Below are 44,107 nucleotides of genomic sequence, written 5' to 3'. Positions count from 1 at the left end.
CAGATGCAGACGCAGATGCAGACTCAGATGCTGATTCAGATGCAGACGCAGATGCAGATGCTGACTCAGATGCAGACTCAGACTCAGACGCAGATGCAGACTCAGATGCTGATTCAGATGCAGACTCAGATGCAGATGCTGACTCAGATGCAGACTCAGACGCAGATGCTGATTCAGATTCAGACGCAGACAGTGATTCAGACGCAGACAGTGATTCAGATGCAGATGCAGACTCTGACTCAGATGCAGACTCAGATGCAGATGCGGATTCTGACTCAGATGCAGACTCTGATTCAGACGCAGACTCAGATTCAGATGTAGACTCTGATTCAGATGCGGATTCTGACTCAGATGCAGACTCTGATTCAGACGCAGACAGTGATTCAGACGCAGACAGTGATTCAGATGCAGACTCAGATTCAGATGCAGACTCTGACTCAGATGCAGACTCAGATTCAGATGCGGACGCAGACTCAGATGCAGATTCTGACTCAGATGCAGACTCTGATTCAGATGCAGACTCTGATTCAGACGCAGACAGTGATTCAGATGCAGACTCTGACTCAGATGCAGACTCAGATTCAGATGCAGACTCAGATTCAGATGCAGATTCTGACTCAGATGCAGATTCTGACTCAGATGCAGACTCAGATTCAGATGCAGACTCAGATTCAGATGCAGATTCTGACTCAGATGCAGACAGTGATTCAGACGCAGACTCTGATTCAGATGCAGACTCTGATTCAGATATGGGAATGGGTTCAACTGATTCAAACAACAATGGTGGAAACGGCATTGCAAAAGCTGCAACTACAGATGATCATGATAAATCAAATAATGATAAGAAATTACCAGACACTGGTGAACAACCAATAAATAACGGTGCTTTATTCGGCGGTTTATTTGCTGGAATTGGATCATTATTCTTACTTGGTCGTCGCAAAAAAGACAACAAAGAAAATAACTAGAATTATATAAATGAAATTTTATGGCTGGGGCAAATTTTTTGTCCCAGCCTCTATGATTTTTAGGGTAGTTTCATAATTTTCATTAATAAAACAGATTTAGGCTTATTTTTATAAAAGTTAATACAGAAAGGTATGTAATGTATGGAGATATCTAATCAACTAAAGAATTTATTCAATAGTAATTCTGATGTAGAAAAAATATTTGTTAGTGTTGGTCATCCTTCCCAAAAGGCTATAGTAAAAATGTTTAAAGCTAATAATGCTGAACGAAATATTAAAAAATATATCGAATCATTTCGAAAAAATACTGGTAAAAATGCTGAATGGATCAAAATAGATTTCGTTACATCAATTGAAAAAATTAAATATGAACAATTAAAGCATGATTTAACTCATACTCGTAGAAATTATGTAGAATATGGCTTTTCATTAGATAATAATTGGGAGTTAGCATTCTTACCTGAAGAAATTAATACCAATGCGTTTATAAGACCAGAACCTAATAGTAAAGAGCTTTTCATGTCTGAGAAGAACATTAACAACTATATTAAAAAATACAAAAGAATAAGAAAATATTTCACACATCGTAATTATGAAAATGAAGATGTTTATAAGTTCTACACGAAAAGCTATTTTATTGAAAAAGATCAACTTATTGAATTAGAAGAAAAGGGATATCGTAAAGGTCTAAGAAAAATTGATAATATTAATGAAGAAATCGATCGACTAATTGAGACAAGTACTCACTTTTTGAAAAATCAAATTCAAGATAACGGAAAGTATATTTATGGTTATTTTCCACATTTCGATAAAGAAATAGGATTTTATAATAATTTACGTCATTCATCTTCAACATATGCATTAATAGAAGGTCTGAGTTATTTAAATGAAGATGTCACAATTGTAGAAAAGGCGATTGATTATTTAATCAAGCATTATTTATATGAAGTTGATGGCGCAGGATATATATTTGATGATACAGAAGGTATGAATGAAATAAAATTAGGTCAAAATGCTGCATTTATCTTCGCGATTTGTGAATATTTAAAGCATGTACCTGAGAAAAATCAATATTTAGAAGCTGCACAGAAAGTTGCAAAAGGGATATTGACGATGATTGATGATCAACAACAAACGATTCACGTATTAAATTATCCTGATTTAACGATAAAAGAACAATTCAGAATTGTATATTATGATGGTGAAGCTGCTTTAGCATTATTAAGACTTTATCAAATTGATCATAATGAAGAATGGTTGAATACAATCAAAATGTTATTTGAAATGTTTATAGAGAAAAAATATTGGAAGTATCATGATCACTGGTTAGGATATTGTACAAATGAATTAGTACAAATTGATCCACAAGAGAAATATTATAAATTTGGCATTCAGAACGTATCGAGTTATTTAGATTATATGCAACAAAGGGAAACGACATTCCCAACATTTTTAGAAATGTTAATGGCGACGTATCACTTAGTAGAAAAAGCTAAAAAGACAGGCTATGTTGAACTTGTTGAAACTTATTTAGATGAAGAAAAATTCATTAATACTATACATTTAAGAGCTGATTATGAAAGAACAGGCTACTTTTATCCTGAAATTGCTATGTATTTCAAAAATCCAGCACGCATTGTGAATTCATTCTTCATTAAACATCATGGCTATAGAGTAAGAATTGATGATATTGAACACTATTTATCAGGGTATGTTCAATATCAAGAAGTGTTTAGAAAAAATGTTTATAAAGTATAAAAAAAGAGACATATGCCTCATTTCAGACTATGGACAAACTGAACTTAAATTTATAAGTTCAGTTTGTTTTTAGTATAAACTAATAATTTTCACTAAAATCATGATTAAATTACGTTTTATCATAGCTATTTGTGGCTCTTTAACGAGATACATTGCCAACTTTTTATGATTTATGGCAGCGCAAATAAGCGGTGGTGTCTATGGAACTTTTTTACTACCTTTATATCTTGCCCATCTCTTACTATGCTGTTCTTTTGCATCACCAAATCGTGTTTTTACTGTTTGGCCCCTTAGTTTATATGTTTTTTAATTGAATCTATAAGCCTTAAATCTTCTATTATATCAAAATCATCTTGCCAAACATATCTTCGAATTTCTCTGATATAATTTCTATTTTCTGTACATTCACTTAATAGTGGAGCATGATTTACATATAATAGGATTAGATTTGTGTATAGTCTATGACTTGTTAGCATCGTTATTTTAATTCACATATACCTTTCCCTCGTCACTCGGTCATGGCAGTTTGTAATTTTTGTTCAATTAAGTCGATATGTTTACTGACCAAATTCCGTTGTTCATTCAAGAATTCTAGGTGTGCGCGTAAAACGCTTGGGACATCTATTTTGTTTTGATAAAGCATGTCTGTGTTTTTTCGTATTTCTTTTAATGGCATATTCAAATTGCTTAGGCACTGGATAAATTTAATCATTTCGATATCGTCGTCTGTGTATAAACGCTTGTTATTGCTATCTCTGTCGATGTGTTTCAAGATATTCTTTTTCTCGTAATAACGCAGTTTGCTTTTAGGTATATTGCAATAATCTGAGACATATTCAATGTAATATTGTTTCATATAAGCATATCCTTTCTCTTAAACCAAGGTTTAACTGATATTGTAATCTATACAAACATGAATGAGGAGGAAAGACAATGAAAAAGGCTTTAATTGTTGTAACAAACATTGCGAAATACGATAATTTAGACAGACCTACGGGTGCGTGGTTCTCAGAGGTTACACACTTTGCGAAAGATTTCTATGACGCAGGTTATGATGTTGATTTCGTAAGTCCGAACGGTGGATATGTGCCTCTTGATCCTATCAGTCTTAACCCTGAAATGATGGGAGCTGAGGACTGGGAATACTACACGGATCATGATTATATGAATAAATTTGGACAAACATTATCTCCAAAAGAGGTTAATCCTAGCGACTATCAAGCCATTTACTTTGCAGGTGGACATGGTGCGATTTGGGATTTTAGAAATAACAAAGAACTTAACGACATTGCGTTAAGTATTTACAATAACCAAGGCGTTCTCTCTTCTGTATGTCATGGTGCGGCTGGTCTACTCGACATTAAAGAAAATGGCGATTACCTCGTTCGTCATAAAGACGTGACTGGTTTTACAAATAGTGAAGAACAAGCAAATGGTACAACTGAATACATGCCATATTTATTAGAAGACGAATTTATTAGTAACGGTGCACATTTTAAAAAAGAGGATGACTGGAGTAATTTCGCAGTCGTAGATGGTCGCATTGTCACTGGTCAAAATCCTCAATCAGGACATGCAGTTGCTGAACATGCTTTAAAAATCTTAGCTAATCAATAATTTTAAAAAGGAGCGATACACATGAAATCATTAATAATTGGCGCTCATGGTGGCGTTGGTCAACATCTCGTACGCAAACTCAAAGCACGAAACGTTGACTTTACTGCCGGTGTTAGAAAAGAAGAACAAGTTGAAGTTTTAAAAGCAGATGGTATTGATGCAACTTACATTGATGTTGCAAAACAATCTATTGATGAATTAATAGAATTATTTAAACCGTATGATCAAATCCTTTTTTCCGTCGGTTCTGGTGGAAGGACAGGTGACGATCAAACAATCATAGTAGATTTAGACGGTGCAGTGAAAGCAATTAAAGCAAGTGAACACGTCGGTCGTCAACACTTTGTTATGGTATCAACGTACGACTCACGTCGAGAAGCTTTTGATGCGTCAGGCGACTTGAAACCATATACCATTGCAAAACATTATGCGGATGACTACTTAAGACATGCAAATTTAAAATATACCATCGTACATCCAGGCACTTTAACAAACGAACATGAAACGCAACAATTCAATATGAGTGCGCAATTTGAAAATGTACAAAATCCGTCTATTACAAGAGAAGATGTAGCAGAAGTGCTTGTTTCTGTATTAACTGATGAAGCATTACAAGGTCACGAATTTCAAATCATCAATGGTGATTTGTCATTATCAGACGCTACGACTAAATATCTGGAGGAATAATAAATGAATAATCAACAAGTTGTACTTGCAAAACGACCACAAAGTATCCCTCAAGACGATGTATTTAGATTTGAAACAATAGAAACTCGAGAACCACATGCAGGGGAGGTTCAAGTAGAATCCATTTATGTATCTGTAGATCCTTACATGAGAGGCAGAATGAATGATACAAAAAGTTATGTTCAACCTTTCCAAGTGAATGAGCCATTACAATTTGTTATGTTCGCAATCGCGAAACCATTATAAGACTTAACTTAGCAACGCCTGGAACATTACGTTTTGTTCCAGGCGATTTTTTAATATTTATATTTAAAATCGACGTATATCAAATGATTCTCAACATAGGGCATGACAATGCATATGCTCTCTTTGTTTAAATAAGATTATACCAGACATTTACTCTGCAATTTGTCTATAATAATAAGTCTCTAAACTAAGAAAAACATAAGTTAAATTGCATGTATAAATGTAAAAAAAGTATATTTTATATAATTGTTTGTGACATTGTAATATTGATGTAAAATGTGTCCTGTAATACAAATGTGAGGAGGATTTTTATGAAAAAAGTTTCTAAATTTAGTTTAGGGATTTTCCGTAACGCCCGAATTATTTAATGTCACTCAAGCACATGTGCAAGAAAATGTGAAACCTTATTTTAATTATAGTGTTTATATAGCAAATCAAAGTAACTTTATTCTAGATAAGAATTTTAAAACATCTCAAAAAGCTGATAACTTCAAGAAGAATAATTACAAAATTAATAAAAATGCATTAGCTAAAAATAATAAAGATTTATATGATCCAACATATTACGGGGTTTCTAATCATAAAGCGAATGGTGTTTGCTCATTATTTGACGGTAAGTCAGTGAGCAAAAAAGAATTATTGAATCATTACGGTGAACCAAAGTATACATCTACATCAGCCTGAGGCAAAGAATATATTTATAAAGTTGGAAGTAAAGATATGAGATTTTATGTTAACCAAAAAGATTATGTCATCAAAGGACAAATCATTAGTGAATAAAATGGGATACTAAGTATGTATGAGAAGGGGGATGAAATTCATTTTGAATTCGTAGTCTTTCTCCCTAAATTATTTTTACTTTATTTAATTAAAAAGTTAATTTACATGTTTAAGATTGACGATAAAACAATATAAAAAAGAAACCGCATCATTAACCGATACGTAGAAGCGTATCATAAATAAAACTAAAAATTAGGTTGTGTATAATTTAAAAAGTTAATGAGATGTGGAGGAATTACATATATGAAATATTGGATTATACCTTGCAATATCATACGATGTTTATAGAGTGTTTAATAAATCATTTTCAACTATTGATGATCTAGAATATATAATAAACTGTACAAATTATATTGATTATGGAACTACAATTAATTAAAGAAATTGATGATGAAATTTTAAGTTTAAACTAATGGAATCAAGAAAGAATGAAAGGAAATATACAATGCCCACGATTAATAAAAGGAAGTTTATTAGATTTTGTGTTAGAAACAGTGGATGTTTTTGTAAATGGAAGTAAAAATGATTGCGAATTAGTAAATTTTAATTATAAAGAAGGAAAAGTAGTTTCACGTTATAGTACAAAATTTGAAAGAAATTCTAAATTAAGAAAAGAGCAATTGATATCGACGGTAAAAGTTGTAAAGTATGTGGTTTTTGATTTTGAGAGAAATTTTAGGGGGCATAAAGAAAGTTTTATTGAAGTTCATCATATTAAGACAATGTTTACTATAAGAAAGTTGAAATAAACTCAGAAACAGACTTGATTCCCGTTTGTTCAAATTGGCACAAAATGATACATATGCACACCTATATATTGAAGATTTAAGGCAAACGATAAATAATATTTTTCACTTTTAAACAGAATTTTTTTTGGAAATTATATTAATTAGTATAAAAATGAATATGTTCACAAAGAAGGAGAGATTTTATTGGCACACATTAATCAATTTTCTGAATCGACACTAGCACAACTAGAAAAAGATCATCAACACGTATTTTATGTATACTGTTTGATGGACCCAAGAAATGATGAATGCTTTTATGTTGGTAAAGGTAAGGGGAATAGAATATTTAAACATAAACAAGATGCGCAGAAACAATTATTGTACGAAGATATATTTAGAGAAGAAAATAAAGATAACTTGAAATTTAATAGAATTAATGAAATTTGTAGCAATGATTTGAATGTTTTAGGATATATAATCAGTTATGGATTAACCGAATCTGAAGCATTTTCTGCAGAAAATGTTCTTATAAACTTTCTTAACCTAACAAATAAAACTACATTAACAAATATGATTAACGGTCATGGATCTAAGGCATACTTAGTTGAAGATTTAGAAAATGAATTTGGCTATGATTCAATTAATCTTGAAAACATAAATACGAATGAATTAATTTTAGCAGTGAAAATCAGAGATGCATTTAGATTAGATAAAGATGAAAGTAAAGAGTATCCCATTAAAGAAAGTAAACGTGATAGAAGTAACTTGAAATCACGTACATTAGGTAGCTGGATTATAGGAAAAGATAAAATACATAAAATAAAATATATTATTGGTATCAATACAGGTGCTAATAACGCAGTTGTTTCAGCTTACGAAGTGTCATATGAACAAGCAGAAAGTACCGAAACAAATAGTGGTAGAACACGATATGCGTTTATCGCGCTTTCAAAACGTGACACCACATTAAAAAATTTAAATTTATACAAAAAAGCGTTACCAAATTTAAGATTTGGTAGCGGTAGTGCCACAGCATACATAAATAGTTATAATTAAATAAAAATAAGTCAATGAAGGTGGATTAAGTGAATAAAAATATTGAAGGTCTAAAAGCTACTGAAAATACTATATATATGCGTTATACGGTACATATTGATGATCAAATTATAAATAACGTCAAAGAGTGTATTAAAAAATTTGAAGTTTTACCTATGGAAGATAAAATCCCATTATCCCCGCTATTGCAACCAGAATATGCAGGAGAAGTACAAGATATTATAAATACATATGAACAGTTTATGATTAATTTTGGTAAAGTAATGTTGGATAGTCAAGGTGTAAAAGTAAAGATTGAAAGTGAATCATTAATTAGTATTCAACAAGGTATACAAGAACAATGTTACTCAAATAAACGAACAAATGATATTGATGTGACTAAAGAATGGTATTTATGCAAGTTTTTAAATCAAATATCAGAAGAAGATAAAAATCAATTGTATGAGTCTTTAAAGAAACTCATGAATGATTCTAAAAATAAAAAGAAAGCTTTTCAAGAAGTGTTTAAGATTTATAATGATATTTATATCTATAATAAAGAAAAATCTAAATATGATTATCAAGCATCTAGTTATTTCAATCTTGTACGAGAAAATCCTAAACTAACTTACAAAAAAAGACATTTACAAGAGAAGCAAGATATCAAGGGAACAACTTTCACGAACAAATTAAAGTTATTAAAAACAATGTATGGTGTAGAGGTTACAAAATATCAACCTTATTATATTTTGTAACCCCCTAAACGTGGAGGAATTGCATACGGAGAAACATATTTTTTTCAGAAATCTAATTATGAGTTTAACAGGGAGCAATATCAAATTATAAATATCTTATCGAAAATTGTAGGTAAGCACCCATTTCCAAAATCAAGTAATGATTATAATTATATGCCATCTATCGAAAAGACTGTGTTAAATGATGACTCTTGTGTGTATTATGATTACCTTGAAGATATAATAAAAGAAATTATGAATATGGATACTTCCTCTTTAAAGAAAAATTTATTGGCTGATTTTACATACCAATCTCTATGTAGATGGCGTTCTGAAAGTAAAATTTTAGAATTAAAACTTGATAGTTTTATGAATAAAGTTTTAGATAGTAATTATTATGAAGGGAGTAAATTATTTAGAATGTTGTCGCACTCAATTGAAGAGACAATCCATGATTTTGATGAAGATAAAAAGCACTTCAATTATTTTAAAAGTTACATTTTGACAGAAGGTAAAGAGGAAAATTGGGAACAAATTACTGATAATATTACCGCATTCAACAGTAAAGTTTTAAATGATATACAAAACGAATACAATAAAGTTTTAAATGATACAAAAAATGAATGTGATGAAGTGGAATCCAATACTATTAAGAAAAATAAGAAACTAAATTTCAATTATTTATATTATTGCTTTGAGGTTAGTAATAACATAGTAAAAGCAAAGGATAATAAAAGTAAAAAGTATAATTTATTCTTTGTTGATAAATATAAAATAGAAATGCCATTTTTGGATCGGTTATTAATAAAGTATTTGAATCAAGAAATAGGTCAACAAAGTATTGATTATAATATGCAAACAATGTTCGAAAAAGAAAATTATGATAGAAGCAGTACTATTGAAAAGTTAATGGCAGTTAAAAATTTTAAATATGAAAATAAAGATTTAGATTTATTTAAAAAACTATTCAATAATTTGGAAAATTCAATAGACAAATTAGGCGTTTATTTGCTAAATAATGGTATTAATTCAAACGATGAAAACGCACGGTATTATAGATCATTTTTAAAAGAACTAAGTGAAATGAAAAATAAATTAAAACTATTTTCGATTGAAATAGGTAACTCTAGTGGAGGAAAGCAACATTATCCTCATTCTGATAAAAAAGAGAGAAGAAAAAATAAAGAGGAGGCATATCATAATTCTGATAATAAAAAAGATATTGACTCCAAATTAAAAAGCAATATAAATGACTACATCAATAATTTATTGTCGCTTAAGATAAGACGCCAGTTGTATGATAGTAGTCCAAATGTAAAAAAATGATGATTATTATGAGCTAACTCAAAAAATGAGTTAGCTTTTTTGGTGGAATTTTACTCTTCCATTAAGTAATGAATGTTATGGATGCATTATCTAGAAGGTTTGATTCAGTTATATTATTAGATACAACGTTGTGGTATTCACATGATAATCCGCCCGGGAGATTGTTATGTAATAACTTATAAAAGGAGAAAAACAACATGTATCCAATAAATATACGTGACTTAATTGCAAAGTTACCTCAAAGTAGCAAAGCGCAAAAATGGTTAATGGAAAAGCCAACTAACCAAGATGACGTTCAACAATTGTATCAACATGTCAGCCAACAGTTAGACCAACAATATAATGCACTTTTAGCTGATGAACAAGCTAAATTAGATCAATATGTGGAAGTCCATCATGAATTGGAAGCATTAAAGGAAGAAATTGAAACAGAACCTATTACACTTAATATTGATAAATTACCCGATATCAAAGCGACAATGCTTGAAAAGGCTAAGAACAATGAACATTCTGATAAAATCGAACAGTTATTTGATAGATTAGATCAGTCATTAAATGGTACGAATCGATTATATACACAATTATCGTTGATTGGTACACGAACACATCGAATCACAACTAAAAATTTTAATATTCAGGGCTTACCTAAAGCAGTCCAATGCACGATTTTACCTTCAAAATATAAGAAGGTATATACTGTCGATTTTAAATCATTTGAACCATCAGTTGTAGCGTACATGACTCAAGATTCAAAAGTGATTGACTTTTTGAATCAGAAAGACGGACTGTATGACGCATTACTAAGTGAATTAGACTTACCAGATGAGCAACGAATATTTGTTAAACGTGCATTTATTGGTTCATTTCTATTTGGCGGCAACTTCAATAGCCCTAAATTCAAGCTGAATCAATATGTAAATGAAGTGCAATGGTTGGATGTGGTCAGCCAGTTTACAAAAGTCATTGAACTAAAAAAACACGTCGATGAGAATAAATCGATGCCTATGCCTTATGGTATTGAACATGATATGAGCGCATTTCAAGGTAGTAGTATCATGGCATTCTATGTACAAACTGTAGCGAGTTATATTTTCAAGCACATTCTATTGGAAGTGTACAAAGCACAATGCGAACAAAAAACGTTCAAAATTATTGTGCCAATACACGATGCGATTATGATTGAATGTGATGATGAAGTAATTGCACGTGATGTTGCTCAGCTAATGAAAAGTACGGCTAACCAGTTTTTTAATGGTGAATTCGCCCATGTGACATTGGAAAAACTAGGAGGCGTAGACTATGAATAAGGATAGAGGACAAAGCTTACAAATACCAAGTAGTACACCACTCAAAGAAAATTATATATATGTAGCTACGTTATATTCTGTGAAAGAAACAAATTTCTCAGGTGATGTGAAACACCAATTCACATATGAAATTGAAGTGAACAATCAGATTTTATATGCGAATCGTAATATTTCAACACAAAAGATAGCTAAGCAGTTGTCAATCAATGATTGGCTTAAACGTCACAGTAATTATAGTTCCACTCATGAGAATTACGACCCTTATATTGATAGAAAGCATTTAATCCATGTAGGTTGCTTTAACGGTAATTATTATGTACAAGATGTAGCACCATTAGATGAATTTGGAGGATTATTATCATGAATCATATATTACAAATGCTATCCAAGCTATTAAATATGGCTAAGGAAGCAATCGACCGTCAAGGTCTGATTGCACTCCTAACAAGTAGTATTGGAAATGATGATGAACTAGATGAGTCTGAACAAGCTATAACGGTGTATAACGAGTTTATCGATAAACTACAGCTTGATATTCCTAAAGATGTGGATTATCGTCTTAATATTTATAGTTATTTTGGTGTTCAAAAGAAACCAAATGACACCGTCTTAATAGATATGATGATCAAAGTATTTCATATTAAACGTTTTGATTCAGAACTATTTGTATTTCTATCTAAAGGAAAAATAATTAATTTACTGATTCAATAAACGTTGTTTTATCAATTGCATTGGCTTGTTGTAATTGTAATTCTAAGTAATTATCGAATGTATCTTTGTGTTGCGTAATTTCCTCTAAGGTACTGATTAGCGTATCAGGATGCGCTACATCGAATAAATGAGTTGGTGCTGTTATTACTTTATTGTGCGCAGTGGCATCATAACCTAAAATTAATAATTTGTAGTCAAAGGCTGCCCTAACTGCATCTAATATTTCGTTACCTTTATTAACATCTAAATAGATATCGCATTTTTTATAAAGTGCTTTAAATTCAGACTTCTTGGCGTTTGGATATAATTTAACATTGGCATATTTATTTAAGTTCATTAACACCTTAGACATTTCAGTCATAGCTGCAATATGAAAATCTAATTGTGGATGAGCTTGTACAATTTGTTCTAAATGAGGTATTTGATCTGAATTAGTTAGTGTTAGCACTTGGTTAGAATAATTATTAGACTTCAGGAATTTATATACATATCCAGATTTATATATTCTGTCTTTCCATTTATCACTAATGGATGATTTAAGTTGTTCGTAGGCTTCATCGCTCGGCACAATAATACTGAATGATCTATGTTCTTTAGATAATATATTTTCGATATGACGAATAATATCGCTCGTTATATCACCTTGCCAATAAAAATAATCATTGCTAGACTCACTTAAACCATTCATCACTGCAGCAGGCACTGAAAATGAGTTGATTAAAAATTGTTCGGATTCTAACCCTGCAACTTGAATATAGAAATTAACAAATTGTATTTTCGAATGGAAGAAGTATTCTTTGCCTTGCCAATTCAAAATAACATCATTTGTGATGAAGTTCTCAACCATAAATACTTGGCCTTTAGCGTTAAAGTAGCGTTTTAATATTCTTTTATGGGTATTAGGATCCAATACTACTTGTGCATAACTGTATCCATATTTATTATAATAATCAATGTAATGCGTATGTCCTTGTATATTTAACCACTCAATACGTTCTACAATTCTATGTTTATAATTCTTTTTATAAATAATTCTCGCTTTAATATCTCCTGTATCTTTAATTACAGCATCGTTATTATTGCCTTCAATCAACCAAAATCTCGGCGTTTTAACTTGGTTAAAAAATAATGGTTTAACTGGCAAATTTTCATTTTCCGCAAAGAATTCATATGGTGTTTTAATATCTGCAGGAAGAAAGCCATCAGTTTCAATAACGATCGTTTGTCTATTCATACCAGAAAATTTAAATGAATTATAAAGGACTATTGTTTGTTTATCGAAAGCTTCAAATAAATTAATCATAAAGCACCTCTTCAATTAAATGATTCCATTGGATTTTTACAGCATCTTGTGTAAATTGTTCAGCAACTTTATAAGATGCCTCATGGAAATCATTTGTATCATTTTCAAAAAAACGAATTATAGCTTCAGCAATTTTTCCTACTATTTCAGACTCTGATTCTTCTTTTAATGTAATAGGTATGAGATAGCCATTTTCTTTGTCCTTAATAAAAGTCGGATTTCCATAATTAACATCAAAACCAATAAGTCCTAATCCTGAGCCAATCGCTTCCATCAATGTTAATCCAAAACCTTCGCTCGTTGATCCTGATAGAAACAATTCATAATTTTTATATACTTGATTTAAATTTACATGACCATGCAATGTAATATAACTTTCTGCGTTGTTTTCACGAATAAGATTAAGCAATGCCTGTTTTTGAGCTCCTTCTCCATATATATCAAATGTTGTTTCAGGTCTTTGTTGTTTCGCAATTGCGACTGCTTTAACTAACCAATCCACACGTTTTTCAGCTGCTAATCTTGAAGCAGTAATAATAGAATACGGCTTTCTGTTTAAAGAAGGTTGTGTTAAATTTTTTAAATTGCCTACAGGAATTGTATATATATTAGGCTTGATATTATTATATTTTTCAAATTGCTCTGTCAGCAGTTTATTTTGGATTTCTGTTGCTGTGACAAAGAAATCAATTTCCTGCGCATTAGTGAATACATATTCATAATGATTATTCCAAAGTATATAATCGTCGTTCGTTGTTGATGCATTATAGTGTTCTGCATGAATCACTACACCTAATTTAGCTTGATTTTTATTTTCTATCATAACTTGACCAATATCTTTTGAGCGATCTAATAAAATCATATCTTCCTGTGACAACTGAAGTTTTTCCATGAAATATGCAATAAAACTTTGCTTCGAATATAGTATTCTATCTTTAAAGACAAACATACTATTATCACCATTTACATATTCGTTGTATGCTGTAGAACCGTCTTCATTGTAAAAGACTCTCATATATAATTTAGCTATATTATCTTCAGGGGCGTAATACTCCGAAAAGACACGTACATAGGAATAATAATCTTTGCGTAGTAGCTTCCCTCTTGATACATATTCTACTCTATCAACAATATCGCTATCTTCGTTTTTCAAATGACACACGATATAATTACTGTTTTTATTAAAGAAATATTTTTTGATTTTTCCTTCATCTTCTGTTTTAGTGATGTCGTCATTGAGTGATTGAATAATCTCATCTAATTTAACACTTGAAGGTGCTATTTTTATATCTGTGAAAAATTGGTATAACCATACCACTTCATCATCATTAAATCCTAAATTTTTTGTTAAGGTTTGTATGTTTTCAGTTTTTATAAATTCTAAAAACACGAACTTTAATGTTTCTGCTCTTCCTCTTAAAGCTTAAGCTCTGTATAGTTGCGCATACTCTACACCACTACTCGCCCAGCCAATGCCATAGTTCATGTTATATATCGTCATGTATTACACCTCAATAACTAAAGTTAAAATCATAATTTTACTTATCAAACAAACAATTTCACTATGCTAAAAATCATAAAGGTCAATATAATAAATGTGCCCAAAAACTTAAGTGTCAGAAATTCTTTTTTTACTTTTTGTTGATCTTTTTCAGCATCATATTCATTTAATTCTTCTTCAATTTGTTTGTTTATTTGATCTAATTCTTCTTTTTCATTTATATTTTCACTCATATTATTACACTTCCTATAACTATAGAAATATTTATTAACTTATTATAACAAAATAAGCCAAGGAGAATATCCTCAGCTGTATTTTGTATTGATATTCAAATCAAATGTTATTAATTATTTTCAGTTCCTTTTTTACGACGTCTTCTCAGTAGTGACAAACCACCTAGTCTAAGAATACCCGCTAACAATCCGTTTTTCGTTTTATCCTCCCCTGTATTTGGTAACTCTGAATCTTTATCTTTTTCATTTTGGTTCGCTTCATTCTCAGAATCTGAATCATTTGATGATTCTAATGTGTTTGTAGAATCAAATGAATTATTTGAATCAGATGAAATCATTGATTCGCTTTCTACTTCGCTCAATGACTCACTTTCACTTAGTGACTCGGATGTGCGTAATGATTCACTTTCGCTAATGGATTCAGACGTGCTTAATTATTCACTCTCGCTAATGGACTCAGAAGCAGCTGTACTAACAGTTAAAGAAGCTACATTAGATTCCTGGACTTTTCCTCCTATATTTACAAGAACTTGATACTGACTATTATTTAAATTTACACCAACATTATTTATTATTAAATCTTTATTAGTCGAAATAAGTTCTTGGCGTTTACCTTCATTCCAACGGTATCATTGGTAAGTCACTTTTTGTTCATTATTATCTGGTATTAAGCTTGGAGAAATAGTAAAAGTAGCATCTTCACCTACTTCAACAGTTTGATCAGAAATTATATCTCCAACTTTAATTGATATAGAATTTTCTACAGTAGAACCGTCTGAATTTGTTAAAACTGCTTTTACAATAACTGTTCCTTTCAAATTATTATTATTTATGGTTATTAGTCCTGATTGGTTAATTGTTGCTAAACTATTATCATTTACTGACCAATTTACTGTACCTGTAGCGTTTTTAGGATTTGTTTCATAACCTAAACCCCAATAAGAATCATTAACTAAAGTATTAGGGTTATTAGTAATTGTTATTTTATTAGCTTGTACTTGTTGCTGAACCACACTCACTGCGAAAACATTTGAACCATATGTTTTTGCTGAACCTAAAAAGGGCTTATTTCTAACTACTAGTTGGAAATAATAATCTCCTACATTAGTTAAAGTATATCTAAATCTTTTTTAGTTTGTCCACTAATTGAAGTCCATTGATTATTTCGATACATATACCACTGATAACTTGTATTGTCTAAATTTATAAGTCCAGGTATTCTAAAATCGGCATGTGCTTTGGCTTTTTCACCATTAATAATTGTTTTTCTTTCTGGATTAATATCAGTTGTTAAACCAGGTCTTCCAAATAGACCCAAAAAACCACCATAATACTTATCAGATACTCCGTGATAAGGATTTGGAGGTACCGCTTGTGCGGCTTTAATAGTTTGATTCTCTTTTAATTTAGAATATTTAGTTTCTGATAAGTCTTCTTGGGGGGTGATTGATGTGTGTTTTACATCATCTTTCTGTGTTTCCTCGTCCTTTTTTTGTGGTGCTGTAGTTTCTGATAAATCTTCTTGAGGGGTGATTGATGTGTGATTTACATCATCTTTCTGTATTTCCTCGCCCTTTTTTTGTGGTGCTGTAGTTTCTGATAAGTCTTCTTGAGAGTTGGTTGATGCGTAATCTACATCATCTTTCTGTATTTCCTCGTCCTTTTTCTGTGGTGCTGTAGTTTCTGATAAATCTTCTTGAGAGTTAGTTGATGTGTGATCTACATCATCTTTTTCTGTACTTTTATTACTTATTAATTCACTAGCTTTTGCTTCATGAGTAGTTATTGCTGTAAAAATTGTGAAACCTAATAATATTGAACCTGTTCCCATTGAAAATTTTCTAATTGAAAATCTTTGTTTTCTATCCCTTTTCATTCGCTACCTCTTCCCATTATATAATATATAGTTTCATAAAATATTATACGGTACTAATTAATGTAAGTATACATTAATTAATTTATTTTTTTATCTTATCATTATTAATTAATAAACAGATTAAAATATTATTACTCTTTATAAAACTAGGTTATATTATCGAAAGTAAAGAGAGAATCATTAAGTTATTTAAGATGATTATATATATTTGATGAATTTATAGACATACCTATTGATTTTATAGAGGAACCTGAACAATTAAAAATTTAAAAAACATTCTGAACATGGTAGTGCATCTGTGGCTTTAAATAGTTCTTTAAATTATTTAGGTAGTGCGATTGGTGCTGCATTAGGCGGTTTATTACTTGCGCAAGGGGTTTCTACTTATATATTAATTTATAGTGCATTTACTGTAGTTGTTTTAGGTATTATTATTCAATCAATAAATATTGTTATTGATAAAAATTAAAATATTAGTATTTAACTGCTATTTAGTAGTTAAATACTTTCTTTTTAGATGAAACTAACATTTTGCATTCTTTTGCATTCCTCCACGCTATGATGTTATAATACACTTAACAAGGAAACTAGCATGGATACACCAATCCCCTCACTACTCGCAATAGTGAGGGGATTTTTTGGTGTGGCTAGTCGCCTATTTATCATCGCGCTTGCGTAGCCAACGCGTAAATAACGCGATAATACAACCACTGATGACTGTGACCGTGATCTGAACAAGGATTTCTAGCATAGATTAACACCTCCTCTCTACGTCAATTAGACGCCTGAGAGATAGGCGACGTCATTATTATATCATCTGAATTACTAATCATACCCTTCAATATCACCGTTTTCAGCACGTAAATGTATGTGTGATTCTTCTTGTTTCGAACTTTCTTTAATTTCTTTTAGTTTTTTCTCGAAAGCATGGTAGTTAAGTAAAACTATTTTATCTTGTTTCAAACAACTGTCATAATAATGTAAAATACATTATTAATTAAATTTTGAAAATTATTAATGAGGTGGTAATGAATTATGAAACGGATATCAAAACTAGTGTATTCGAAAAATAAAATTAATTTAGTAATTTAATACATCTTTTTATACTAGATAAATAAATTAAAAAGTTTCATACGAGAAAAAAGAGACTACAATTGCAAATAATATTAGGTGTGTAATACATATTAGTTTATAATAACTATTAAATAATAAATGAAATGTACAATATAAATGATTAGTTTTTAAATTTATTAAGGCAAACGATATAAATACTACACTATAGGTATGAAAATGAGGGGAAATCATGATATATACAATAACAAGCACATTACCACCAGTACATGGAGGTAGAACTAAGGCATTGCTAAGTCGAATAAAATTAATAGATAGTGAATTAGGGATCAAAAGTAAAATTGTAACAACGAATTATAATGCCAATTACCCATCTGTTTATAAAAAGTTTATAAACGAGGAAAAAGTGACAGAACATACAGAATTCGAAAATATATACGACTGGTTAAGTGGCTTTAAACTATTAGAAATACCGAAGACTAAATTTAAAAAACAACCTAAATATCAAACGATGAACCGTGAACTCAAAGGGTTGGAAAGTAAAAGTTTTAATGATGGCAATGTTATGAGATATTATAAAAATGGTGATTACGTATTGTACAGAAAATATTATGGCAATAGCAATGTAGTTCAACTTGAAGATTTTATGTCATCTATTAGTAAAAAACGATTAGAACGTTGGGAATACAATAAATTTGGTCAATTGCATAGAAAGATTTATTACACACATAAACCATTTTCAAAATTATGTGAGGTGTACTTTGATACACAAGGCGTTATATACTGTAAAAAGTTTTTTAATACAGAAAAAGAAAGTTTAGATTATATCCAACTTTATAGAAATGATAGACCTTATTTATCCTTCAGTAGTGAAAAAGCCTTATTTAAATATTATTTTGACCATCGCTTCAGTGATGGTGATGTGGTATTTAATGATGCCAGACTTTTAGATGAACCATTGTTAAATCAAACACATGCGACTAAAAATATTTTAGTTTTTCATAATAGTCATTTGAATGGACAGCAAATAAAAGGTTCATATAAATTTGCGTTAAATCATTCTGAAAAAGTAGAAAAATATTTAATATTAACTGAAAAGCAAAAAGAAGATATTATTAGCCAAGTTACATTAGATGAAAGACAATTATCAGTAATTCCGCATTCGATTAAAACATATAAATCACATGCAAACGAAAATAAATTAGACCGATTTATTTTTATTGGTAGATTAGGTCTTCAAAAACAAGTAGACCATTTAATTAAAGCGTATAAACAATTTTTAGATTATGGGTATGATACGAAATTATCCATATTTGGTATGGATGAAGATGGGCAAAAAAAGGTGTTGTTGGATTTAATTGATCAATATGGTATTCAAGATAAAGTAGAAATCAACGATTTTACGAATAATCCTTTGAGAGAATTTCAACAATCAAAAGCTTCACTGTTAACAAGTAAATTTGAGGGATTTGGCTTAACTGTAATGGAGAGTATCGAAGTTGGTTGTCCAGTTATTGCTTATGATGTTAGATATGGTCCTTCAGAGATTATAAATCATGGTACGAATGGATATCTCGTTGAGCCAGATAATACTAAAGCGTTTGCTGATTGTATGGCTAAAATAATAGATGAGCCATTTAATTGCGTACAGACGAGATCAGAGCTTAGACATGATAAAGCTGTAGAAAATTATAAAAAATTATTTCAAGACATCGGCTATACTAAATAATATGATTTTTATCGGTCTCTCTATAGCATATTTAGTAATCAGTGTGTATCTGCTTGCACATTTTATAAAATACAAAATGTACGATAAAACAGTTGTCATTGCTTAACCACAGCAGGGTAACTGTTTTTATTTTGTTGTTTTCCATTTTGAAAGTTGATAGTTGTGTTTTGAAATATTAATAAATTCAATAAAATACTTGTCTCTTATATACAGCGTGTTATATTAATGTTAATTGCAATTGTTTTTAAAACTATTTTATTGTCCATCAACATTTGTTTTGATTATACTTTTTAAAAAGGAGTAACAATGAATAAACTTAAATTATTGATTATCATGTTGTGTTTGGTCTTAGTTGGATGTTCTGCTCAAGACAATGAATCTGAGAATAAAGACAGTAAAAATCATGAAAAACAGCAAAGTAACAATAGTGAAAATAAGCATCATAAAGAAGTGAAGCATGGTGTAACGTATATTGATGATATTTTAATTGTGAACAAAGATATTTCGTTACCAGAACATTTTAATTCTGGAGAAAATAAAGAAGCGCGTGATGCATTACAGCAACTTTTAAATGATGGTAATAATCAAGGATTTCAATTATCAAATGCCAGTGGTTTCAGAAGTTACCAAAGTCAAGAACAGTTATTTGATCAATATGTTCAAAGAGATGGAGAAGAAGCAGCCAATAAATACAGTGCGAAGCCAGGTCATTCAGAACATCAAACTGGACTGACATACGATATCGTTTCTGAGAACACGGATACCAACTTTAAAACTTCTTTTGGTAAGACTAAGGAAGGGCAGTGGCTCAAAGATAATGCTTACAAGTATGGTTTTATCATCAGATATCCGAAGAATAAAACGCATATAACGGGTTATCAATATGAACCGTGGCATATCAGATATGTTGGAAAAGATACAGCAAAAAAATTATATAAAAGTAATGAAACATTAGAAGAGTACTTAAACCTATATCCCCAAAAATAAGATTAAATTTGAAGTGTGCTTGATTATTTAATATAAATTTTTAGAGAGGAATGGTCATCATTGTTTAAGAAATTAAGTGTGGTGATGCTAAGTTGGTTGCTCACGTTAACTGCCATTGCACCAACAGCTACAATAACTGCTGAAACAGAAAAATCAGCGAGTCCTAAGCAAAGTGTTAAATACAAACCAGAAAGTTTTAGCGTGATAGCTCAAACAGGTCAAATTTTATATCAAGATAAAGCGGAAAAAGTAACTGATCCAGCTTCTTTGACAAAAATGATGACGATGTATTTGACATTGGATGCGATAGAAAATGGTGAGATAAAAGGTACAGACAAAATAAAAATCACTTCAGATTATGAAAAAATGTCTGTATTACCTGATTTAGCTAGTGTACCTTTAGAGAGAGGAAAGTCTTACTCTATTAATCAATTCCTTAAACAAATCACTTTAGAATCAAGTAATGCAGCTACACTTATTTTGGGTGAGAAGGTGAGTGGTTCAACATCAAAATTCACAGATGAAATGAACCATAAAGCGAAAAAACTTGGTATGGACCATACGCATTTTGTGAATCCTACAGGTGCAGATAATGATCTTTTACAGCATTATGCTCCAAAGCAATATCAAAAAGAGCGCAAAACACAAACTACTGCAAATGATATGACCATTCTAATGCAAAATATATTAAAAGATCATCCTAAGATTTTAAAATATAGTTCTAAAACAACGGATAAACAATTTGGAACAGAATTAAAAACAAAAAATATTTCTTTAAAAGGGCAACGATTTGAATTAAAAGGTGCAGATGGATTAAAAACGGGAACAAGCGATGAAGGTTATAGTTTAGCGTTAACTAGTAAACGTAATGGTTTACGTCTCAATGAAGCGATACTCAATGTGAAACCATTTCCAAGTATGAAAGCTAAAAATGCACGCCATAAAATTGCTAATGCCATTATGAATAAACAATTTAACAAATATGAATATCGAAAAGTGTTAAGTGAAGGAGAACACGAAATTAACGGAAAAACGTACCAAGTTAAGCAAGATTTATATGATGTAGTTCCTAAAAAAATGGATCATTTAAAGTTTAATGTGAATAAAGAAGGCAAAGTATATGTAGCCTATAAGCGTCAATTTATTAAAGGTACACATGCGCCCCGAGTAGATGCCTCAGTTAAAAAAGACGACAATAAATTTACTGCATTTTTCAAAAATTTGTTCAGTAAAGATGCGCATAAAATGTCCCAATATAATCTGTAAATTATAATTAAATTATTCCATTTATCTGCTGATACCACGACTTAATTGTGGCATGTGTCAGCAGATTTTTTGCTATTAAGTCAGCGAAATCTAATAAATTGGTGTTTATTTCAACCATATTCACTGGGTAATCATTGCTTAAAAAAGTATTAAGACTTATGGTAGAAGGGTATAGGAGGTTTTATGAATGCGTAAAAAATTCATTAATGCATCAATTTATAAGTATGATGAAGCTTCAGAAATTTTAGTTGAAAACGGTAAGTTTAAAGCATTTGGCAAGAATCTAGGTGAAGCGGATGAGGTGATTGATTTAGGAGGTGCCTTAGTTTTGCCCCCATATGTTGATGGTCACCTTCATCTAGATTATTATTTTACAGGACAAAATCCTCAAATTAAAAACACATCTGGAACATTGTTTGAGGCTATTGATTTATGGAATGATTATAAAAAAGGCACTACAAAAGAAGAAATGAAATCGCGTATGCGTCAAGCAGTCAACGACGTAGCGAGCTACGGAACACAATATATTCGTGCTCAAACGGATTGTACAGATCCTGATTTAACAGGTATCAAAGCAGCGCTTGAAGTAAGGGATGAATTGAAAGATAATATTACGATTCAGGTTGTGGCATTTCCTCAAAATGGTATGTATGCTTTTGAAGAGCAAGGTAAAACAGGCCGTGATTTAATTGAAGAAGCCTTAAAATTAGGTGCAGATTGTGTCGGTGGTATTCCACACAATGAATGGAGTCCAGAAGCAGGAGTGAAATCTATTAAAGAAATCGTTAGACTCGCTATCCAATATGATAAATTAATTGATGTACACTGTGATGAAACAGATGACGTACAAGCGCGTTTCTTAGAAATATTAAATGCAGAAGTGATGAAACAAGGTTATGGAAATGCTACGACAGCTTCACATACTTGTTCATTTGGTTCAGCTGATGATGCTTATGCATTTCGAATGATGGGGCTATTTCGCCAATCAGGTTTAAACTTTGTCTCTTGCCCAACTGAAAATTTATATTTACAAGGCAGACAAGATAGTTATCCAAAAAGAAGAGGATTAACACGTGTCAAAGAGTTTGTAGATAATGCTATTAATGTGGCTTTTGGTCAAGATTCAATTGTTGATTTATGGTACCCAGCGGGATCAGGTAATTTAATGAATATTTTAGACAATGGCTTGCATGCCACACAATTAATGCGAGAAGAAGATTTTCCACGTAATTTCGATTTAATTACTTATAACGGTGCAAAATTAATGCATTTAGATGAAGTTTACGGTTTATCAGAAGGCAAGCCAGCAAACTTTATCGTGTTGGATGCACCAAATGTATTTGAAGCGCAACGTCGACGTGTTGACTGTCTTGCTTCGATACGTAATGGTGAATATCTATTTAGAAAAGAAAAGCCGAAATATACAACTGCATTAGATATTGATCGCCAAACAAAACAATACTTGTAATTGCATCATATACGATAAAATGCTGAGACGATAGAAAGTCTCAGCATTTTTATCTGTATTCATATTGATTGCATTGAAATGCGTTTTTTATGAAACTATAATGACGCTCCATTCGTTGAGATAATATTTTTGTACCATTCAAAAGAATCTTTTTTCATACGTTTCATACTTCCGTTACCATAGTTATCTTGATCAACATAAATGTAGCCATAACGTTTTGACATCTCGCTTGTAGACATTGAAATCAGATCGATAGGCGCCCAAGAGAGATAGCCTATTAAGTCCACACCATCTTCGACAGCTTTTTTTGCTTCAGCCATATGTTTACTTAGATAGTCTATGCGATAGTCATCGTGAATTTTTCCATCAACAACTTCATCAACTGCACCTAAGCCGTTTTCAACTATAAATAATGGCACTCTATAGCGATCCCACAATTCATTTAAAACAATTCTTAAGCCGATTGGATCAATTTGCCAACCCCAATCAGAAGCTTCTAAGTAAGGGTTTTTTAAACTGTTCATCAAGTTGCCCTGAGTTGTTTGTCCTTCTGGAGCTACAGATGACAACATCGACATATAATAGCTAAATGATAGATAGTCAACTGTATGTTGTTTAATGATATCTAAATCATTATCTTGAATATCTAATTCAATGCCGTTATCTGTTAAAAATTGTTTGTAAAAATTAGGATATTCCCCTCTAACCTGTACGTCAGTATACATTAAATTCATTTGGTCTTCTTGTTGTGCTTTTAATACATCTTGTGGATTACAAGTATATGGATAATGTTTCATCCTTGCGATCATACAACCCATTTGTGCACTTGGGTCAATCTCTTTTAATTTTTGAGTAGCTAACGCTGATGCTACAAACTGATGATGAAGTGCTTGATACGAAGCTGCAATAGGATGATCTAATTTATCTGAAATGATACCGGCTCCTGTAAAAGGTGAGATATTAATCACATTGATTTCGTTAAATGTTATCCAATATTTTACATCATTTTTATAACGATTGAAGACCGTTTCGGCATAGTGAACAAAATGATCAATGACCTTACGATTAATCCAACCATTATATTTTTCAGTTAAACCAAAAGGTGTCTCATAATGGCTTAAAGTTACAACAGGTTCAATATTATATGATTTTAATGTTTTAAACACATCATCATAAAATGCAAGCCCCGCTTCGTTTGGCTCATTTTCGTATCCCTTTGGAAAAATACGTGACCAATTGATAGACATTCTAAATGCTTTAAATCCCATTTCAGCAAACAACTTAATATCTTCTTTATAGTTATGATAAAAATCTATACCAACACGTTTAGGGAAGTGGCCTTGGTACTGACCTGATTTAACTTTATCAATGAAATCTGATGTTACTTCCATATGATTATCACCTGTGCGTTGACTTTTAGGAACATATTCTGAAAAGTCAGCACTCGACAAACCTTTACCATCAATGTTAAATGCGCCTTCTATTTGGTTAGCTGCGGTTGCGCCACCACATAAAAAATTCTTTTTAAAACCTTTAATATTTTCCATATTAAATACCTCACTTTGTTTGTATTAGTATGATAAATTTTCGCCATTACTTTGAATAACCTTTTGATACCAATAGAATGAATCTTTACGGTATCTATTTAATGAACCATTTCCTTGATTATCTCTATCAACATAAATAAAACCATAACGTTTTTTCATTTCTCCACTACCTGCTGAAACTAAATCTATACAACCCCATGAAGTATATCCAATGAGTGGGACGCCATCTTTTACCGCTTCGATCATTTGATTTAAGTGGTCACTTAAATATTTAATTCTATAAGTATCATGAATACTGCCATCATCTTCAAGTCTATCAATTTCACCTAAGCTATTTTCTACGATGAATAAAGGTTTTTGATAGCGGTCATATATTTGATTCATTGTCACGCGTAATCTTACGGGATCAATTTGCCAGCCCCAATTTGATGCTTCTAAGTATGGATTTTTAAGAGAAGCAAAAGCATTACCAGCTTCTTTGTTTTGGTTGATTTCATCATCACCGCTTTCAAGTCGGCTTGAATAATAAGAAAATGAAATATAGTCCACTGTGTATTGTTTTAAAATTTCATCATCCCCAGTTTGTTTATCGATGGAAACATCTAAATCTTCAAACATACGTTTACTATAGTTAGGGTATTCACCACGAGTTTGAACATCTATAAAGATATATTGTTCTCGATTTTTAGAAAGTGCAGCCATCACATCATTTGGATGAGATGTATTTGGATATACATCACCAGCAGCCAACATACAACCTATTTGATTTGTATTGTCAATTTCTTTAGCGATTTTCGTGGCTAAGCTTGATGCGATAAGTTGATGATGTGCGGCTTGGTACATAACCTGGTTTTTATTTTCAATATCTGGAATAATTAAGCCACCACCAATATAAGGAATGTGTAAAATCATGTTAATTTCATTATGCGTAATCCAATACTTAACTTGGTTACTATATCGCTTAAATAGGATAGTTGCGTAATTTAAAAAGAAATCTACGGTTTTACGGTTATACCATCCACCATAATTTTTAGCTAAATAATATGGTGTATCAAAATGATTGATTGTAACAATGGGCTCAATACCATATTTTTCTAAAGTTTCGAAGATTTTATCATAAAAAGCCAAGCCTTTTTGGTTTGGTTCTGTTTCATCACCATTTGGAAAAATTCTTGGCCAAGAGATTGAAAAGCGTAATGCTTTAAAACCCATTTCGGCGAATAATTTGATATCTTCTTCATAATGGTGATAAAAGTCGATCGATTGATGACTAGGATAAAAATCAAAAGTGTTATTCAGTCCTTTAGCTGGGTTGAATAGTGGTTCTTTACGCGCTTCTCCTGCTGGTAGTAGGTCTACCAAACTAAGCCCTTTACCATTTTTATCGTACGCACCTTCAACTTGGTTCGCGGCGATAGCGCCACCCCATAAAAAATCTTTGCCTAATACTGACATGATATTGCCTCCTTATATTTAATAAATGACAGAAATTAATGAATCTCTTTCTTTAACTGTTTGTTGTTCTTCTATCACAACGTCTTTGGTTGCGTTTGTGTTTGTTACTACTATCATTACAGTGTCATCATATGCATTTTCTTGTATTTTTTGTGAGTCAAACTGTATCAGTGGCTGGTTGACTGTAACTGTATCTCCTTGGCTTACGAGTGGCTTAAAACCTAAGCCGTCTAGTTTCACGGTATCGATGCCGATATGGATAAGCAATTCTGTACCATTTTTGGATTATAAGCCGATTGCATGACCAGTAGGGAATAAACTTTCTACTGTTGCCTCAAATGGTGCAATAATCGTATCAGATGATGGTTTAATAGCAATCCCTTTGCCCATTGCAAGAGATGAGAATACAGGGTCATCTACAAGTTCAAGGTTTTTCATTTCACCAGAGACAGGAGATACAATAAAATCATCTTTTGGTTCAGTAATAGCTTCATCAACTGAAGCGCTTGATGCATTATTTTTGGCATCATCCTTTTTTTGTTCTGATTCTGGTGCAGTAGCTTGGACTTCTTGTTCATTTTTATCAGAGTGCACAAGATACCCAACGATACTACTCACTAATACGGCTAACAATGAAGCGATAATAGTTGCCCAGAATGCAAAGTTCAATCCACTTTCTCCAATAAACGTAGTATAACCAAAGATACCAAGGCCTCCCATAAAATACATTTTGGTACCTGCGAAACCTATGAACCCACTAAATAATCCACTAATGATACAGCTATAAATAAATAGTTTTTTTCTTGGTAAAGTAACACCGTAAATTGCAGGCTCTGTTACACCAAAAATGCCAGATATCGCTGCTGGTAAAGATATCGATTTTAGTTTAGTATTTTTAGTTTTTAAGAAAAGCCCAATAACGATTCCAGTTTGAGCAAATGAAGCGGCGAATATTAAGGGGTTAATGATATCGTAACCAGACGTAGAAACATTATTGATCATAATTGCAACCAGACCCCAATGAATACCAAATATGACAAAGACTTGCCAAAATGCACCTAATAGCAAACCGGCTAATATAGGACTTAAGCCATAGATGTTTATTGCTCCTGAACCAATCCAATTAGCAACCCATGAAGATATTGTTCCGATTACGATAAATGTTATCGGAACAATGATTAGCAAGGTGAAAAATGGGACAAAGAATGTTTTGACAACATCAGGAATAATACGTTTTAATTTTCTTTCCAAAATACTCGCAAAATAGATAGCTACTATAATAGGAATAACACTAGATGTATAATTCATAGAAATTACTGGAATTCCTAAAAAAGATAAATTTGATTCGACTTCAAAAATTGTTCCACCGAAAAGTGTATGCACGCCTTTTGCTCCAAACTCCATTGCAGAAACTAAGGTTGGATACACAATTGCTGCCCCGATAGCCATCCCAATAAAATGATTGGAACCAAATTTTTTGGCAGCAGTAAAACCTAAAAATACTGGGAAGAAATAGAATAACGCGTCACCTAATGCAAATAATATTTGATATGTTCCAGATGATTCTGTTAACCAGCCAAGTGCTAAGAATAATGCAGAAAAACCTTTAATCATCCCAGCAGCCGCAAGAATACCAAGAATCGGTTGGAAGATACCTGAAATTAAATCAATAAATCGATTTAATATGTTACCTGATCCTTTCTCTTGTGATTGATCATCATTAGCTGAATCAAGATGAGTCACTTTAGTAATTGCATCGTAAACATCAGGAACATGGTTACCAATCACAACCTGGTATTGTCCGCTAGATTGCATAACTGTTACAATTTCATCATGATTTTTTAAAAATTCTGTATCGGCTTTGCTCTCATCTTTTAGTTTGAAGCGTAAGCGTGTAATACAATGTGTAAGCGAGTTGATGTTTGCTTCACCACCAACTTTTTCAACAATTTCTTGTGCTAAATTTTCATATTTCATTGGTTCATTCACCTCAATTTTTAATTAGTTTCCTAGCTACATCATGTTTTTGAATGTTATTTTGAGTGGCCACTCAATGAAATTAAAGCAGTTTGAAAACAAGTAATAAGCTAAAAAAATAAAAAAACCCAGAATAATACACATACGTCCCTACACAAAAGGTTCGTAATGCATTACTCTGGGTTTTGCCTACTTAAAGTTACAACCCCAAACGTTGATAGCAACATCAAAAGTAACAATATATAAGTTTAAACACAGTATAGTCTCTATAAAAATAAATGTCAACGCTTACATTTGCTATTTTAGCAGTCTTGCGATATGCAAGATTAAATAAACACGTTCATCGTTAGATATTTTGTGGTTATAATGTTTGAATAAAAAATCTGCTATTTTATCGACACAAACATCGGATTTAGCATACTTTTGTCTTAAAACATCAAGTAAGTTTTCATCTGTAACTTCACTTAAAGATTGTTGATTAATTAATCTTTGGCTAAAAAACTTTATGTGTGTCATAAATCTGGAATAATTGAGTTCATCTTCGTTGATAGATAGATTGAAATGATAACGAACAATATCAACAATACTTTTAGTGATTTTAGTAATTTCATAAATATTTGCAATATTTTCATCTAAACTAGCATTCACAATATGCATGGCAATAAATCCAATTTCATCTTTTGGCAACGTTACATTGAAATATTGATTGATTTTGTGTAATCCATCACGGGCTACGTCATATTCTTTGGGGTAAAGCGTGCGTATTTCATAAAGTAATGGATTTTTGATATCAAAACCTTCATGTGTGCGTTCGATGGCATAATTTATATGGTCAGTTAATGCGATATATATCGATTCTGAAATAGGTGAATCATAAAGTTTATTAGCTTCTTTAATGATTTGTTCGCTGACTAAAAGGACATCTTGATTGATTTCATCTAATAAAGTTAACATGCGTTCTTGATCTTGACTTGTTAAGCGAAACACTTTTTCAATTTTATCACGTTCTAATTGTTGGCCGTTTTTCTTACCAAATGCTAAGCCGTTTCCCATGACGATGCGCTCATTCCCATTAATTTTAGATAGCACAACGTTATTATTTAATATTTTAGTAATTTTCATAATAAAACATTCCCTTAGTTATATGATTTCGAATGCTTACATATTAAATATAGTTGAGAAGGTGTTCAATAGTCAAAATTTATTCTTTAATCTTATTATGAAATTTTATTTTAGTAGGAAAAAAGTTTGTATTAATATAAAAATTATAAAAAGCGAGCACAGTTTAAGTGCTCGCTTTTTGCTTATCTTTTTTAAATTTTAATAATCTCAATGAATTTAAAATAACTAGGATAGCAGCTCCAGTGTCACTTAGAACAGCTAACCATAAAGTTAATAACCCAGGAAATACCAATATAAAAGCAATTAATTTGATAATTACTGAAAAGTAAATATTTTGCTTAATAATTGTTTTAGCTTTTTTACTAATTGAGATAGATTTTGGAAGTTGTTGTAAGTTATCTGACATTAAAACAATATTTGCTGTTTGCATTGCGGTATCAGAACCAACGCCTCCCATAGCAATTCCTACATCACTTTGGGCAAGTGCAGGTGCATCATTGATACCATCGCCAATCATACCAACACGATAACCACGTTTTTGTAAGTCTTCAATTGCTGATAATTTATCTTTAGGCATTAATTTTGCATAAGTTTCGCGAATGCCTGCAAGAGCTGCAATTTTGTTTGCGGTCTCTTGATTATCACCAGTTAACATAACGGTATTTTTAATGTTGTATTCTTGCAACTGATGCATAGTTGCTTTTATATTTTCTCTTAATGGATCTTCTATAGTGATCAAACCATAAAAAGTTGTCTTAGAGGATATGATAATGATGGTGTAACCTTGCTTTTCATAATCACTAAACATTGATGCATGCGTTTTGATTTTAGGATTGATAGACTCAATCAAGCTTTGATTGCCGGCGTAAACGGTTTGATTATCTATTATACCTTTTATACCTTTGCCAGTTATATTTTCAAAATCACTAACATGTTTTGGTGAAATATTTAATTTAGAGGTGTAGTCAACAATAGCTTTACTGATAGGGTGTGTTGAATAAGCTTCCAAGCTAAGTGCAAGCTGTAATAGTGTTTGTTCGTCACTTTCCATATGCTTAACAGCTGTTACCTTAGGTTTTCCTTCAGTGAGTGTTCCTGTTTTATCAAATGCTATTGCATTTAAAGAACCTAATGCTTCTAAATAATTACCGCCTTTAATAAGTACACCATTTTTTGCTGCGTTACCGATTGCTGTCACTATAGCAACAGGCGTTGAAATGACTAACGCACATGGACAAGCGATAACTAGTAACTCTAGTCCTTTATAGAACCATTCACCCCAGGAGCCTAATGTAAGTATAGGTGGTATGAGCATTACTAATAGTGCTAATACAAAAGCAACAGGTGTGTAAATTTCTGAAAACTTGTCTATAAATGCTTGGGCAGGTGCTTTATTTTCTTGTGCTGCTTCTACCATCTCAATGATTTTTGAAAGTGTTGTATCTTCTACTAATGTAGTAACTTTAATTTTTAATGTACCATTTTCATTAATAGAACCAGCATAAACATCATCATTCGTCTTTTTATCAACAGGTATAGATTCTCCGGTAATCGGTGATTGATTTAAGCTAGACGTTCCTTCTGTAATGGTGCCGTCTAATGGTATGCGTTCTCCTGGCTTCACAAGAATAATATCGCCAACGTGAATCTCATGTAAGTCTTTAGAGATAATACCTTTTTGGGTATATAAGTTGGCAGTATTAGGTGTTAATTCCATGAGTGATTGAATGGAATTTCTTGTTTTATCTATCGAAATTGTTTGTAATAAAGTACCAATTGTGAATAGGAAAATAACAATAGCACCTTCGAAAAATTCACCTATCAGCATAGCACCAATAACTGCGACAGTCATTAAAACGTTCATATCCAAACTTTTAGATTTTAGTGAATAAAATGCACTTTTAAATGGTTTAAGTCCGCTAACCAATATGGCAACTGTATATAAAATATTAGCAATTTCAATTGGTAGTGATGTTATTGACATTAATAGTCCAAGTAAAATGAATGCAGCAGAAATGATGGGTTTGATAAACAATCTTATTTTCTGATCATTATCTGTTTTATTATTTTGTAAAATTGCAGTATAACCAATTTTCGCTACTTCTTTTATTATATTCTTTTCATTTTGTCCTTCCGTAGTAGCTTGTAGTTTACCTGTAGAAAAGTTAACTTGTGCATCTTTAACATACGGAAGGTTCAACACATGCTTTTCAACGGTTTTAGCACAGTTTCCGCAGTCCATGCCTTTGATAATAAAAGTGGTTTGTGTTGATTGCGATTGAGTGTTTTGAATCCCATAGCCTAGTTTTTCGACTGTTTTTACAATTTGGTTAGTCGTATCTGTAGTACTCACTTCTGCTGTTAATTTGCCAGTAGAGAAGTTAACTTTTGGATTATAAACATCATCTAATGGTAAGAGTGCTTTTTCTATCGTTGTGGCACAAGAACTACAATCGATACCATTAACTTGAAAAGTAAATTTCTGTAATGTATCGGATTCGTTTGTTATATTTTTTGATACTTTTTCATTGTTCGTATTTTGACAAGTGTTAGTGCAACAAACATCAGACGATTTATTCATTAGCATCATCCATTCTTAAGTTATTATGGTATTTGCAAGTGATAATATCATCTTTTGTTTCTTCTACGATATGATCAACCAGGCTCAATAATTCTAAAATATATGGATTTTTAATTTGGTAATATATATATTTACCATCTTGTCTAGCAGTTACTAAACCACATTCTTTTAAACAAGCTAAGTGTTGAGAAATGCTGGATTGGCTCATTTTTGAGCTTGAAACAATTTCGTTAACCGTCATTTCGGACACCTTTAATAATTCTAAAATAGTTAATCTAACTTTATTAGAAAGTCCATGTAAAAAACGTGCTTGTAATGTAAAATCATTACTATTCATTTTGAACACCTCATATTAGGAAAACTTAATATATAACATATTAGCATTATCTAATATGTTATGGAAGAGACTATCGTTAAAAATAAGAAAATGATATAAATTTGTTGAATTTTAGAGAGGGGGAACAAGTAAAAGTTGTAAATAATTGTAGGTGTTAGATAAAAAAGAATTAAATTGCAGCTACGTTTTGAAGAGGGTTCAATATTCATGTGCTAATATACTATGACCAAAACGAAACATGTAAAAAAGAGTTGAATCGAATATATTTCTTATTTTTAAGCGGCTGCACTTTGTTCGATATTATGAAATATAGGCATTCAACTCATTTTGCAGTAGTGTACATTAAACTGTTTTGCAAATGTTATTCTTATCCACGTTGCAAGATTATATCTATTATTGTTCACTTATATTGTATTGTTCTTTTGCCATTAACCGCAGCGGACCATAAAAAACAATTTTAAATAGGCTTTCTACTAAAGTTTGTGGATCAATTTTTCGATTATCTTTCACCCAATACTTAATGAAAGAAATAGATGCGCCTGCTACATAACTATGAAAATAGTCTAGCGGAATACCATCAACCGTATCTTTTGTGACTAAATGTTTTTTCATATTTTCATACATTACTTGGTTTATTTTTGTTTCTAACTGACTTCTTCTTTCTAACATAAATATGGTTTTATAGAATTCAAAGTTTGTATCGATATGAAGGATAATTTTTTTTAACTTTTCTTCAGTAAAAATACGAGCAAATGCTTCTACATCCATACCTACATAAAATTTATCTTTCGTGCTTAATGTATTAGACAATTCTTCAATATAATCATTTTCCATTTTGTTTAATAACATGTATTTATCTTCATAATGGAGATAAAAAGTGCCGCGATTAATATCAGCTTTGTGTGTAATATCACTAATCGTTATTTTATCTAAATCTTTTTCATTTAATAATTGTATAAAAGCATGTTTAATAGCATTTTGTGTTTTTCTAACACGTCTGTCTTCTGCCATATGTTGAATCTCCTTTGTATTTAATAGACATTTATATCAAAAGTGTTCATTAAAGAACGTCTTGAACATCATTGCGTATTGTATATCATTTAGTAATTATTATAATGGACAATGCGATAAATATTCAACACTTTGTTTATTAAATAGGAGGGAATCTTAAATGAATATTTTTAAAAATAAGTTATTATGGCTTGCACCGATTGCAGCTATTCTAATATTTGTAATATTTTCAGTCGCTTTTTATCCAGCATTTAACCCTAAACCCAAAGATATTCCAATTGCAATTGTTAACAACGATAAAGGTGTTGATATGCAAGGTAACAAGATTAATATAGGTGAAAATTTAGAAGATAAATTGCTAGATAGTAATTCAAATACGATTAAATGGATTCAAGTTGATAATGAAAAAGATTTAAAACAAGGTATGAAAGAACAAAAATATTTTGGAGCAGCTGTTATAGAAAATGATTTTTCAAAAAATGCGCTAAGTAAAACACAAAAAATCGTGATGGATGCTAAAAAAGAGGAAATGAAAGATAAAGTTCAATCTGGAGAAATACCAGCAGCACAAGCCAAAAAGATGCAAGAAAAGATGTCACAATCTGGCGAGAATCAACAAATAACGCCTCAAAAAGCAAGTTTTAAAACATTTATCAATGATGGTGCAGGAACACAAGTTTCACAAATGTCTTCTCAAGTTTTAAAAGGCATGGGTGATAACATGAACCAACAAATTACCAAACAAAGCTTGGGTATTTTAGAAAAGCAAAACATTGATTTAAAACCATCGGATATTCAAAGTTTAACGCATCCAGTTAAAGTAGATAATGAAAAAGTAAATAAAATAAGTAGTCATCAAGCAGGTGGCAATGGTCCGTTCTTAATGTTTATGCCTGTTTGGATGGGATCAATTATTATTTCAGTATTATTATTCTTTGCATTTAGAACAAGTAATAACATAACGATACAACACCGCATCATTGCATCACTAGGGCAAATTGCTATGACAATTGTTACGGCTTTTGTGGGAGCGTTCACGTACGTGTACTTTATGAAGATAGTATTAGATTTTAATTTCAGTGCGCCTAATACAACAGCTACATTTATTGCATTAGCAATCATGGGATTTGTCGGATTAATTCTAGGCACGATGACTTGGTTAGGTTTGAAATCTGTCCCAATCTTTTTCTTATTAATGTTTTTCAGTATGCAATTAGTAACACTGCCAAAACAAATGTTGCCTGATTTTTATCAAAAATATATTGTCGATTGGAACCCATTTGCTCATTATGCAAACTCATTAAGAGAAATTTTATATTTACATGGAAGTATTCAATTAGATACAACGATGTGGATGTTTATCGGATTTATGATTTTCGGTGCTGTTTCTGCACTGATTGCAGCTATTATTAGAAAGCACAGTACAAAACGTACAGAAATTCCTTCCTAAATTTTAAAAATACCCACATAAATTAGTAATTAAAAGTTAACTTTTTGTGGGGATTTTTCATGAAAATTAATATTAATGACGATACACAAGATGACGAAACGGAAAAAAACGAGAGAATATAGTTTATAAAGTGTTCCTTTTATAAAGTAAACTAACATTTATTACTGGAGTTAGTTTCACTGCTTCGGTAGTCTGGGTATGAAATAAAAGAGTATTAACCTATGTTAAAGGAGTGTTCCTTTTGAAAAACACATTGGAATTCGGAAAGTTATTAAAATCATTAGATGGACAAAAATATGGTGCATATAAACGACTTAAAGGTGAATATGCTTTTGATAAATTCCATTTAATTATAGATCATATACAAGCAGATCCTTACGCACCACCATCTAAAGTACGTGCTAAAATGCAGCGTCATATTGCCAATATCCCCGATGAATTATTAGATACAGAAAATAAAAAAATTGCTGTATCTGATTTTTTGACAAGGGCGTTTAGCAAAAGTATTAGCAAAGTGCTTAAATCTGATCAAGTCTCTAAAAAGAGACCGGATATTTTTATAGATCACTGTGGCCAAGAAATATTACAACGCACTTCTGTAGTCATTACTCATAGCGAAATTGAAGTTCGTTTTGAAGTAGGGTTACCAGCAGCAGGAAGAAAGATTTTAGGAAAAGTTGCCCATCATATTTTCATAGATTTACTACCTGAAATAGTAGAAAAAGCATTATTGTATAAACATATCAATCGAGCTGCATTAAATGAGCAAGTGACTACGATGATAGATCAAGTATTTATACGCAATGCACTGTCACGACAGAATTTAGTTGCATTTGTAGCGAATGATTCTATATTACCTAGGAAAAGTGGTGTGTCTGACACACCTTTACCTGACGCTGTAACATTCCAAAGTCCACAAGAATTTGAAATTCAATTGAATTTACCTAGTGGAAAGACAGTTAGTGGTATGGGCATACCTAAAGGCATTACACTCATTGTTGGCGGTGGATTTCATGGTAAATCAACGCTACTAGAAGCTTTAGAGCGTGGTGTATATCACCATATTCCAGGTGATGGACGTGAACTCATTATTACGTGTGATGATGCGATGAAAATCCGAGCTGAAGATGGAAGAAATATCGAGAAAGTAAATATTGAGCCTTTTATAAATAATTTACCAGGAAAAAAAGATACTATTCAATTTTCTACTGAAAATGCGAGCGGTAGTACATCACAAGCAGCAAATGTTATAGAAGCCTTAGAATCTCAAGCGTCGTTATTATTAATAGATGAAGATACGTCTGCAACAAATTTTATGATTAGAGATAGCAGAATGCAAAAATTAATCGCACCCGAAAAAGAGCCCATCACGCCTTTCGCTATGAAAGTAAAATCTCTATACCATGATTATCATGTTTCAACAATTCTAATTGTAGGAGGTTCTGGTGATTACTTCGATGTGGCTGATCAAGTATTAATGATGGATGAATATGTATTAAAAGACGTTACCCGTAAAGCCAAAGCAATTGCTAGCGAAGATAGTCACTCAAAAGATGAAGCGTCACTTAGCCAATTCGGACAAACTTCACAAAGAATACCACTGAAATCTAGTTTTTCAAATAAAGGTAAAGATCGTCGTTTTAAAGTAAAAGGTATGCATACGATTTTATATGGCAAAGAACGAATTAATATTTCAGGATTAGAACAACTTGTCGATGCTAGCCAAACGAATTGCATAGCAACCATGATAGATTATTATCAAAGTAATTTGTTGAATGAACAAGATACGACATCTCAAGCAGCTGATAAAATTTTTGATTTGATTAGTGATAAAGGGCTTGATATCATATCACCTCATCAAGGACATCCTGGTAATTTAGCATTGCCGAGAAAACAAGAATTCTGTGGTGCACTCAATCGCTATAGAGGATTAAATATTAAAACACATTAAAAAACAGGAGTGGAACAAAGTAATAAGTAAGTTCCACTCCTGTTTTCTGTTTCAATATAATCTTAGACGCCCGGTTAGTCTGAACTAATACAAGCGGGAGCCTAACTGCTATGTGGGATTAAGCCAAAGGTTTAACTATGATAAAAATAAGTTGACTTGTGAATTTAAATAAATTTTGGTTTACTCCTCAGACTCTGTGTATTCTATAATGTCTGCAGGCTGACAATCGAGCGCTTTACATATGGCATCTAATGTTGAAAAACGTATTGCTTTTGCTTTGCCTGTTTTCAAATTCGATAAATTTGCTACAGTAATATCAATTTCATTTGCTAATTCACTGAGTTTCTTTTTTCTATCGGCTAATATTCGATCTAATCTAACTACAATCATTTATCTAATCTCCTAAACGGTATAATCAAACTCATTTTGTAAGAATGCACCATATTTAAAAACATTTCCTATAATCCAAATAACGATACCCGCTAAAATAAGTGTGAAATTAAAATTAAAAAAGAAATCTGCAAAGGTTTCGATATCTTTATCTATCAGTGCATACAATTTAGCATTTTGCCCTAAAAAATTATAAACCATAAAATTACTTGCCAATTCAATAAATGCCTCAAATACACCTAATACAATAAAACAATAAGAAATTAAAATAATGATGTTTGCATTTTTATCTGTAAAAATTTGTCCTCTGCTAACATTTTTAAGCCATTTTCTGACATATGTAATCACCAGAATATAGATTGCAATTAATACAATTATTAATAATAGCATTAATATAACAGATGGTTTGGGAAAAGTAATACTATTGAGATCATGTTTTGTAATTTCATGTGAATTTAGTCCTAATGAATCTACCCAAAAAGGTTTATTTGCTTTATCTAATTGTGAGTTAATAAACGAGGAAGGAATGATTAATAGCGCTATAATTGCGATAATAATTGGTAACATACTAAGAGATGTTAAGACCAAAGCGATAGTTGCTAAAATAGTTAACGTTTTGACTAAAATACTAAAACGTTTGCTTTTAATTGTAGACATATTGACGCTCCTTTTTATTTGTTAAGTTCATTATAACTAAAATATATCGAAAATCAATACTTTTTTATCGAATAACGATAAATTAAATAGGTGAGTCGAATTGAATCGTTAGATATTACAAAAGGGAAATATAAAAATGTGATTGTGAAAACGTGTAGGAGTGGGTTTGCCAAGGGGGATATATAATGCAGAAAATGGTCAAAAAATTTATAGAAGCACTGTTTATATAACAATAATAAAAAAGCCAACATAGGTAAGTTATACCTATGTTGGCTCACATGATTTATTAATATTCAATATTTGGTGCTTTGTTTACATGTTGTTGATAACGTTTAAGACCTGCAAATGCTAATGCGCCTACAGCCACAACAATTAATAATTTTTTCATACATTTCGCTCCTTTAAGTGAATCAATGATAACAAAGTATTTCTAAAAAATACCAATGAACAACAAAGATTAAAGAACCAATAAACATTTAGTAATGATAAAATATTTCAAAACACATCTTGAAAGATGTGTTTTGAAAATAAACTGTTATTGTAGGTTCATAAATAAGTGTTTAACACTATCTTAATCTCAGTTCATTTTAGTTTTTACACTTAAGCAATCAAAAGTTTATTCGTAATAATTTAATTCAAGATCTTTTGAAGTTTGTTGACGAGTTTTTCTCATTAAATCAACATCTTCAATTAATGATTTACCATAAGAAGGTATCATTTTTTTGATCTTAGGTTCCCAATCATTTTTATATTCAGAGAAGTTTTTCTCTAATACTTCTAATGCAACAGATACAGATGTTGATGCTCCTGGTGATTCACCAAGTAATGCAATTACAGAATGATCTTCAGAGTTTACAACTTCTGTTCCGAATTGGATGAAGCCTTTACCATATTCTTCAGTATCTTTAATCACTTGAACACGTTTGCCGGCAGTATATAATTGCCAATCTTCATCGCGTGCTTCTGGATAGAAAGTACGTAAGTGGTTCATGCAACCTTCTTTTGTCATTAAAATTTGGTCAAATGAATATTTAAGTAGCGGTAAGTTTTTCGCTGCCGCTGCTAATAATGTTGTGATGTTGCTTGGTTTAACAGATTTAAATAAATCTAAGTTTGAACCATATTTTAAGAATTTAGGACCAATACTTGCGAACGGTCCAAATAATAATGTTTTTTGGCCATTAATGAAACGTGTGTCTAAATGTGGCACTGTCATTGGTGGTGTGCCTGGTGGTTCTTTACCATACACTTTGGCACCATGTTCTTCAATCACATTTGGATTTGTACATGTTAAGAATTGACCTGTGATAGGGAATCCACCTAAGTTTTTACTTTCAGGGATACCTGTTTTTTGTAGTAATGGGATAGCAGCACCACCAGCACCGATAAATACATAATCAGCTAACTGTGTTTGTGTTTCGCCAGTATTTGCGTTACGGATTTGAACTTCCCATTTACCATCGTTACGTCTATTGAAATCAAGTACTTCATGATGGTATTGAACTTCTACTTTTGGATTTTTTTCAAGGTTTCTCGCCATTTTACGAGTTAATTCACCAAAGTTTACGTCAGTACCTTCATTAATTTTGCTGGCAGCCATAATATCGCTTGCGCTATGACCTTGCATCATTAATGGAATCCATTTTTTCATTTCTTCAATGTCTTCAGTATATTCGATATTATCAAACATAGGGAAGTTTTTCATTGCTTCATAACGGTCTTTTAAAAATTTAACGTTATTTTTACCTCTTACAAAACTAATGTGTGGTAATGGATGAATGAATTCTCTAGGGTTTTCGATATAGTTATTTTTAACTAAATAGCCCCAGAATTGTTTAGAGATTTCAAATTGTTCATTAATCTCTTTTGCTTTTTCAATATCAATTGAACCATCAGGTTGCTGAACTGTATAGTTCAATTCACAAAGTGCAGCATGTCCTGTACCTGCGTTATGACGTTCGTTTGAGCTTTCGTCACCAGGACGATCTAAACGTTCGTACAGTTTAATGTTCCAATTTGGTTCAAGCTCATTAAGCATAGAACCAAAAGTAGTACTTAATACACCGGCGCCAATAAGAATGACGTCTTTTGACTCAGTTTTAGCCATAGTTCCTCACCTTTCATTCTTAATAACATCAGTAACAATTTGTCATACATTGTCACTCATCTTATGTCTTTATTTACTATTATATTACGCGACTCTCACATGTAAAAATACATATTAATCATATAACACATTCCTATTTGGAATATGTGAGCATACTTTTAATAATTTACCCTATATTTCAAGTATAAATCATTAAAAGTAAGTGATAATAATTGTTACATAGTAATATTACATTATAATTTCTATAAATTTCAATCAAATATGACTTAATAAAATATAAATAGATTAGAAATAAAAATTAGAGGTCTTAATTTATGTTTTTACACTTACTTTTAACATTTCAATTATTTAATCAGTAAAATGTTTCATATGAAACATAGATATAAAATGATGTTTATCAATCATAGGTCTTTATCATTTTATAAGAAAAATCAGTGAAACTTTGTTATACTTATCAATAAAATGTAAGCGCTTACTAAATTGATTGATAAAGGAGACACTATAATGAAAGATAAAGTGATAATGGTGACAGGTGGAAGTAGTGGTATGGGGAAAGCAATGGCGAAACGTTTTGCTGAAGAAGGTGCGAATGTTGTTATAACAGGTAGATCGTTAGAACGTTTAGAAGCAACTAAAAAAGAAATCGAACACCGAGAAGGACAAATTTTATGTATTGATATGGATGTTCGTGATGTTGAACGCGTGCAGTATACAGTGGATGAAGCCATTAATACTTTTGGAAAGATAGATGGTTTGGTGAATAACGCAGCTGGCAACTTTATATGTGCTGCGGAAGAACTATCGACGAATGGTTGGCATTCTGTGGTAGATATTGTGTTAAATGGAACTTGGCATTGCACACAGGCTGTTGGAAAAAAATGGATTGAACAAGGGCATCACGGTCGTATTATCAATATGGTGGCAACATATGCATGGCGTTCAGGGCCAGGTGTTGTACATTCTGCTAGTGCAAAAGCGGGTGTGTTAGCTATGACAAGAACGCTCGCTGTAGAGTGGGGTTCAAAGTATGGCATTACTGTAAATGCTATTGCGCCAGGCCCTATAGATAATACAGGGGGCTCTGGAAAACTTAGTTTATCGGAAGACGCACGTCAACAAACATTGAACAGTGTGCCTTTAGGACGCATGGGGCAACCAGAAGAAATTGCAGGATTAGCTAAGTTTTTATTTTCTGAAGAGGCAAATTACATTAATGGTGCTTGTATGACAATGGACGGCGGTCAATGGCTTAATCAAAACGCGTTTTAACATAATAGAGTGTTTGTATCATTTTATATAGCTATCATTAATATTAACAGGCTGTGACAAATAATCGTCTCAGCCTGTTATTCATTATAATGGTTCAATCATTCGCTAATGTTAGCAATGTCGAGTCTATTATAGAGAATAATTTTTTACATTAAATTAATCCGAGCCAATGCCAATAAGTAGCACTAAATAAAATAATAAGTAAATAGCCAATAACGGTTATAGGTATCCCTGTTTTTAAAAAATCTTTAACTGTAAATGTTTCTGTACCATAGGCCAACATTGATTGTGGTGAGCTTACGGGTAATAAGAAACCAAAGCTGATAACGAATTGCTGTATGAGTACAAATCCAATAGACTGATTTCCTAAATCTAACGTAGTAGTTAGTGAAATAAATACAGGTATTAGTGCTGATGCTAAGCTTGTTGCACTTGCAAAACCTAAGTGTATTAAAATATTGAAAAGTGCAATTAATGCAATGGTTACTACAAGAGGATAATGGTTTAAACCCATGATACCAAAGGTTTGATCACTCAACCATTGGGCGGCTGTAGTTTTTAATAGTACATTTCCTAAAGATATGCCGACGCCAAATACAATAATTGTTCCCCATGTTATACGACTTTCAGCTTCTTTCCAGGACATGACACCAATTTTAGGAGTTAACATAATAGCCAATGCTAATAAAATGATTGAAGATGAATCAATAGGATGTAATATCTTTTCGGTAGACCAAAGTATTAATAAAATGATGGATATGCTAATTAGACGCCATTCTTTAGCAGTTATAGGTCCCATAGCTTTTAACTGTTGCTGAATTAATGATTTGCCTCCCGAAAGTTCTTTTTCTTCTGGGGGCATGACTTTAAGCATGATAAAATAAAGCGCAATTGACATTAACATGGACCATGGTCCAGCATATAAGAACCACTGTCCCCACGATATATCAGTATTTAACTGATCATTAATAAAATTAATTGCGACAATGTTTTGTGCAGCTGCAGTTTTAATACCAATATTCCATATAGAAACTGCTTGCACAGCCGTGATAACTAAAAGTCCGGCTAATTTACTTTGTTTAGCAACGCCGAATGCTGTTATCATTCCTAATAATATAGGAATAACAGCACCTGCTCGTGCAGTAGCAGAGGGAACGAAAAATGCTAAAAATATTGCTACTAATATCGTTCCAATAACGATACGATTTGTCTTATTGCCTGCTACGGAAAGTACAATTAGTGCAAGTCTTTTATGAAGTTGTGTAATTTGCATAGCTGTTGCTAAAAAAAGAGCAGCTGCAACTAAAGCTAATGCACTGGTGGAAAACCCACTAAATGCAAGTTTTAAAGCATTACCTGTTCCAAAAAGTGAATCTCCCTTCAATATTTTACCATTTGACTGAGGGTAGCCTAGCGATTCAGATAAATTTTGTACCGGACTGAAACCTATTAATAGAATAATGAGTCCAACAATCATGACTGCAGAAACTGGATAAGTCACTGCTTCAGTAACCCATAATATGACTGCAAATAGCAATATTGCTAATGCGCTTTTAGCCATAAGCGGTAAACTTTCTGGTGTAGGTAATAACAAAATCGTGATTAAGATAATCATACTTGTGATTAACCAAAATGGCTTGAAATTAGATGTAGACTTGGTAGATGAATCTTTACTCATAAATTCCCACTCCCTTGTTAAATCCTTCACAATAATATTACAAATTTTATTAAGTTGTATCATTATAATTTAGGAAAGTTCATAAAAATTTACTAATTATGTATTTGTCATATCATTAATTTTATAAAATTTATGGTAATAACTAGGGAGAATACTTTTGTTATGAATATGAGTATATGCATTCCTAACTTCTACAATAAATAGTATGAAAGTTTAAATAGTCATAAATAGGCAATAGCATTACTAATGAAAAAATTAAAGATGTTATTAAACATTTAATAAATAAAAAAGGTGATTAATATGGATGTCAGATTTCCAATTGGTGAATTAGAAGTGCCAAATAAAGTAACATTAGAAGATATTCAAAAATGTCTTAGCGAAATTGAGTCGTATGCATATAGACTGAGACAAACTGTAGCTCATTTAAATGATGAAGCATTAAACAAGCAATATCGAGACAAAAGTTGGACTGTGCGACAACTCGTTCATCATATAGCAGATTCCCAATTAAATATGTTTCAACGCTTAAAATTGGCGCTAACAGATACGAATCCAGTTGTTGATCCTTTTATTCAAGATGAGTGGGCAAAACTTGCTGATAGTCAACTGCCTATAGAATGTTCCCTTAAAATGTTAGAAGGTATAAATGAACGTATTATAGCTATTGGCAATCATTTAACAGAAAGTGATTTGAATCGTACATTTACATTAAGAGGAAGCGGAGAAATATCTGTTGCTACTAAAGTTGCTAAATTAGCTTGGCACGAAGAGCATCATTTAGCGCATATTAAAATAGCATTATCATAATGAATATAATGGGGAGACCGTTCAATTTTAATCATTGAACGGTTTTTTAAATATATAAAATAGCAAACTGACTAACTAGGATAATTGTCACACTAATTACAATTATGTTACAGAAAAAATAAGTTTAAAAAGTACTTTATTCACTTTAGTAATAGGTTTTTTTACAAAATATCTTTTAATTTTCATTCAATTTTATGTAATTATTATGTAAAATGCATGGGGGTTTTTTAATTTCGCTGTAACCTACAAGGTTTTTATGGATGTTATAGTATTTACTGGAAATTGGTTGAAACAGCATTGGATTATACAAAAAATAGTTGGTTTCAATATCACAGTAAAAATAAATCTTAAAAATATAAAAACAAACTTGTAGGAGGATTTAATCAAAAATGAAAAAAACAGTATTAGCTTCAACATTAGCAGTAGGATTAGGTGTA

The 44,107-nt window shown here is 31.6% G+C and carries 37 protein-coding genes and 5 pseudogenes; 22 read left to right on the top strand and 20 right to left on the bottom strand.

Annotated elements, in window-relative coordinates; translation table 11 throughout:
• Together CD032_RS10920 and CD032_RS10915 are read left to right on the top strand one after the other, a co-directional pair.
• Positions 1-968 (top strand): LPXTG cell wall anchor domain-containing protein (locus tag CD032_RS10920; RefSeq protein WP_258026259.1); only part of this gene is annotated, 968 nt, incomplete at its 5' end.
• 141 nt (positions 969-1,109) lie between these two features.
• A complete protein-coding gene (locus CD032_RS10915) occupies positions 1,110-2,726 on the top strand; it encodes a poly(glycerol-phosphate) alpha-glucosyltransferase (protein ID WP_071562374.1) in 1,617 nt (538 codons plus the stop codon).
• Positions 2,727-3,234: 508 nt separating this feature from the next.
• On the opposite strand, the gene CD032_RS10910 is transcribed toward CD032_RS10915, so the two are convergent.
• On the bottom strand, positions 3,235-3,582 hold the full coding sequence (locus CD032_RS10910; protein ID WP_064263399.1) for a MerR family transcriptional regulator: 348 nt from the start codon (positions 3,580-3,582) through the stop codon (positions 3,235-3,237).
• Between the two features lie 77 nt (positions 3,583-3,659).
• On the opposite strand from CD032_RS10910, the gene CD032_RS10905 reads away from it, so the two are divergent.
• The 11 genes and pseudogenes from CD032_RS10905 to CD032_RS10860 form a co-directional block, all read left to right on the top strand.
• Positions 3,660-4,343, top strand: coding sequence for a type 1 glutamine amidotransferase domain-containing protein (locus CD032_RS10905; RefSeq protein ID WP_038679376.1), 684 nt, complete (start codon positions 3,660-3,662; stop codon positions 4,341-4,343).
• 21 nt (positions 4,344-4,364) lie between these two features.
• Positions 4,365-5,030 (top strand): SDR family oxidoreductase, encoded by a 666-nt coding sequence (locus tag CD032_RS10900; RefSeq protein ID WP_064263397.1) that lies wholly within the window; start codon positions 4,365-4,367, stop codon positions 5,028-5,030.
• Between the two features lie 3 nt (positions 5,031-5,033).
• Positions 5,034-5,243: pseudogene (locus CD032_RS10895) on the top strand (NADP-dependent oxidoreductase); the annotation flags it as partial.
• Positions 5,244-5,587: 344 nt separating this feature from the next.
• A pseudogene (gene isaB / locus CD032_RS10890) lies at positions 5,588-6,056 on the top strand (immunodominant staphylococcal antigen IsaB family protein).
• A gap of 428 nt (positions 6,057-6,484) precedes the next feature.
• A complete protein-coding gene (locus tag CD032_RS10885) occupies positions 6,485-6,805 on the top strand; it encodes a hypothetical protein (RefSeq protein WP_231098986.1) in 321 nt (106 codons plus the stop codon).
• A 183-nt stretch (positions 6,806-6,988) separates the two neighbouring features.
• Positions 6,989-7,840 (top strand): LEM-3-like GIY-YIG domain-containing protein, encoded by an 852-nt coding sequence (locus CD032_RS10880; protein WP_064263924.1) that lies wholly within the window; start codon positions 6,989-6,991, stop codon positions 7,838-7,840.
• A gap of 29 nt (positions 7,841-7,869) precedes the next feature.
• A complete protein-coding gene (locus CD032_RS13540; protein ID WP_231098987.1) occupies positions 7,870-8,574 on the top strand; it encodes a hypothetical protein in 705 nt (234 codons plus the stop codon).
• Between the two features lie 153 nt (positions 8,575-8,727).
• Positions 8,728-9,879 carry a hypothetical protein gene (locus CD032_RS13535; protein ID WP_231912224.1) on the top strand — a complete coding sequence of 384 codons (1,152 nt, stop codon included), beginning with the start codon at positions 8,728-8,730 and terminating at the stop codon, positions 9,877-9,879.
• Positions 9,880-10,076: 197 nt separating this feature from the next.
• Complete coding sequence (locus tag CD032_RS10870) at positions 10,077-11,186, top strand: DNA polymerase family A protein (protein WP_103211480.1); 1,110 nt, start codon at positions 10,077-10,079, stop codon at positions 11,184-11,186.
• The gene (locus CD032_RS10865) at positions 11,179-11,550 is read left to right on the top strand and encodes a hypothetical protein (RefSeq protein ID WP_064263845.1); all 372 of its coding nucleotides are present in this window, start codon (positions 11,179-11,181) and stop codon (positions 11,548-11,550) included. Before CD032_RS10870 ends, CD032_RS10865 begins: the two co-directional genes overlap by 8 nt.
• A pseudogene (locus CD032_RS10860) lies at positions 11,547-11,870 on the top strand (DUF5906 domain-containing protein); the annotation flags it as partial. The gene CD032_RS10865 and the pseudogene CD032_RS10860, both read left to right, overlap by 4 nt.
• 7 nt (positions 11,871-11,877) lie before the next feature.
• Here CD032_RS10860 and gtfB read toward each other — a convergent pair.
• The 6 genes and pseudogenes from gtfB to CD032_RS10830 all read right to left on the bottom strand — a co-directional run bounded on the left by gtfB (position 11,878) and on the right by CD032_RS10830 (position 16,810).
• On the bottom strand, positions 11,878-13,200 hold the full coding sequence (gene gtfB / locus CD032_RS10855) for an accessory Sec system glycosylation chaperone GtfB (RefSeq protein WP_071562373.1): 1,323 nt from the start codon (positions 13,198-13,200) through the stop codon (positions 11,878-11,880).
• Positions 13,193-14,701: pseudogene (gene gtfA / locus CD032_RS10850) on the bottom strand (accessory Sec system glycosyltransferase GtfA). Before gtfA ends, gtfB begins: the two are co-directional and overlap by 8 nt.
• A gap of 44 nt (positions 14,702-14,745) precedes the next feature.
• The gene (locus CD032_RS10845; protein WP_071562372.1) at positions 14,746-14,934 is read right to left on the bottom strand and encodes a hypothetical protein; all 189 of its coding nucleotides are present in this window, start codon (positions 14,932-14,934) and stop codon (positions 14,746-14,748) included.
• Positions 14,935-15,044: 110 nt separating this feature from the next.
• Complete coding sequence (locus CD032_RS10840; RefSeq protein ID WP_064263590.1) at positions 15,045-15,296, bottom strand: LPXTG cell wall anchor domain-containing protein; 252 nt, start codon at positions 15,294-15,296, stop codon at positions 15,045-15,047.
• A gap of 267 nt (positions 15,297-15,563) precedes the next feature.
• Positions 15,564-15,947: a hypothetical protein gene (locus CD032_RS10835; RefSeq protein ID WP_064263592.1), complete on the bottom strand. Its 384-nt coding sequence runs from the start codon at positions 15,945-15,947 to the stop codon at positions 15,564-15,566.
• 95 nt (positions 15,948-16,042) lie between these two features.
• On the bottom strand, positions 16,043-16,810 hold the full coding sequence (locus CD032_RS10830) for a YSIRK-type signal peptide-containing protein (protein WP_103211479.1): 768 nt from the start codon (positions 16,808-16,810) through the stop codon (positions 16,043-16,045).
• A 298-nt stretch (positions 16,811-17,108) separates the two neighbouring features.
• Here CD032_RS10830 and CD032_RS10825 point away from each other — a divergent pair, with 298 nt between their 5' ends.
• Positions 17,109-17,279: a hypothetical protein gene (locus tag CD032_RS10825; RefSeq protein ID WP_174890063.1), complete on the top strand. Its 171-nt coding sequence runs from the start codon at positions 17,109-17,111 to the stop codon at positions 17,277-17,279.
• 186 nt (positions 17,280-17,465) lie between these two features.
• Here CD032_RS10825 and CD032_RS12970 read toward each other — a convergent pair whose 3' ends face one another.
• Positions 17,466-17,561 (bottom strand): type I toxin-antitoxin system Fst family toxin, encoded by a 96-nt coding sequence (locus tag CD032_RS12970; protein WP_108902200.1) that lies wholly within the window; start codon positions 17,559-17,561, stop codon positions 17,466-17,468.
• A 552-nt stretch (positions 17,562-18,113) separates the two neighbouring features.
• On the opposite strand from CD032_RS12970, the gene CD032_RS10820 reads away from it, so the two are divergent.
• The 4 genes from CD032_RS10820 to CD032_RS10805 all read left to right on the top strand — a co-directional run bounded on the left by CD032_RS10820 (position 18,114) and on the right by CD032_RS10805 (position 23,331).
• On the top strand, positions 18,114-19,610 hold the full coding sequence (locus CD032_RS10820; protein WP_071562363.1) for a glycosyltransferase: 1,497 nt from the start codon (positions 18,114-18,116) through the stop codon (positions 19,608-19,610).
• Positions 19,611-19,916: 306 nt separating this feature from the next.
• Positions 19,917-20,597, top strand: a complete 681-nt coding sequence (locus CD032_RS10815; protein WP_103211478.1) for a M15 family metallopeptidase — start codon at positions 19,917-19,919, stop codon at positions 20,595-20,597.
• A gap of 60 nt (positions 20,598-20,657) precedes the next feature.
• Complete coding sequence (gene pbp4 / locus CD032_RS10810; RefSeq protein WP_103211477.1) at positions 20,658-21,863, top strand: penicillin-binding protein PBP4; 1,206 nt, start codon at positions 20,658-20,660, stop codon at positions 21,861-21,863.
• A 187-nt stretch (positions 21,864-22,050) separates the two neighbouring features.
• On the top strand, positions 22,051-23,331 hold the full coding sequence (locus CD032_RS10805) for an amidohydrolase family protein (RefSeq protein ID WP_019469236.1): 1,281 nt from the start codon (positions 22,051-22,053) through the stop codon (positions 23,329-23,331).
• Positions 23,332-23,426: 95 nt separating this feature from the next.
• Here the strand turns inward: CD032_RS10805 and CD032_RS10800 are convergent, their stop codons facing one another.
• The 7 genes and pseudogenes from CD032_RS10800 to CD032_RS10770 all read right to left on the bottom strand — a co-directional run bounded on the left by CD032_RS10800 (position 23,427) and on the right by CD032_RS10770 (position 33,361).
• Positions 23,427-24,878 (bottom strand): glycoside hydrolase family 1 protein, encoded by a 1,452-nt coding sequence (locus tag CD032_RS10800; RefSeq protein WP_064264401.1) that lies wholly within the window; start codon positions 24,876-24,878, stop codon positions 23,427-23,429.
• 24 nt (positions 24,879-24,902) lie between these two features.
• Positions 24,903-26,333, bottom strand: a complete 1,431-nt coding sequence (locus CD032_RS10795) for a 6-phospho-beta-glucosidase (RefSeq protein WP_103211476.1) — start codon at positions 26,331-26,333, stop codon at positions 24,903-24,905.
• Positions 26,334-26,351: 18 nt separating this feature from the next.
• Positions 26,352-28,310: pseudogene (locus CD032_RS10790) on the bottom strand (beta-glucoside-specific PTS transporter subunit IIABC).
• A gap of 297 nt (positions 28,311-28,607) precedes the next feature.
• Complete coding sequence (gene licT / locus CD032_RS10785; RefSeq protein ID WP_026034794.1) at positions 28,608-29,432, bottom strand: BglG family transcription antiterminator LicT; 825 nt, start codon at positions 29,430-29,432, stop codon at positions 28,608-28,610.
• Positions 29,433-29,595: 163 nt separating this feature from the next.
• Positions 29,596-32,013 carry a heavy metal translocating P-type ATPase gene (locus CD032_RS10780; RefSeq protein WP_019469244.1) on the bottom strand — a complete coding sequence of 806 codons (2,418 nt, stop codon included), beginning with the start codon at positions 32,011-32,013 and terminating at the stop codon, positions 29,596-29,598.
• Positions 32,006-32,350 (bottom strand): ArsR/SmtB family transcription factor, encoded by a 345-nt coding sequence (locus CD032_RS10775; RefSeq protein WP_040030586.1) that lies wholly within the window; start codon positions 32,348-32,350, stop codon positions 32,006-32,008. Before CD032_RS10775 ends, CD032_RS10780 begins: the two co-directional genes overlap by 8 nt.
• 393 nt (positions 32,351-32,743) lie before the next feature.
• Entirely contained in the window at positions 32,744-33,361 is a 618-nt protein-coding gene (locus tag CD032_RS10770; protein ID WP_019469246.1) for a TetR/AcrR family transcriptional regulator, read from the bottom strand.
• Positions 33,362-33,521: 160 nt separating this feature from the next.
• On the opposite strand from CD032_RS10770, the gene CD032_RS10765 reads away from it, so the two are divergent.
• Positions 33,522-34,811: a YhgE/Pip domain-containing protein gene (locus CD032_RS10765; RefSeq protein WP_103211475.1), complete on the top strand. Its 1,290-nt coding sequence runs from the start codon at positions 33,522-33,524 to the stop codon at positions 34,809-34,811.
• A gap of 241 nt (positions 34,812-35,052) precedes the next feature.
• Positions 35,053-36,762 (top strand): ABC-ATPase domain-containing protein, encoded by a 1,710-nt coding sequence (locus CD032_RS10760; protein ID WP_064264398.1) that lies wholly within the window; start codon positions 35,053-35,055, stop codon positions 36,760-36,762.
• Positions 36,763-36,942: 180 nt separating this feature from the next.
• On the opposite strand, the gene CD032_RS10755 is transcribed toward CD032_RS10760, so the two are convergent.
• The 4 genes from CD032_RS10755 to lqo all read right to left on the bottom strand — a co-directional run bounded on the left by CD032_RS10755 (position 36,943) and on the right by lqo (position 39,916).
• Positions 36,943-37,152, bottom strand: a complete 210-nt coding sequence (locus tag CD032_RS10755; RefSeq protein ID WP_019469249.1) for a helix-turn-helix domain-containing protein — start codon at positions 37,150-37,152, stop codon at positions 36,943-36,945.
• A gap of 12 nt (positions 37,153-37,164) precedes the next feature.
• Positions 37,165-37,809, bottom strand: coding sequence for a DUF2975 domain-containing protein (locus tag CD032_RS10750; RefSeq protein WP_019469250.1), 645 nt, complete (start codon positions 37,807-37,809; stop codon positions 37,165-37,167).
• Between the two features lie 286 nt (positions 37,810-38,095).
• Positions 38,096-38,197 (bottom strand): SE2200 family small protein, encoded by a 102-nt coding sequence (locus CD032_RS10745; protein WP_019469251.1) that lies wholly within the window; start codon positions 38,195-38,197, stop codon positions 38,096-38,098.
• Positions 38,198-38,425: 228 nt separating this feature from the next.
• Complete coding sequence (gene lqo / locus CD032_RS10740) at positions 38,426-39,916, bottom strand: L-lactate dehydrogenase (quinone) (RefSeq protein WP_019469252.1); 1,491 nt, start codon at positions 39,914-39,916, stop codon at positions 38,426-38,428.
• Between the two features lie 504 nt (positions 39,917-40,420).
• On the opposite strand from lqo, the gene fadH reads away from it, so the two are divergent.
• Positions 40,421-41,185 (top strand): 2,4-dienoyl-CoA reductase, encoded by a 765-nt coding sequence (gene fadH, locus CD032_RS10735; protein ID WP_019469253.1) that lies wholly within the window; start codon positions 40,421-40,423, stop codon positions 41,183-41,185.
• 151 nt (positions 41,186-41,336) lie between these two features.
• On the opposite strand, the gene CD032_RS10730 is transcribed toward fadH, so the two are convergent.
• Positions 41,337-42,863 (bottom strand): SLC13 family permease, encoded by a 1,527-nt coding sequence (locus CD032_RS10730; RefSeq protein ID WP_040030592.1) that lies wholly within the window; start codon positions 42,861-42,863, stop codon positions 41,337-41,339.
• Positions 42,864-43,163: 300 nt separating this feature from the next.
• Between CD032_RS10730 and CD032_RS10725 the strand changes: the two genes are divergently transcribed.
• Entirely contained in the window at positions 43,164-43,670 is a 507-nt protein-coding gene (locus CD032_RS10725; RefSeq protein WP_019469255.1) for a YfiT family bacillithiol transferase, read from the top strand.
• Positions 43,671-44,107: the final 437 nt, after the last annotated feature.

It is taken from the genome of Staphylococcus cohnii subsp. cohnii (genome assembly GCF_002902365.1).
Taxonomy (GTDB): domain Bacteria; phylum Bacillota; class Bacilli; order Staphylococcales; family Staphylococcaceae; genus Staphylococcus; species Staphylococcus cohnii.
The sequence above is the reverse complement of the archived record's forward strand: the minus strand, read 5'-3'. Positions and strand labels throughout refer to the sequence as shown.

Bases quoted from the DNA above. Each gene is read 5' to 3' on its own strand.
- CD032_RS10915 (WP_071562374.1), top strand. From the start codon at position 1,110: ATGGAGATATCTAATCAACTAAAGAATTTATTCAATAGTAATTCTGAT.
- CD032_RS10910 (WP_064263399.1), bottom strand. From the start codon at position 3,582: ATGAAACAATATTACATTGAATATGTCTCAGATTATTGCAATATACCT.
- CD032_RS10905 (WP_038679376.1), top strand. From the start codon at position 3,660: ATGAAAAAGGCTTTAATTGTTGTAACAAACATTGCGAAATACGATAAT.
- CD032_RS10900 (WP_064263397.1), top strand. From the start codon at position 4,365: ATGAAATCATTAATAATTGGCGCTCATGGTGGCGTTGGTCAACATCTC.
- CD032_RS10885 (WP_231098986.1), top strand. From the start codon at position 6,485: ATGAAAGGAAATATACAATGCCCACGATTAATAAAAGGAAGTTTATTA.
- CD032_RS13535 (WP_231912224.1), top strand. From the start codon at position 8,728: ATGCCATCTATCGAAAAGACTGTGTTAAATGATGACTCTTGTGTGTAT.
- CD032_RS10870 (WP_103211480.1), top strand. From the start codon at position 10,077: ATGTATCCAATAAATATACGTGACTTAATTGCAAAGTTACCTCAAAGT.
- CD032_RS10865 (WP_064263845.1), top strand. From the start codon at position 11,179: ATGAATAAGGATAGAGGACAAAGCTTACAAATACCAAGTAGTACACCA.
- gtfB (WP_071562373.1), bottom strand. From the start codon at position 13,200: ATGATTAATTTATTTGAAGCTTTCGATAAACAAACAATAGTCCTTTAT.
- CD032_RS10845 (WP_071562372.1), bottom strand. From the start codon at position 14,934: ATGAGTGAAAATATAAATGAAAAAGAAGAATTAGATCAAATAAACAAA.
- CD032_RS10830 (WP_103211479.1), bottom strand. From the start codon at position 16,810: ATGAAAAGGGATAGAAAACAAAGATTTTCAATTAGAAAATTTTCAATG.
- CD032_RS12970 (WP_108902200.1), bottom strand. From the start codon at position 17,561: ATGCTAGAAATCCTTGTTCAGATCACGGTCACAGTCATCAGTGGTTGT.
- CD032_RS10820 (WP_071562363.1), top strand. From the start codon at position 18,114: ATGATATATACAATAACAAGCACATTACCACCAGTACATGGAGGTAGA.
- CD032_RS10815 (WP_103211478.1), top strand. From the start codon at position 19,917: ATGAATAAACTTAAATTATTGATTATCATGTTGTGTTTGGTCTTAGTT.
- CD032_RS10805 (WP_019469236.1), top strand. From the start codon at position 22,051: ATGCGTAAAAAATTCATTAATGCATCAATTTATAAGTATGATGAAGCT.
- CD032_RS10800 (WP_064264401.1), bottom strand. From the start codon at position 24,878: ATGGAAAATATTAAAGGTTTTAAAAAGAATTTTTTATGTGGTGGCGCA.
- CD032_RS10795 (WP_103211476.1), bottom strand. From the start codon at position 26,333: ATGTCAGTATTAGGCAAAGATTTTTTATGGGGTGGCGCTATCGCCGCG.
- licT (WP_026034794.1), bottom strand. From the start codon at position 29,432: ATGAAAATTACTAAAATATTAAATAATAACGTTGTGCTATCTAAAATT.
- CD032_RS10780 (WP_019469244.1), bottom strand. From the start codon at position 32,013: ATGAATAAATCGTCTGATGTTTGTTGCACTAACACTTGTCAAAATACG.
- CD032_RS10775 (WP_040030586.1), bottom strand. From the start codon at position 32,350: ATGAATAGTAATGATTTTACATTACAAGCACGTTTTTTACATGGACTT.
- CD032_RS10770 (WP_019469246.1), bottom strand. From the start codon at position 33,361: ATGGCAGAAGACAGACGTGTTAGAAAAACACAAAATGCTATTAAACAT.
- CD032_RS10765 (WP_103211475.1), top strand. From the start codon at position 33,522: ATGAATATTTTTAAAAATAAGTTATTATGGCTTGCACCGATTGCAGCT.
- CD032_RS10755 (WP_019469249.1), bottom strand. From the start codon at position 37,152: ATGATTGTAGTTAGATTAGATCGAATATTAGCCGATAGAAAAAAGAAA.
- CD032_RS10750 (WP_019469250.1), bottom strand. From the start codon at position 37,809: ATGTCTACAATTAAAAGCAAACGTTTTAGTATTTTAGTCAAAACGTTA.
- CD032_RS10745 (WP_019469251.1), bottom strand. From the start codon at position 38,197: ATGAAAAAATTATTAATTGTTGTGGCTGTAGGCGCATTAGCATTTGCA.
- lqo (WP_019469252.1), bottom strand. From the start codon at position 39,916: ATGGCTAAAACTGAGTCAAAAGACGTCATTCTTATTGGCGCCGGTGTA.
- fadH (WP_019469253.1), top strand. From the start codon at position 40,421: ATGAAAGATAAAGTGATAATGGTGACAGGTGGAAGTAGTGGTATGGGG.
- CD032_RS10730 (WP_040030592.1), bottom strand. From the start codon at position 42,863: ATGAGTAAAGATTCATCTACCAAGTCTACATCTAATTTCAAGCCATTT.
- CD032_RS10725 (WP_019469255.1), top strand. From the start codon at position 43,164: ATGGATGTCAGATTTCCAATTGGTGAATTAGAAGTGCCAAATAAAGTA.